The sequence below is a fragment of the Paenibacillus sp. OAS669 genome, from assembly GCF_014873645.1.
Classification (GTDB): Bacteria; Bacillota; Bacilli; order Paenibacillales; family NBRC-103111; genus Paenibacillus_S; species Paenibacillus_S vulneris.
The window spans coordinates 1-57,671 of sequence record NZ_JADBDR010000017.1 but is presented as its reverse complement, the minus strand read 5'-3'; the positions used below and the strand labels follow the sequence as shown (position 1 = coordinate 57,671).

54 protein-coding genes and 1 other annotated feature (1 of these 55 running past the window's edge) are annotated in these 57,671 nt (G+C 50.3%); of the genes, 7 read left to right on the top strand and 47 right to left on the bottom strand.

Annotated elements, in window-relative coordinates; genetic code table 11:
* The 4 genes from plsX to GGC63_RS28385 all read right to left on the bottom strand — a co-directional run.
* On the bottom strand, positions 1 to 829 hold the 5' portion of the coding sequence (gene plsX, locus GGC63_RS28400) for a phosphate acyltransferase PlsX (protein WP_192705172.1). The gene continues 170 nt to the left of window position 1, outside the view; 829 of the gene's 999 nt are visible here — the first part of the coding sequence; it begins with the start codon at positions 827 to 829; the stop codon falls past the left edge of the window.
* Positions 813 to 1,439, bottom strand: a complete 627-nt coding sequence (gene fapR / locus GGC63_RS28395) for a transcription factor FapR (RefSeq protein WP_079910304.1) — start codon at positions 1,437 to 1,439, stop codon at positions 813 to 815. Before fapR ends, plsX begins: the two co-directional genes overlap by 17 nt.
* A gap of 307 nt (positions 1,440 to 1,746) precedes the next feature.
* A complete protein-coding gene (gene rpmF / locus GGC63_RS28390; RefSeq protein WP_028550384.1) occupies positions 1,747 to 1,920 on the bottom strand; it encodes a 50S ribosomal protein L32 in 174 nt (57 codons plus the stop codon).
* Positions 1,921 to 1,951: 31 nt separating this feature from the next.
* On the bottom strand, positions 1,952 to 2,461 hold the full coding sequence (locus GGC63_RS28385) for a YceD family protein (RefSeq protein ID WP_079910305.1): 510 nt from the start codon (positions 2,459 to 2,461) through the stop codon (positions 1,952 to 1,954).
* A gap of 124 nt (positions 2,462 to 2,585) precedes the next feature.
* On the opposite strand from GGC63_RS28385, the gene GGC63_RS28380 reads away from it, so the two are divergent.
* Entirely contained in the window at positions 2,586 to 3,821 is a 1,236-nt protein-coding gene (locus GGC63_RS28380) for a nucleotidyltransferase (RefSeq protein ID WP_192705171.1), read from the top strand.
* Here GGC63_RS28380 and GGC63_RS28375 read toward each other — a convergent pair.
* Positions 3,818 to 4,918 carry a SepM family pheromone-processing serine protease gene (locus GGC63_RS28375; protein WP_192705170.1) on the bottom strand — a complete coding sequence of 367 codons (1,101 nt, stop codon included), beginning with the start codon at positions 4,916 to 4,918 and terminating at the stop codon, positions 3,818 to 3,820. The genes GGC63_RS28380 and GGC63_RS28375 overlap by 4 nt on opposite strands.
* A 132-nt stretch (positions 4,919 to 5,050) precedes the next feature.
* Here GGC63_RS28375 and GGC63_RS28370 point away from each other — a divergent pair, with 132 nt between their 5' ends.
* Positions 5,051 to 6,343 carry a nucleoside recognition domain-containing protein gene (locus GGC63_RS28370; protein ID WP_192705169.1) on the top strand — a complete coding sequence of 431 codons (1,293 nt, stop codon included), beginning with the start codon at positions 5,051 to 5,053 and terminating at the stop codon, positions 6,341 to 6,343.
* Here GGC63_RS28370 and coaD read toward each other — a convergent pair.
* Together coaD and rsmD are read right to left on the bottom strand one after the other, a co-directional pair.
* Positions 6,340 to 6,843, bottom strand: a complete 504-nt coding sequence (gene coaD, locus GGC63_RS28365) for a pantetheine-phosphate adenylyltransferase (RefSeq protein WP_225948561.1) — start codon at positions 6,841 to 6,843, stop codon at positions 6,340 to 6,342. The genes GGC63_RS28370 and coaD overlap by 4 nt on opposite strands.
* Before the next feature lie 37 nt (positions 6,844 to 6,880).
* Positions 6,881 to 7,447 carry a 16S rRNA (guanine(966)-N(2))-methyltransferase RsmD gene (gene rsmD / locus GGC63_RS28360; RefSeq protein WP_192705168.1) on the bottom strand — a complete coding sequence of 189 codons (567 nt, stop codon included), beginning with the start codon at positions 7,445 to 7,447 and terminating at the stop codon, positions 6,881 to 6,883.
* A gap of 481 nt (positions 7,448 to 7,928) precedes the next feature.
* Between rsmD and GGC63_RS28355 the strand changes: the two genes are divergently transcribed.
* Positions 7,929 to 8,591 carry an SOS response-associated peptidase family protein gene (locus tag GGC63_RS28355; RefSeq protein ID WP_192705167.1) on the top strand — a complete coding sequence of 221 codons (663 nt, stop codon included), beginning with the start codon at positions 7,929 to 7,931 and terminating at the stop codon, positions 8,589 to 8,591.
* Between the two features lie 27 nt (positions 8,592 to 8,618).
* Here the strand turns inward: GGC63_RS28355 and GGC63_RS28350 are convergent, their stop codons facing one another.
* From GGC63_RS28350 to GGC63_RS28330, 5 genes are all read right to left on the bottom strand, one after another.
* Entirely contained in the window at positions 8,619 to 9,497 is an 879-nt protein-coding gene (locus GGC63_RS28350) for an RNA polymerase sigma-70 factor (RefSeq protein WP_192705166.1), read from the bottom strand.
* A gap of 34 nt (positions 9,498 to 9,531) precedes the next feature.
* A complete protein-coding gene (locus tag GGC63_RS28345) occupies positions 9,532 to 9,966 on the bottom strand; it encodes a DUF350 domain-containing protein (protein WP_192705165.1) in 435 nt (144 codons plus the stop codon).
* Entirely contained in the window at positions 9,963 to 11,252 is a 1,290-nt protein-coding gene (locus GGC63_RS28340) for a glutathionylspermidine synthase family protein (RefSeq protein WP_192705164.1), read from the bottom strand. Before GGC63_RS28340 ends, GGC63_RS28345 begins: the two co-directional genes overlap by 4 nt.
* Before the next feature lie 16 nt (positions 11,253 to 11,268).
* On the bottom strand, positions 11,269 to 11,547 hold the full coding sequence (locus GGC63_RS28335; RefSeq protein ID WP_079910315.1) for a hypothetical protein: 279 nt from the start codon (positions 11,545 to 11,547) through the stop codon (positions 11,269 to 11,271).
* A gap of 140 nt (positions 11,548 to 11,687) precedes the next feature.
* Positions 11,688 to 12,143 (bottom strand): hypothetical protein, encoded by a 456-nt coding sequence (locus GGC63_RS28330; RefSeq protein WP_192705163.1) that lies wholly within the window; start codon positions 12,141 to 12,143, stop codon positions 11,688 to 11,690.
* Positions 12,144 to 12,426: 283 nt separating this feature from the next.
* Here GGC63_RS28330 and GGC63_RS28325 point away from each other — a divergent pair, with 283 nt between their 5' ends.
* On the top strand, positions 12,427 to 12,927 hold the full coding sequence (locus GGC63_RS28325; RefSeq protein WP_192705162.1) for a Crp/Fnr family transcriptional regulator: 501 nt from the start codon (positions 12,427 to 12,429) through the stop codon (positions 12,925 to 12,927).
* Between the two features lie 13 nt (positions 12,928 to 12,940).
* On the opposite strand, the gene hmpA is transcribed toward GGC63_RS28325, so the two are convergent.
* The 7 genes from hmpA to GGC63_RS28290 form a co-directional block, all read right to left on the bottom strand.
* On the bottom strand, positions 12,941 to 14,194 hold the full coding sequence (gene hmpA, locus GGC63_RS28320) for an NO-inducible flavohemoprotein (RefSeq protein ID WP_192705161.1): 1,254 nt from the start codon (positions 14,192 to 14,194) through the stop codon (positions 12,941 to 12,943).
* A 180-nt stretch (positions 14,195 to 14,374) separates the two neighbouring features.
* Positions 14,375 to 15,658, bottom strand: coding sequence for a nitrous oxide reductase family maturation protein NosD (locus GGC63_RS28315; RefSeq protein ID WP_192705160.1), 1,284 nt, complete (start codon positions 15,656 to 15,658; stop codon positions 14,375 to 14,377).
* A 186-nt stretch (positions 15,659 to 15,844) separates the two neighbouring features.
* Positions 15,845 to 16,132, bottom strand: a complete 288-nt coding sequence (locus tag GGC63_RS28310) for a stage VI sporulation protein F (RefSeq protein ID WP_192705159.1) — start codon at positions 16,130 to 16,132, stop codon at positions 15,845 to 15,847.
* Between the two features lie 119 nt (positions 16,133 to 16,251).
* Positions 16,252 to 18,306 carry an ATP-dependent DNA helicase RecG gene (recG, locus tag GGC63_RS28305; RefSeq protein WP_192705158.1) on the bottom strand — a complete coding sequence of 685 codons (2,055 nt, stop codon included), beginning with the start codon at positions 18,304 to 18,306 and terminating at the stop codon, positions 16,252 to 16,254.
* A 1-nt stretch (position 18,307) separates the two neighbouring features.
* Complete coding sequence (locus GGC63_RS28300; protein ID WP_192705157.1) at positions 18,308 to 19,159, bottom strand: DegV family protein; 852 nt, start codon at positions 19,157 to 19,159, stop codon at positions 18,308 to 18,310.
* Between the two features lie 35 nt (positions 19,160 to 19,194).
* A complete protein-coding gene (locus GGC63_RS28295) occupies positions 19,195 to 20,913 on the bottom strand; it encodes a DAK2 domain-containing protein (protein WP_192705254.1) in 1,719 nt (572 codons plus the stop codon).
* An 89-nt stretch (positions 20,914 to 21,002) separates the two neighbouring features.
* Positions 21,003 to 21,365 carry an Asp23/Gls24 family envelope stress response protein gene (locus GGC63_RS28290; RefSeq protein ID WP_079910324.1) on the bottom strand — a complete coding sequence of 121 codons (363 nt, stop codon included), beginning with the start codon at positions 21,363 to 21,365 and terminating at the stop codon, positions 21,003 to 21,005.
* Positions 21,366 to 21,597: 232 nt separating this feature from the next.
* Here GGC63_RS28290 and rpmB point away from each other — a divergent pair, with 232 nt between their 5' ends.
* Complete coding sequence (rpmB, locus tag GGC63_RS28285; RefSeq protein WP_028550362.1) at positions 21,598 to 21,786, top strand: 50S ribosomal protein L28; 189 nt, start codon at positions 21,598 to 21,600, stop codon at positions 21,784 to 21,786.
* Positions 21,787 to 21,905: 119 nt separating this feature from the next.
* On the opposite strand, the gene spoVM is transcribed toward rpmB, so the two are convergent.
* From spoVM to GGC63_RS28190, 19 genes are all read right to left on the bottom strand, one after another.
* On the bottom strand, positions 21,906 to 21,986 hold the full coding sequence (gene spoVM / locus GGC63_RS28280; RefSeq protein ID WP_079910325.1) for a stage V sporulation protein SpoVM: 81 nt from the start codon (positions 21,984 to 21,986) through the stop codon (positions 21,906 to 21,908).
* A 265-nt stretch (positions 21,987 to 22,251) separates the two neighbouring features.
* Positions 22,252 to 22,509 (bottom strand): hypothetical protein, encoded by a 258-nt coding sequence (locus GGC63_RS28275; RefSeq protein ID WP_079910326.1) that lies wholly within the window; start codon positions 22,507 to 22,509, stop codon positions 22,252 to 22,254.
* 6 nt (positions 22,510 to 22,515) lie between these two features.
* On the bottom strand, positions 22,516 to 23,172 hold the full coding sequence (rpe, locus tag GGC63_RS28270) for a ribulose-phosphate 3-epimerase (protein ID WP_192705156.1): 657 nt from the start codon (positions 23,170 to 23,172) through the stop codon (positions 22,516 to 22,518).
* A 5-nt stretch (positions 23,173 to 23,177) separates the two neighbouring features.
* Positions 23,178 to 24,113: a ribosome small subunit-dependent GTPase A gene (gene rsgA / locus GGC63_RS28265; protein WP_192705155.1), complete on the bottom strand. Its 936-nt coding sequence runs from the start codon at positions 24,111 to 24,113 to the stop codon at positions 23,178 to 23,180.
* The gene (pknB, locus tag GGC63_RS28260; RefSeq protein ID WP_192705154.1) at positions 24,113 to 26,347 is read right to left on the bottom strand and encodes a Stk1 family PASTA domain-containing Ser/Thr kinase; all 2,235 of its coding nucleotides are present in this window, start codon (positions 26,345 to 26,347) and stop codon (positions 24,113 to 24,115) included. The genes rsgA and pknB overlap by 1 nt, the downstream gene beginning before the upstream one ends.
* A 6-nt stretch (positions 26,348 to 26,353) precedes the next feature.
* The gene (locus GGC63_RS28255) at positions 26,354 to 27,139 is read right to left on the bottom strand and encodes a Stp1/IreP family PP2C-type Ser/Thr phosphatase (RefSeq protein ID WP_192705253.1); all 786 of its coding nucleotides are present in this window, start codon (positions 27,137 to 27,139) and stop codon (positions 26,354 to 26,356) included.
* 8 nt (positions 27,140 to 27,147) lie between these two features.
* Positions 27,148 to 28,233, bottom strand: a complete 1,086-nt coding sequence (gene rlmN / locus GGC63_RS28250; protein WP_079910331.1) for a 23S rRNA (adenine(2503)-C(2))-methyltransferase RlmN — start codon at positions 28,231 to 28,233, stop codon at positions 27,148 to 27,150.
* 65 nt (positions 28,234 to 28,298) lie between these two features.
* Complete coding sequence (rsmB, locus tag GGC63_RS28245; RefSeq protein ID WP_318781138.1) at positions 28,299 to 29,678, bottom strand: 16S rRNA (cytosine(967)-C(5))-methyltransferase RsmB; 1,380 nt, start codon at positions 29,676 to 29,678, stop codon at positions 28,299 to 28,301.
* A gap of 20 nt (positions 29,679 to 29,698) precedes the next feature.
* Positions 29,699 to 30,658 (bottom strand): methionyl-tRNA formyltransferase, encoded by a 960-nt coding sequence (gene fmt / locus GGC63_RS28240; protein ID WP_192705153.1) that lies wholly within the window; start codon positions 30,656 to 30,658, stop codon positions 29,699 to 29,701.
* Positions 30,655 to 31,131, bottom strand: a complete 477-nt coding sequence (def, locus tag GGC63_RS28235) for a peptide deformylase (RefSeq protein WP_079910333.1) — start codon at positions 31,129 to 31,131, stop codon at positions 30,655 to 30,657. The genes fmt and def overlap by 4 nt, the downstream gene beginning before the upstream one ends.
* A gap of 98 nt (positions 31,132 to 31,229) precedes the next feature.
* Complete coding sequence (gene priA / locus GGC63_RS28230; RefSeq protein ID WP_192705152.1) at positions 31,230 to 33,812, bottom strand: primosomal protein N'; 2,583 nt, start codon at positions 33,810 to 33,812, stop codon at positions 31,230 to 31,232.
* Positions 33,812 to 35,023 carry a bifunctional phosphopantothenoylcysteine decarboxylase/phosphopantothenate--cysteine ligase CoaBC gene (coaBC, locus tag GGC63_RS28225; protein WP_079910335.1) on the bottom strand — a complete coding sequence of 404 codons (1,212 nt, stop codon included), beginning with the start codon at positions 35,021 to 35,023 and terminating at the stop codon, positions 33,812 to 33,814. Before coaBC ends, priA begins: the two co-directional genes overlap by 1 nt.
* Before the next feature lie 59 nt (positions 35,024 to 35,082).
* Positions 35,083 to 35,298, bottom strand: a complete 216-nt coding sequence (rpoZ, locus tag GGC63_RS28220) for a DNA-directed RNA polymerase subunit omega (RefSeq protein WP_079910336.1) — start codon at positions 35,296 to 35,298, stop codon at positions 35,083 to 35,085.
* Positions 35,299 to 35,300: 2 nt separating this feature from the next.
* Positions 35,301 to 35,921, bottom strand: coding sequence for a guanylate kinase (gene gmk, locus GGC63_RS28215; protein WP_192705151.1), 621 nt, complete (start codon positions 35,919 to 35,921; stop codon positions 35,301 to 35,303).
* Positions 35,911 to 36,171, bottom strand: coding sequence for an extracellular matrix/biofilm regulator RemA (remA, locus tag GGC63_RS28210; RefSeq protein WP_009672664.1), 261 nt, complete (start codon positions 36,169 to 36,171; stop codon positions 35,911 to 35,913). Before remA ends, gmk begins: the two co-directional genes overlap by 11 nt.
* A gap of 162 nt (positions 36,172 to 36,333) precedes the next feature.
* Positions 36,334 to 37,215, bottom strand: a complete 882-nt coding sequence (locus tag GGC63_RS28205) for a YicC/YloC family endoribonuclease (RefSeq protein WP_192705150.1) — start codon at positions 37,213 to 37,215, stop codon at positions 36,334 to 36,336.
* 37 nt (positions 37,216 to 37,252) lie between these two features.
* Positions 37,253 to 39,160: a bifunctional homocysteine S-methyltransferase/methylenetetrahydrofolate reductase gene (locus tag GGC63_RS28200; RefSeq protein ID WP_192705149.1), complete on the bottom strand. Its 1,908-nt coding sequence runs from the start codon at positions 39,158 to 39,160 to the stop codon at positions 37,253 to 37,255.
* Positions 39,161 to 39,197: 37 nt separating this feature from the next.
* Entirely contained in the window at positions 39,198 to 40,040 is an 843-nt protein-coding gene (dapF, locus tag GGC63_RS28195; RefSeq protein WP_192705148.1) for a diaminopimelate epimerase, read from the bottom strand.
* Positions 40,041 to 40,212: 172 nt separating this feature from the next.
* Positions 40,213 to 42,999 (bottom strand): calcium-translocating P-type ATPase, SERCA-type, encoded by a 2,787-nt coding sequence (locus GGC63_RS28190; RefSeq protein WP_192705147.1) that lies wholly within the window; start codon positions 42,997 to 42,999, stop codon positions 40,213 to 40,215.
* Positions 43,000 to 43,223: 224 nt separating this feature from the next.
* Here GGC63_RS28190 and GGC63_RS28185 point away from each other — a divergent pair, with 224 nt between their 5' ends.
* Entirely contained in the window at positions 43,224 to 45,023 is a 1,800-nt protein-coding gene (locus tag GGC63_RS28185) for an NFACT family protein (protein ID WP_192705146.1), read from the top strand.
* Between the two features lie 119 nt (positions 45,024 to 45,142).
* On the opposite strand, the gene galU is transcribed toward GGC63_RS28185, so the two are convergent.
* From galU to GGC63_RS28145, 8 genes are all read right to left on the bottom strand, one after another.
* On the bottom strand, positions 45,143 to 46,018 hold the full coding sequence (gene galU / locus GGC63_RS28180; RefSeq protein ID WP_192705145.1) for a UTP--glucose-1-phosphate uridylyltransferase GalU: 876 nt from the start codon (positions 46,016 to 46,018) through the stop codon (positions 45,143 to 45,145).
* A complete protein-coding gene (locus tag GGC63_RS28175) occupies positions 46,005 to 46,862 on the bottom strand; it encodes a PHP domain-containing protein (protein ID WP_192705144.1) in 858 nt (285 codons plus the stop codon). Before GGC63_RS28175 ends, galU begins: the two co-directional genes overlap by 14 nt.
* 54 nt (positions 46,863 to 46,916) lie before the next feature.
* Positions 46,917 to 47,828 carry a selenium metabolism-associated LysR family transcriptional regulator gene (locus GGC63_RS28170; RefSeq protein ID WP_192705143.1) on the bottom strand — a complete coding sequence of 304 codons (912 nt, stop codon included), beginning with the start codon at positions 47,826 to 47,828 and terminating at the stop codon, positions 46,917 to 46,919.
* Between the two features lie 173 nt (positions 47,829 to 48,001).
* Entirely contained in the window at positions 48,002 to 48,439 is a 438-nt protein-coding gene (locus GGC63_RS28165; protein WP_192705142.1) for a hypothetical protein, read from the bottom strand.
* A 164-nt stretch (positions 48,440 to 48,603) separates the two neighbouring features.
* The gene (locus tag GGC63_RS28160; protein WP_079910347.1) at positions 48,604 to 48,870 is read right to left on the bottom strand and encodes a YlbG family protein; all 267 of its coding nucleotides are present in this window, start codon (positions 48,868 to 48,870) and stop codon (positions 48,604 to 48,606) included.
* Positions 48,871 to 49,065: 195 nt separating this feature from the next.
* Positions 49,066 to 49,527, bottom strand: coding sequence for a YlbF family regulator (locus GGC63_RS28155; RefSeq protein WP_192705141.1), 462 nt, complete (start codon positions 49,525 to 49,527; stop codon positions 49,066 to 49,068).
* 79 nt (positions 49,528 to 49,606) lie between these two features.
* Entirely contained in the window at positions 49,607 to 51,628 is a 2,022-nt protein-coding gene (locus GGC63_RS28150; protein ID WP_192705140.1) for a helicase-associated domain-containing protein, read from the bottom strand.
* A complete protein-coding gene (locus GGC63_RS28145; protein WP_192705139.1) occupies positions 51,625 to 53,364 on the bottom strand; it encodes a DNA repair helicase XPB in 1,740 nt (579 codons plus the stop codon). The genes GGC63_RS28150 and GGC63_RS28145 overlap by 4 nt, the downstream gene beginning before the upstream one ends.
* 156 nt (positions 53,365 to 53,520) lie before the next feature.
* Here GGC63_RS28145 and GGC63_RS28140 point away from each other — a divergent pair, with 156 nt between their 5' ends.
* Positions 53,521 to 54,042 carry a thermonuclease family protein gene (locus tag GGC63_RS28140; protein ID WP_192705138.1) on the top strand — a complete coding sequence of 174 codons (522 nt, stop codon included), beginning with the start codon at positions 53,521 to 53,523 and terminating at the stop codon, positions 54,040 to 54,042.
* Between the two features lie 52 nt (positions 54,043 to 54,094).
* Here GGC63_RS28140 and ileS read toward each other — a convergent pair whose 3' ends face one another.
* The gene (gene ileS, locus GGC63_RS28135) at positions 54,095 to 57,190 is read right to left on the bottom strand and encodes an isoleucine--tRNA ligase (RefSeq protein WP_192705137.1); all 3,096 of its coding nucleotides are present in this window, start codon (positions 57,188 to 57,190) and stop codon (positions 54,095 to 54,097) included.
* Positions 57,191 to 57,240: 50 nt separating this feature from the next.
* Positions 57,241 to 57,491, bottom strand: a binding site (T-box leader).
* Positions 57,492 to 57,671 lie beyond the last annotated feature (180 nt).

The window sequence follows — 57,671 nt, the reverse complement described above, 5'->3', positions numbered from 1 at the left end:
CATAGTCGAATGAGCTTCGGAATTTCATTAGCCCTGGCTTCAGAACAGCGGCGGCCAGCTTCGTCATAAAGTTTCTTCTCAACTCCGTTTTGAGCGCGGAGAAGATAGTCGAAGCCGCCCCTTCCAAAGACTTCAGCATAATATTGCCGGCGAAGCCGTCGCAAACCAATACGTCACACGGGCCGTTCAGGACATCCCTGGACTCTACATTGCCCAGGAAATGAATAGGAGCCTGCTCCAGCAGTCCATAGGCTGCCTTGGTCACTTCATTTCCTTTCATGGCTTCGGTGCCGACATTAAGCAGTCCGACCCGTGGCTTTGCGATCCCTTCAACCTTTTTCCGGTAAATGCTGCCCATGATGGCATACTGCGTTAATTCCTCGGCACTCGAGTCCATATTGGCGCCCAGGTCCAATGCCAGGATTCCTTTGCCGTCGAGCGTTGGAATCATCGGTGCCAATGCAGGTCTGCTTATCCCCTTCATACGGCCGACAACAAGAATCCCCATTGTCATCAATGCGCCGGTATTCCCCGCGGAGATCATGGCATCGGCTTCTCTTTCACGAACCATCCGGCCTGCTACGACCATGGAAGCATCCTTTTTACGCCTAACTGCTTTTACCGGTTCATCGTCCGCTTCAATCTTCTCACCTGCATGGCGAACCTCAAGATTGGCAGGCTTTGCGTCACCTAGTATGGCTTCAATCCTGTTTGTGTCTCCAACCAATGTGATGGTTGTGTCGCTCCATTCCCGTGCCGCTTCTATAGCTCCGGCTACTACAACATCGGGGGCATGGTCTCCACCCATTGCATCAATCGCAATCCGCATCAGGCTCTCCTCCCTCCGATCGATCTCTTGTTGAGTGGTATATGATGAAATTTCCTTGGAAAACAACTTCTTCCCCGATGTAAGTGAACACTTCCACTTTGGCTTTGCCTTTGGAGATAGAACGTACGTATGCTTTGGCGATGCACTTTTCCCCCAGCTTAACCGAGCGGACAAATCGAATATCCGCCGATGCGGTTAACGCAATCTGGTCGTTAATCAAGGCTACGGCGAGCGAATTCGCCTGTGAAAAAATATGATGCCCGCGCGCAATCTTAGTTCTGGAGAAAACATGCTCCTCCTTGATCTCAAAGATAGAAATCCCGCTCTTGTCCAATTGCAGATCAATAACATCCCCAATCACTTCATGAAGAGGCAATGAGCGTACCTGATCGTACGATTGCTCGGCCATCAGTTTGATCCGTTCACGAAGCTCGGGAATTCCGAGCTCCAGCCGGTCCAACCGAATGGTCTGAATACTGACCTGGAATAGCTTCATCAATTCTTCATCTGTAATAAAAGGGTTTTCCTCAATGGCTCCTGCCAGCTGCTGCTGTCGTTGTCGTTTAGGAAGGCGTTCGATGTCCGACACCACCTTTACCTTAGTATACATCCATGATCATTTATATATCTTGAACAGGAATGGTTAAATCATCCCTGCATATGTTCCTGGCTCTGGACTTCACGGCGATATGCCGAGCTAGTCTTATGTAGGTATTGAGCGACCCTGTTCCGAATAAAAGCATGCAAAGGAAACGCCATCTTCTCATGTCGGAATCCGGGTACCTCGAGCTGGATATCACTATATCTTATGACCAAGTAATAAGAGATAGTATAATGGATTGTAATCGAAAAGGGAAGCACAAAAATAGCACCTCACCCTAAAAGATGAAGTGCTACCGTTTTGCTGATATCATCCATTATTGCTTGATGATCTCTCTTTTTTTGTAAGATCCACACACCTTGCAAACGCGGTGAGCCAATTTCAATTCACCACAGTTGTCACACTTTACCATGCCTGGAACTACTAATTTAAAGTGAGTACGGCGCTTATCGCGACGTGTCTTGGATGTTCTCCTTTGAGGTACTGCCATATTCCCACCTCCTTCAACGAATTCAAGCCTGCTATTGCTTAAAGAAATCTGCCAGTCCGGCCAGCCTCGGATCCGTCGTGTCCTGCTTGCAGCCGCAAGCCCGCTCGTTTCGGTTCCCACCGCATACAGGGCATAATCCTTGGCACCCTTCCTCGCACAGCGGTACGTACGGCAAAGCTACCAGTACATTTTCAATCAAATAGGGCATCAACTCTATCTTCTCATCCGTAACGAAGATAATGTCTTCTTCCTCGTCGTCCGGTTCCGATACATCTGCAGCGAGAGCAAACGTTTCATGAAAAGGAATTTCCAGCCTTTGCTTTACCGGCTCCAGGCAGCGGGAGCAGGGCTGCTCCACATCTATTTCCAGAACACCGGTGACCTCAGCCGCCTCGCCGTTATGACGAGCCTGCAGATTTACCTGCAGCGGACCGAAGCTGAGCAAATCAGTGCGATTCTTCAAAACATCGGACAAATCGATGGTCTCATCAATAAGTACCGTTTCTGCTTTCTTCGCCAATTCTTTTAATCGAATGAACATGAGTATCACCCCAAACAAACAAAGATTATTATAGCTATAATCCTTCTATTTTGTCAACATTTTCAGATCATGCTATAGTGAAAACATATGAAAACATTACCAAAGTGTGTACAAGGAGTGTACGATGAAAACGGTCGGACTAGTTGTTGAATACAACCCCCTGCATAATGGTCATCATTATCATTTCCAACAATCCAAAATCGTATCTGGCGCCGATGCGGTGGTCGCCGTTATGAGCGGTCATTTCCTGCAGCGGGGTGAACCTGCCATGATTGACAAATGGTCGCGTACGGAAATGGCCCTTCGTATGGGCGTTGATCTGGTTCTGGAGCTCCCTGTCGCTTATTCTACACAGCCTGCGGAATGGTTCGCGTATGGCGCTGTCTCCGCGCTGGATGCTACGGGCGTCGTGGACAGTCTCTGCTTCGGGAGCGAGAGCGGCGACATTCAGTGGCTGTATGACGTCGCAGAAGCAGCGTATCATGAGTCGGAGGAGTTTCATGGGCTCCTGCAGCAGGAGCTCAAAGCCGGTATCCCGTATCCGGCCGCCTACGGCAAAGCCATCGCCCGTTATGTACCGGGAACGAACGAAGAAGAGCTGGCCAAGCCTAACAATACGTTAGGCCTGCACTACCTTATTGCCCTTAAAAGATTGGGCAGCCGGATTGAACCATTAACCATCAAGCGCCAAAAAGCAGGCTATCACCAGCTTGACATTACTGACCGTCAAATAGCCAGCGCTACGGCACTGAGACATCTGCTTTTCGAGAAGAAGATGCTTGAGGAGATCGCCCCTTATGTGCCTGTAAGCACTATGGAGGTGCTTCGCCGCGAATGGAACAAAGGACGTACGCCCATCGGGTGGGAACATTTTGCCAGGCCTTTGCTGCTGCAGCTCATGAACCACAGTGCCTTCGAGCTAGCCGGATATCATGAAGTGGCCGAGGGGCTGGAGCACCGCATCAAGCAGTCGCTTCCTTCCCTGTCCACGGATTCCAGCCAAATCGTTGAGGATTTGATCAACCTGCTCAAAACCAAGCGCTACACTCGAACCAAGCTGCAGCGCACCCTGCTGCGCATACTCCTTAATCATACAAAGCCTAAGCTGACAGCAGATCTATTAAGGCGCGGAGTCCCGTATCTTCGAGTTCTCGGCTTTAGCGCGCGGGGGCGGGAGCTGTTGAAGCGTATGAAAAAAACGGCGAAGGTTCCCGTTGTTACGAAAGTAACCTCACTGGCGGATCCTTCACCGCTGCTGGATTTAGATATTCAAGCTACGTCCGTCTATGCCCTTGCCTATCCTGCGGCTGCAGAGCGCGAGCTCTTCAGGGATTATTACGAGCCCCCGGTCCGTGTTTAGCTGGCTTTTGCGGCTTGCGGCGGAAGATTGTTCATATAATCCAATGCTTCCTGCAAAGTGCCTACAGGAACGACCTTCATGGAAGTATGAATTTCCTCCGCCCGTTTGGCCGCATCTGAATAATTGTTAATGCGCTGTTTACCATCCGGAGTTACATAATCTTTCGGTGCAAAGAAAATTTCCGCCCCGGCCTTATCGGCCGCGATAATCTTATGCTGAATCCCGCCGATTACCCCTACGGTTCCTTTCTCATCGATCGTTCCCGTTCCGGCAACCTTATAGCCTTTTGTGATATCCTCGGTGGTTAATTTGTTGATGATTTCCATGGTGAACATCAGCCCTGCCGACGGTCCGCCGATATCCCCCGCTTTAATGGTCACCTGCTTCGACTCATCGTTCGCCTTGACGCTCTGCACATTGGCAGGCACAACACCAAGCCCTACCCTGCGAACATCCGGGCTGGCCCCCTCATCAGGCGGCAGTAAAGCCAGCTGTATGGATTGCGTCTTTTGCACCTTTTTCCGCTTGTAGGTGATGGAGACGGAGTCTCCTTCTTTTTTGCTTTTCAAAATGGTCTGCAGCTCTTCTTTAGTCTGAATCGGCGTATCGTCGACTTTGACGATGTAATCCCCCGGCTGAAGCACCTCATGTGCCGGAAAATCCTTAAAGACCTGCACGATCACAACGCCATCCGTACTGATCCGGTAAGGGATGCCCAAATGGTGATAGGCAGCCTGTATAGCGCTTGACTGCGAGGAGAGCATATTGACCTCCTGCCTCTGTGAATATTCTTCCTCGGATTCGTTCTTTTGCAGCAGCTCTGTTTTCAAATGCAGCTCCTCGAACGGCCTGATGAAAGTCAGTAAATAGCTGAATACGGTAGCGTCGCTCACCCTGACGGTGGTCAGCATGAACGCGCCTTGCTCCTCGTCGTTATTTTGATTCACATGAACCATAGGGCGAATAACCTCTGCCGTACCAGCTGAAAAAATGAATAACGGAAGCGGCATAAAATATACGCCGTATACGAGTACAATGGCTATAAATACGGAAACGACGATTCTAGAAGCGCGTTTCAAATGTTTGGTGTCCTCCATCCTTCTCCCCCTAAAGCCCGTATGACTGGCGCCTTCTATCGCAGGCGTTCTTTGTAGGGTTGACCTGCTTGGTCTAAACCATACGGACAAAGCGTAAACATGTACCATCCTACAAATCCGGAGTTGGTACTTATGGCAAGTGAAAAAACTTTAACATCTCCGCGTCTGACCACCTTGATTCTGGGCTGTTTGGCGCTGCTCTTGGTTGTCAGCATTATTTTGTTTCCCGATCAAGCCTTCAAATCATCGCTTCAAGGGCTGAGGATCTGGTGGGAGCTTGTCTTCCCAGCTCTGCTGCCATTTTTCATCGTAATCGAGATTGCCAGAGGCATGGGGGTCTTGCACGCAATCGGAGCCTTGCTCGAGCCCCTTCTGCGTCTATTATTCCGGTTGCCGGGTATTGCAGGCTGGGCTATCGCCATCGGTATTACTGCCGGTACCCCCTCAGGCGCCGTAGCCGTAGGCAGCATGAGAAAAGATAAGCTGCTTAGCAGGGACGAAGCCGAGCGGCTGCTTACCTTAAGCCACGTAGCAAGCCCTGTGTTCCTTATATCGGTCGTTGGAGTCGGCTTTCTGCATAATGCTCAAAGCGGCCTGGCCCTCGCGATCCTTCATTACGGTTCAGCCCTGCTGCTTGCCTTATGGCAGCGAATTACACTAGCCAAGCAGCATACGAAGCTGGAAGCGGAAGACCAACGCTCTGCCTTGCCATCGGCAACGGGAGACAGCGGGCTGTTCCGTCGCAGCGCCTCCGCATGGCGAACCGCGCAAGCCAGTGATGGCAGAACCTTCGGCAAGCTGCTCGGTGATTCCGTGACCCATGCCGTACAGCAAACAATGGCCATAGGCGGACTCATGATGATGTTCTCGGTCATTGTACATGCCGTATCACTAAGCCAAGTCCTTACCATAGTCGGGCTCGCCATTTCCGCCACTGGGATCATGACACCCGAGCAAGCCGGTGCGATGCTGTCGTCTCTCCTGCCCGGATTGTTTGAAACGCATTTGGGCGCCTATTCCCTCGGGCAAAGCCAAGCAATCACCGATTCATGGCAGTACGCGCTGCTTAGCGCCTTGTTCGCCTGGGGCGGCTTATCGACCCACGCTCAAGTCAAAAGCTTTACGCTAGGAACCGATATTCGGTATTCCGCCTTTCTGAAATCCAGGCTTCTTCATGCCGCCATCTCGTTTATAGCCACCAGCGCCTTATGGAAACCATTGAATGCCTTGCTAGGTTCACCGGCACCCGCCTGGCTAACTTTCTCGGACCCAAGGATAGATACAATGAAATGGAATTATGTAACGATGTGGCCTCTATTTAGCAAATCGATGCTATGGTTCGGTATGATTCTGCTGCTTATGCTCGTGCTCTCCATAGTCACCGCCTTTGTATTCCATCACAGCCGCCGGGATTCCAAAGGCTAGCCTTTCGGATATTTGGAACGCAAAGCCTTTTCCACCACCTCGGGAACCAGATCGGTAACAGGTCCGTGGAAGCGCGCGATTTCTTTTACAATACTGGAGCTTAAATAAGAATATTGAGGCGTTGACGTCATGAAAAAGGTTTCGAAGCTCTCGTCAAGCTTTCGATTCGTTGAAGCCATTTGCAGCTCATATTCAAAATCCGACACCGCACGAAGACCGCGCACAATGAGATGCGCGTTTTTTTGTTTCATATAATTAATGAGCAAATCGCGAAAATTGTCGATTTCCACATTGGGCAAATCCTTCGTCACCTGTTTAAGCAACTCGGTGCGCTCTTCGATCGTAAACAGCGGATTTTTGCTTGAATTGTTCAGCACAGCTACAATCAGCTTGTCAAACACTTTAGCGGAGCGGTGTATAATATCCAAATGCCCGTTGGTCACCGGGTCAAAGCTGCCGGGATAGACAGCGATTTTCATTTCAAAACGATCCATACTCATCTTTACAGTCAACTCCTCCAACATGTGCACGCAACACTCATGACTCATCTTGCGATGTATTTTTATAAATCGTAACCGCTGTATCGCCGTATTCCGCTCTTCTTACCCACTGCAAACGGCCGATGGGATCCTGGTACACATCCTCGGCGTCATGTTCCACTACAATGGTAGCCAGCGGGTTGAGCATATGTCCCTGATCCAGCTGCTCGATCAATTCTTGTACTACCTTTAACCGATATGGGGGGTCCAGGAATACAAGATCAAACTTTGCTTCCCGCTTCATCAGTGCTTTCAATGCGCGAAGGGCATCATTGCGGTATACCTCCGCTTGATCGGCAAGTCCGGTGGCCTGCAGATTTTGCCGTATGGTGTCGATGCTTTTTTTGTCGATATCGGTCAAAACTGCCCGGTCCATCCCCCTGCTCAGCGCTTCGATGCTTAGCCCGCCTGTTCCTGCGAACAGATCCAGCACGTGCCCTCCGTCAAAATACGGGCCGATCATGCTGAAAATGGCCTCCTTCACCTTGTCGGTGGTAGGCCTTGTGCCCATGCCAGGTACAGCCTTAAGCGGCCTTCCCTTGGCATTCCCTGATATGACTCTCATTTGCTTCCACCTTCTACTGGATAGTAATGCTATCGTACCACAAACGTAAACTTTTGCACAAAATTTTCTGAATAACGTATAGATTTTTTGAAATCTGTCTATCCTTATATCATCGACATCCGAAAATGTCGTAGACAACCGCGGAGAAGACTTACGTTCCCCATAAGCTCTTCGTCCGGTTTCTCCTCTCCCATGAATGAGCCTCGTCGTGAGACGGGGCTCGATTTTTTTGTCTGTCGAACAAAAAAAATCCCTGTTTCGTCGATGGCAGCCGACAACAGGGATTAAACGTGATATATGTTGAATGTGGGATCAACACTATTGATTCTATAAGAATAAGGTTAATGAAAAATGAACCTAACCTTAAAAAAAGATGAAAATCCGCTGAAACTTTTTCCAATTCCGGTCTCTCGCTTTCTAATCCGCATGATTCCGGAGAATAATGCAGATACTGGAAAGAAAACGAGAAGGAGCTCCCACCATGTGCGACCGATTCAACCTGACTGCCGATTTGACCGAACTAAACGATCGCTACCGCTTATCCAAAACGATGTTTTACTATGCCAATGATCGCAGCTTGCGGCCTCAACAGCCGATTACCGCCATTACAGCCAAAGGAAACGAACGAATACTCGATGAATTTCGTTGGGGCTTGATGCCTTTCTGGGCACAAGACTCCGTGCTTGTCGACAGCGAAGCGATCTATGATAAAAGAGCCTTCGATCATTTGCTCAAGCGTCAGAGATGCATTATTCCGGCAAGCAGCTTCGACCGTGTGACTTCGTTAGGACGCAAAAAGGAACAGGTCCAACGTTATATGACCAATGATGGCCAAACATTCGCAATGGCCGGGGTGTACGACGTGTGGTCGGGCTCCTTCGGAGAAGAGCTTCGGACTTGCTCCATCCTGATTAAAAGAATACAGAATAACGAAACCGGAAGTATGGAGACGGTCCCCTTTATTATGAATGAGGAGCAAGCCGATACATGGCTGGACACGGAATTATTCGATAAACCCGCTTTATATCGATGGATGAGAACTGTTGAGCTTCCTCCGCTTCGCCTGCTGCCCGATTCATGGCAGGATATGGCTGACTCACAGGATCAAGAGGATGGAGCTGCAGCGGCTCATAGCATAGGATAATCAATAAAGACCCGCCAAAGCGGGTCTTTATTGATTACGGAATCGTCCTAATTTATCGGGGTTTAGTATAAAATAGATGTCTTGTAAACGGTGGGATTCGGTAGCCGCACCAAAGCATATAGCCATGCTCGGCTTCCCTTCCTTCACGATCAATACCCCGTAATCTCCATTGATTCGAACCTCGAGCAGTTCCCCTTCGAAGGAGCCTTTGCCTTGAATTCCTTCCAGAAATGCCTGGATACGATCCTTGCCCAAGATGGGATATAGGGCTGCCCGAACTTTTCCTCCGCCGTCGCTTATGAGTGCGGCCTGTTCTGTGAGCAGCTGGATTAAACCGGCGAAGTCTCCGGTTTTCACCCCGCTAAGGAATGCATGAACGAACGGCTCGCTGTTCTGCTCAGCGGTGGAGGCCGTGTTGAGCTGGTCCTGATTCACTTTATGCTTTGCGCGGCTTACAATTTTTCTGCAGTTCGACTCGGATTTGTCCATCATCTCGGCGATTTGCGCATAATCGTAATCCAGTACTTCCCTCAGCAGAAAAATCGCCCGTTCCACCGGCGAGAGCTGCTGGAGCATAACGAGAAGCGCGTAAGAGACCTTCTCTTTCCTTATGATCTGCTCCTCGGGATTATTCGCTTCTAGTTCGATATCCGGCTCCGGCAGCCAAGGTCCTGTGTAGACCTCGCGCTGCTTCCTGGATGACTTCAGGAGATTCAGACACCTATGGGTCACTGTCTTAATCAAATAAGCCTTAACGCTGAGAATGTCCTCCTCACGGACCCGCTGTAGAGCTACAAATGCATCCTGTACGATATCTTCCGCATCCGTGTAGGAACCCAGCATCCGGTAGGCAATCGACAGGAGCAGCTGCCGATGCTCAGTATAAGCATGTTCCCACTCAGTCAAACAGCCCCGCCTCCTATCGAATACATTCCATGAATTAATAACTTATCAAAGACGCCAGCAGCAAGCCTGTAGCCAGGCTGAGACAGAATGAAAAAAGCCCGACCGAAGCGTTGCCTTTAGGAATTTCTGCAACGACTTTAAACGGCGTCAGCAGCTCGAAGATATAAAACACTATCACTTGAAACGCGATTCCGATGAATCCCCATACGATCAAGTCAACCAAGCCAAGAGAATGATAGACGGCAGATGCCAGTACCAGAGTTTGGCCGATGATTTTGCCGCCAAGATCGTATGCGGCAGCCTTGGCCGCAGCCGCTTTGGAAGGGTCAGATAAATCTCCGCCTTCACGAATGAGCTTGAATTCGCTGTACGGCGTCGTAATTGTAAAAAGCAGAATGCCTATTCCCAATAAAGGCACCGTTACTCCCAAATAAATCAAAAAATTAAGTATGGAATCCCATTGTGTCATGCTTTAGCTCCCCCTTTATTCAACCCTGCCGGCAAATAATATGAAATATTGTTTGTAATATGCCCGCCTACTCTGGCGATGACCGCGGAAGGCTTGCCCGCAATAAGAAAGCAGCCCCATAACAAGCGGCCGTTCGTCGTCCCCTTCAACGTCTCCACCCGTACAGGCGGAAGTTCTATGTATTGCTGATACACCATCGGCTGATCCAAGTATTCGTCTTCCCCGTTTTCATCGAGCACGCTCCCTGCAGCATCTACAATCCTGACACCGCTTCCCTCTCTTCCGTAGATCGGCTTGATGACATGGGAAATGGAAGTGTCTGAGAACCGGTTTTCCAAATAGGTCGGCAGCATATGGGCGGCGATGATCTCATGCTCCTCGTCCGTATAAAATTGGCCGGACTCGTGCAAATTCCAAATAAGCGCTTGAAGCGCTTTGGTCTGAGCTGTAAAGCCTGACGGAGGATTGATGACGGCCAGCTTCTTCTCTGCTATCAGCCTAAGAACATGCTCACCGGTCGGGTACCCGTCTACATCTTTATCTTCCGCCAGCTTCTCCAGCGCATGGAGCCGATATAACACATCGACGGGTGTCATGTGATCGGAGTCATCGGATACCCACATGCGTTCGTCCATCACACGCAGCTGGGAGAGCGGGACAAAAGAAGCGGGGAGTCCCGACTGTGCCAGTAAATACTTGGTTGTGCCCGCATCCTCTTCATGCCAGTCGAGGGCACTGAAGAAGATGTGATCCAGCGGGTATTGCGCTGAGCCGTAGGCTTTTATTGCTGCTTGAAAAGCCTCGTACAGCATCCCTGAGCAGCCGGCATTCGGATCCTCAGCCCCGTATGCTTGGCAAACAGCTCCGTTGACATGGAAGGCTTCTACGATCCCGGTAGGAGTATCGCTATTGAATTCAAGCATTTTAATTTGTCCGTTGTTGACGGCAAAATCGAACCTGCCGATAACGGTTGGTGAAGGCATCGAATCAATGTGCTGCAATCGGATCGCATCGAAAGCCGCTGTCGGAATGCCGAGCCCGGACAGAAGCCCTTCATCCGCCTGACTCACTATGTTAACCGTTTTGGCAAAGACACGTCCCAAGGCTTCTGCCGCTATCCTCATCTCATGAAGGACATCGCGGTCCAACGTATAGAGCCCGGCTAGTGCGTATTCCTCCTCGTACATGCAGTCCCAAGTAAAAATGCCTTCCTTCCTTAACGGCTCATACAATGCTTCCCGCCGCTCAGGATAAGGCAGTCCGGTTATGTCTCTGTCTTTATTCATTACGTGTCCCCCTGCCTTAGCTAGAGCTGGAGCTGCTGCTGCTCCCAATGCCGCCATGTGAGGAGGAACCTTCCGATATGCCCGAGTTTCCCCCTGATGTACCTGACTTACTGGAACTCCCGCCGATGTACCCGCGTGAGCTTCCGCCGCTGCTGCCGCTTCCGTTATCACAATAACCATCACCATTTTGATCCACGCAGTTAGAATTCGCGGTTGTATTGGAACAACCGGATGCAGCTATGAGAGCAGCGGTAACGAATAATGCTACCAGCTTATTTGATTTTCTATGTTCCAATTGAACTCCTCCTAAAATGTTATTCCAGGCGCGATTCTATAGTCGACATGAAATAACAAGTTCGCAAGTCTGCCGAGAGCTCTACCCCAAGGGATCAGACCGGAGTTTTCCTAAGCACATAATGATATCTTATATGATGATTATGCTTCTTCGTCCGATTTGACTGCATAAAACACGAAGGTTGACCGGTCTTCATCAATCTCTGCAGACGTCCGGTACCACTCCTGCCCGTCGACATACAAATAATTAGCGGTCAGATACAGCATCACATCCAGACTATCCTCAAAATGATACGTATGCACCAGCCTGTAGTCAGTTGCCAATTCCTTAAATTCCCTAAGCTCCATGCTAAAGCCTGGCGCCGGGGATTGCGGCTTCGCCCAGGATTTTACCTGCTCATCCTCCGAAGGCTTGACATAAATAACATAGCATGAGTCCTCGATCGCGCATGACGTTTTTTCATACACGGTTCCCTCTTTTACCAAATAATCGCATGCAAACCTCAAGGCCGTCTCATCGCGCTCTATTTGATCGTAGTAATATAGCAGCGGAAAATCCCCGCCTTCTTCATATAACCGATATTCCAAACGTGCCACCGTTAATTGCCCCTTTCCAACTTTGGATCTTTATGTAGAAGAACATACATGTATTACGCAGCTGCTCAAAAAAAGGTTACAGAGCCTCATTCTATTTTGACCCTTTTAAAGAACGTGCGTTCTATTCATCATAGCACTGATTGTAACATTTTTACAAACCATTTTTCTTGGAAGCAAAAAAAGAGCGCTCTTTCTCCAGCAGAGTCAAAGCGCTCAAGGAATGGAGGCCGCAAAATGGACGACCACCCCTTCCCGTGATAAGATATTTTGGAGGTGAATTCGGATGCTATTACATAAAGGCGAAATCTTGTTCAGACAAGGAGAAAGCGGACCCTTATTTCATATACGCAGCGGTCTGTTTAAAATCATGCGCGTTCATGAGGACGGCAGTCCCTTCCTCGTCAATATCGTGACTCCCGGCGAGACGATTCCTCATCATTCCTTAATCAGCCCTAAAGAATACCATGGTACGGCCATCGCCCTGATTAGCAGTGAGGTAGAAGTCATATCTCCCGATGAATGGTACACGGAGCTGGATGCGCATCCTGCAAAGTGCCGTGAGATCGCCCTGCAATTACAAAGCAAGCTAAGAATGATGCAGCAGCGAATTGATCATCTTACGCTGGTTACTCCTGCGGAAAAGCTGGAGAAGCTGGAACAATGGTTTGCGGAGTATATCTCCCCTATGTCCATAAAGGATATATTAACGCAAGAAGAAATAGCGCAATTACTCGGACTTCGGCGGGAAACGGTCAATCGCTTATTTCGGGCTAAGCAAGGCTAACCCGATGGCTGTCCTATCCCCTTACGACGGCCTCTCCCGCTTCGTTTGCCTGTTCTGCCAAGCTGCCCGCCGGACCAAAAAACTCAAAGTGAATGTCCGCGTCATCAACGCCCCAATCCTTCAGTGCACGGTATACAGCTTTCATGAAGGGAATTGGCCCGCAAAAATAAAAGCTGGCGTTCGGACTGGATACCCGCTGCTGCAGCCACTCCAAATCAAGATACCCCGCTTTATCAAAGGCCCCTTCCTTCCGGTCCAAATCGGTAGGAGAAGAATAGCAGACATAGGAACGGATAGTCGGATGGCTCTTAGCTATATCGGCAACTTCCTCTTTCAAAGCGTGGTACCGGCCGCTGCGCGCGGCATGGATGAAAGTAACGGAACGCTCAGGCTCTTTGGCGGCCAGCGTTTTCAGCATGCTAACCAGTGGAGTCAGACCCACACCGCCGCTAATCAATACAGCCGGCTTTTCCTCTTTTCTCAAAATAAAGTCTCCGGCCGGTGCCGATACCTCCAGAACATCTCCGACAGTGACTCCCCGGTGTAAGTAATTCGATACAATGCCCTCCGGCTTTCCTTCCGAAGCCTCTTCCCTTTTAACGGAAATTCGATAATGCGGTTGTCCCGGCATATCCGACAAGCTGTATTGACGAATATGAGTATAGGATTGACCCGGAATCATAAGCTTCACGCTAATATATTGGCCCGGTTCGAAATCGGCAATACCTTGTTGATCTTCCGGTACCAGATACAACGAAGCAATCGTATCGCTCTCCTTCACCTTCCGTTCCACAATAAACCGCCTAAATCCCTTCCAGCCCCCAACACGCTCTTCGGCTTGAAGGTACATTTCGTTCTCGGTTTGGATAAACACATTAGCTATAACCCCGTAGGCATCGGCCCAAGCGGCGATGATCTCATCCGTTGCCGCATCTCCCAGGACCTCCTTGATTGCCCGAAGCAGCGTTTCCCCGACAATCGGATAATGCTCTGCCTTCACTCCAAGGCTTCGATGCTTGTGCGCTATTTGTTTGACTACCGGCAGGATCGTTTCCAGTTGATCAATATGGGCCGCAGCGGCATAAACTGCGTTGGCCAGAGCCGCCTGTTGACGGCCTTTCTTCTGATTGGCATGGTTAAACAGGTTCAACAGCTCGGGGTGGCCTGTGAACAACAGCTCGTAAAAACGCTTCGTTATGGCTGTTCCGTGTACTTCCAGAACGGGTACCGTGGATTTAATTGTTTGTATCGTTTGTTCACTCAGCATTAAGATCGCCCTCTCTTCATTTCGTTGTGTTCCTGTAATTAAGTATAGTAGAGAGCACAGGTTCGCCTTGTGATTGGAATCACATTGAAATGAACGGAATTGTGTCGATCTTGCTGGATGAGACATCCCTACAAAGTTCCATCACATTGAAAAAACGCCCTCCGTGGAGAGCGTCTAGTGTTAGAAGCCTGCGGTCATCGTATTCGTGCCGCTATCTTTGAATGCCTCGGCATTGTCATATCCCGCATTACCGAACACCGTGTTCGAGTCACAACGTGCAGAACCGACCAGTACAGCAGCAGTCGAGCTTTGCGAGATGGAGTTGTTCATAACGATATTCCGTTTAGCCGATAAGCTTGCGCTTTCTCCGACCACATCCACTACAATTCCGGTTTCCGTACGGCGAACCTCATTGTTTTTTACCGAGTTGCCATCACTATTCAGGATGGAGATACCTCTTACAGAGCCGTACACCGAGTTGCCCGTTATCGTGTTTCCAAATGGTTTATCGTCGCCTGCATTCTCAGGAGCATCCAGTTGAATGCCTGCGGAGGCCGCTTTAGAAATGACGTTATTCACGATGGTATTGTAGCTGCAGGCATCCTTTAGCCGAATTCCGTAGGTTGAGCTGTTTTTTTGGTCAATCAGCGCATAAGGAGCTACCATATTAGCCTCTATCAGATGATAGGAGCAAGCGCTGACCTTGGAGGATACCATAATGGCGGTATCTCCTGTAAATTCCATGATATTGCCTGTAACATGTGAATACGTGCTGCCTGCAGTCAGATGTATGCTGTATTTGTTAATGTTTTTGAAATGGTTGCCTTGAATGGTATGATTCGCACCGCCTTCGATGACGATACCGTATCCCTCATTCGATGCCTCTGTTCCAAATATTTTTATAAATGTGCAGTTCGTGATGCTGACATGCTGGGAACGAGCAGCCCGTATCCCGTTCGCTACGCCATTGAACACACAATTATCGATGCTAACATTAGCAGCCTCGACCATATAAATTCCGCGTTCAACAATTTCCCCTGTCGCGCCGCTTGGACCAATGCCCTCAAACGTGATCCCTTCGACGGAAAAATTGTTAATGGATGAGCCGCTGTAAAGCATGAACATATCGGCGTTCCCGGCCTTGATAGCCGTGGTCCCTGCTCCTGCCCCTATCAGGTTCACCTTGTTCCTGAGAAGCAGTCCGCGGCTGATGTAATACTTGCCTGCAGGCAGAAAGACCGCTTCCCCTTTGGCAGAGGCTGAGTCAATAGCGGATTGTATGTACGGTGCATCATCGTCATATCCGTTGCCCAGCGCCCCGAAATCCTTCACATTAAGCCATGATTTGTTTTCGGTCAGCGGTACGGTTGACGAGGCTGCACGGGCTTCAAAAGGCAATCCGGCGCCCGCGGCAAGCAGAGCTCCGGCAGCACCCATAGAAGCAAGCAACTTTCTGCGTGTCATCGGTTTCTCTTTCGGATCATTTGGTAGCAATGATAGCTCCTCCCCCTATTTGGTTCTCTATGAAAATTATAACTTTCATAGATTCAAATGGCAACCTTGCTCCTATTCTGGGAGCTTAAGTCATTCATAACAAAAAAACAGACCCAACGGTCTGTTCGTTGTGCTTTTATACTGCGGTTGAAAGGTTTATCGGAACATTCCCCACAGCTTGAGCAAATGAAATGTATTGTTTGGATCTATTTTCTGAGCAATGACAAAATTGACCATATGCTCCTTCTGCATATCTGTCAATCTCTCGTTTAACACTTTCCCCAGCATGTCGACAAACCTTCTTACCTTCGTCCTGTCCTGCAAGTCCGTCTTCGTCACACCCTGCAAAATCATTTTGATACGTTCTTTCGTATCGGGATTTTTCATTTTTAATTTAACACGTTCAACAAAAACGGGATCGAAGCCATATTTTTGATAGCTCATGTCACGAACTCCTCCCATCATAAGGATACGGTAGTCTTGTATGCCAACCTCTTTGTAAGTCTATGACGGAAGGCTCGGACATGTGTCTAATAATATGGTTATGTAAGCAAGATTAGGTGTTAATCCAATAAGTCGCTATCGAAGATATGCTCCCTGCGCAAAAATTCATGAAGCATAGAATAACCGGCTGCCGTCCAAAAGTCGGGCCTGCGCACGATCTCGGCGGCATCGTCCCGGGCTTGCTCCATCGTTTCGAAATCTGTGACCATATCGGCGATTCGAAAATCAGGCAGACCGCTCTGCTTCGTTCCGAAGAAGTCCCCGGGGCCTCTCAGCTCAAGATCCCTTCGTGCGATTTCGAATCCGTCGTTCGTATCGGTCATCGCTTTCATTCGCTGCTTCCCTACTTCATTTTTCGGGTCGGCTATAAGAACGCAATAGGACTGATGCTCGCCCCTTCCCACCCGTCCGCGTAGCTGGTGCAGCTGGGACAATCCGAAGCGATGGGCGTCATAGACCACCATCAGGGTCGAATTCGGGACGTCTACCCCAACCTCGATCACCGTCGTAGAAACCAGCACTTGAACCCGATTTGCGCTGAACTCGCGCATGACTTCGTCTTTTTCGGCGGGAGACATTCTTCCGTGCAGCAGCCCGACTCGTAAATCCGGGAAAGCAAACTGGATTTGCGCATGGACGTCAATCGCGTTCTGTACATCCAGCTTCTCCGATTCCTCGATTAACGGACAGATTACGTAAGCCTGCCGGCCCGCAGCGACCTCTCGCCGGATAAACCCAAGCACCCGATCCAGCATATCGTGAGTTACCGCATACGTCTTGATCGGCTTTCTGCCTTTGGGCAGCTCACGCAAAGTCGATACATCCATATCACCGAACGCCGTTATTGCCAGCGTCCTTGGAATAGGTGTCGCGGTCATCGTAAGCACATCCGGATTCATTCCTTTGCGCCGGAGCACGCTTCTCTGGTTAACACCGAACCGGTGCTGTTCATCGGTAACGACCAGACCAAGCTTGCGGAAAAAGACATCGTCCTGGATCAAAGCATGGGTACCGACAACAACATCGACCATACCGAGCTGAAGAGCTCCAAGAACTTCCCTGCGCTGCCGGGCCGTCAGGCTGCCTGTAAGCAAAGCGACCTGGATGCCGTAAGGCTCGAACAAGCGTTCCAGTGAACGCTTATGCTGTTCCGCTAATATTTCCGTCGGAACCATTAAAGCTCCCTGATATCCTGCTTTCACCACAGCAAATAAAGCGGCTGCGGCAACAACTGTTTTGCCGGCACCAACATCACCTTGAAGCAGGCGGTTCATACAGTAAGGCTGTTGAAGATCGTGCAAAATTTCTGCCAGCACGTTTTTTTGCGACTCGGTCAGGGTAAACGGCAAAGCCCGTACAAATGCGCGGACTGCGGGCAAATCTACAGGGTGGGCCACACCGTCTGCCCTGTCGTGATTGATCGCTCGGTATGCCTGCATTTTCAGCTGAAATAAAAACAGCTCCTCGTAAACCATCCGTTTGCGAGCCTTCTGCCCGTTCTCCATCGATTCGGGCAAATGAAGCAACGCCACCGCCTGCTTACGCGGCATTAAGCCATACTTATCCAGCAGCTCCTTAGGCAGCACCTCCGGGATTAACCCTCCGTACTGCGTCAAAGCCTGCTTCATCGTCTGCCTCATCCATTTTTGCGTTATGGAGCCGGTAACGGAATAAACAGGCTGCAGCGTACCGATCTTCGATGTCCCTTTTCCCGGAAATTCGGACTCCGATACGGTCAAATGCAGCCTTTTTGGATCCCATTTTCCGGTCAAAACAATGTCCGCTCCTGTTTGCAGCTGATCCTTCAAATAATGACGATTGAACCATACGGCAGTGACAAACAACTTGTCTACCATAAGCTTGCAGGTTAGACGAGATTTGATTCGTCCATACATCTGTACCTGCGGAACCCCGACTATGGTTCCTTGAACCGTGATTTTATCACCGTCCTTAGCCTCAGTCAGATCGCGCAGCGTATAGTCTTCGTATCGAAAAGGATAATAATCAAGCAGCTCGCCAACAGAAGAAATGCCAAGGACAAGCAGCTCCTCCGGCTTCTTGCCCTTGACTCCGTACACCTCTTTAACCGGAACTTTGTACAAATCTATTGACATGCTATGCCGGTCTGACGAACGCAGCTATGGCTCCGGGACCGGCATGCGTTCCGATGACTGGCCCGATAACCGTATAGTTCAGGCTTTCAATCCTAAATTGCTCTTTGATCAACGCGCTCATCTCCTCAGCATAAGGAATATTATTGGCGTGGGCGATCGTGACATGAAGAGGTTTATCGCCATAATCCGATTTGATCAGCTCCATAATCCGCGCCATCGCCTTTTTTTGTCCCCTCACTTTATCTACCGAGTAGACTTCACCTTCATCCGATATGGATAAGATCGGCTTAATATTCAAGAGGGACCCAAACAAGGCAGCGGCTCTTCCGATCCGCCCGCCTTTCTGCAAATACTCGAGCGTATCTACTAAAAAGTAAATGTTCTGCTCCTTGCGGATCCGAGCGATCATGCTCACGATTTCTTCCTTGCTCTTCCCGTCTCTAGCCGCCTCGGCCGCGATCACAGCCAGCATCCCGATTCCATAAGAAGCCGTCAGGGAATCGACAATGGTGACATCGATCTCATCCTCCAGCATGGATTTTGCCAGCAGCGCCGACTGATACGTACCGCTCATATGAGAGGAAAGATGAATAGAAATAATCGGGCCGCCCGATTCGGCCGCCACACGCTTGTAGGTCTCTACAAACTCCACTGGGGATGGCTGTGAGGTCGTAGGCAGCGATGAATAGGCAGCCAGCTTTTCGAAAAAAGCCTCGGAGCCTATATCCACTGAATCTCTGTAGGTTTCCGTACCAAAATGAACCTTTAACGGAACCATTTCTATGTTCAAAGCTTTGCGTAAATCCGCCGGAATATCGGCCGTGCTGTCCGTGACAACTCGAACCTGGCTCAATCAGTTCACCTCAAATACTCAATAATCGTAGTTGCTTACTCTGTGGAAATAATATAATAGTACAGCGGCTGACCGCCGTAATGAACTTCAACCTCCACATCGCTGTAATGCTCTTCCAAATATTTCACCAGATGCTCCGTCTGCTCTTCGTCGGCCTCTTCCCCGGTATAAACCGTTACAATTTCTGCTCCATTCTGCAGCAGACTATCCAGCAGCTTTTGGCAGGAGCTGAGCAAATCCGAATCAGACACGACAATATGGTTGTTCCGGATACCGATATAATCGCCTTGCTTAATATTCATTTCGTCTATCTGCGTATCCCGAACCGCATAAGTGACCAGCCCGGATTGAACCTGCTGGATCGCCTGCTGCATCAGATCCGTATTTTCCTCGGGAGCCATGCTGTCCTGATACGCAATAACAGCGGCAATCCCCTGAGGAATGGTCTTCGTCGGAATGACCACAGTCTGGATCCCTTCAACGAGCTCCACGGCTTGCTGTGCAGCCAAGATAATGTTGGAATTGTTCGGAAGAACGAAGACGGTCTGAGCGTTGACCTCTTGCACCGCTTTAACAATATCCTCGGTACTTGGATTCATGGTTTGCCCGCCCATAAGGACCCGATCCACGCCGAGGCTGGTAAAAATATCGGAAATCCCCTGTCCAGCGGATACAGCAACAAATCCATAGCGTTTAAGTTTCCTGCTGCTGTCGCTTTTCGGCCTGGGCGCCGCTTGAGCAACGTCGGAGTCCGCTTCTGTATGGATGATGTGGGAATGCTGATCACGCATATTTTCAATCTTGATTCGGCTCAAATCACCGTACTGCATAGCGTAATTCATCACATGGCCCGGATATTCGGCATGGATGTGTACCTTGACCAAGTTATCGTCCGCTACTACAAGCAGAGAATCGCCGAACGCGGAGAGCCGCTCCCGGAACCTTGCTTCGTTAAAAGCATTCTCTGCAAGCTTGCGGCTGTCCAATGTCACGATAAATTCCGTGCAATATCCGAACTCGATATCCTCGGTCGCCAGCTGAGCTTGGACCGGATGCATGGCTGAAGCTTCCGAAGAAGTCAAGCTTTTTGTAACCTCTGTTCTGGCCTGAGCGGGTTGAACCGGGATTTCTGGAATCGCCACTCCTCCAGCCAACTGCTCAAGCGCTTGTACAAAACCCTCGTATATAAACATCAGCCCTTGCCCGCCGGCATCCACGACGCCTACCTGTTTTAGTACAGGCAGCATGTCCGGTGTACGGGATAGCGCCTCGTTCCCTTTTTTCCAAACCTCTTTCATCAGAGCCGATAAGTCCGTGGTGCGCTTAGCGGAAGCTATACCTTGTCTGGCAGCTTCCTTCGAGACCGTGAGGATCGTTCCCTCTACAGGCTTCACTACGGCTTTATAAGCCATATCCACGCCGTTTTGCAATGCGGCCGCGAAGCGTTCGGCATCGATAGTCTCCATATCGGACACAGCCTTGGAGAAACCTCTGAACAATTGGGATAAAATGACGCCGGAATTTCCCCTGGCTCCCATCAAGAGGCCCTTAGCTAATGCGTCCGCCGCTTTGCCTACATGCTTCGAAGGACGTCTGCGAAGCTCCTCTACACCTGAGGTTAAAGTTAAGTTCATATTGGTTCCCGTGTCTCCATCCGGAACAGGAAAAACATTGAGTGCGTTGACGTTGCTCTCATTTTCTCTTAGCTGCCGGGCACCACTCTCGACCATACGGATAAAGTCGTTCCCGTCCATTACATTTAAGCGCTTACTCAAAAAAACATTCCCCTCCCTGCGAAGTCGAACGGCGGTCTGCTTCGTGCAGTACCGCAGCCCTCTTGGCATTACTGAGCCACGCGAACGCCCTGAACATAAATGTTCACCGACTCCACTTGAAGCCCCACAATTTCATTTAATACGTACTTTACCTTTGTCTGCACATTGTGGGCCACAACCGATATTTTAGTACCGTAGCTTACGACAATATATAGATCAATGGATAGCGCTCCCTCAGCGTCTTTGCGAACCTCGACACCTCTGCTTAAATTATCGCGGCGAAGCAGCTCCGCAATACCGTCTTTCAATTGATTGCGGGAAGCCATTCCTACAAGTCCATAACAATCCAGGGCAGCTGAACCCGCGAGTACAGCAATAACTTCTTCGGTAATATATACTTTGCCATATTCAGCAGCCAGTTCGATAGCCATTTTTACAGCTCCTTTGATATAGATTAGAATGGACTACAACTCATTTTACTATATCAAACGAAAGAAATAAATAAAATTTGGACAATCTCCCTTAAAAACATCGTCGCGGCGTTGACGGCTTTTATTCCATTGTGATATGATATTTGAGTGTGTTTTTTAACAGGTTTTTCTTACGGAGAATGCTTTTGAAGACAAGTAGTTCGTCATCAAGGCTGTTAAGGAGGTGTATTTCATGTCCCGCAAATGTTTCATTACTGGCAAAGGACCAGGTACTGGTAACCACGTGTCCCACGCTAATAACAAATCAAAGCGCACTTGGGGTGTTAACGTTCAGAAAGTTCGCATTCTGGTGGACGGTAAACCGAAGCGCGTTTATGTAAGCACGAAAGCTTTGAAATCCGGAAAAGTTACTCGTGTCTAGTTCTTACCATCAGATAGACAAAAAGCACCTGGCCGCAGGTGCTTTTTTTAGTTTGATTGCCGCTGGCGCAAGCACCATTCCATTCCTCTTGGCTGCTTTAGTAACGCTCATGCCGCGGTTTAATTTTTACTGAATGTATTTAGTACAGCTTTAACAAATCCGCCTATAAGTTTCGGTAGCTTGATTGTGTAAAACTTCATTTCTACCCCTCCTCCGGTTTTCACTAGCAAAGCTTCTGCTTGAAATCAAGCGGTGTTCACAACTGCTTCGGTACAAGTCAGTCAACGGAACAAAGCCAAGTCATTATACTTCATTCTATTCCGCAGCTTTGCAAAACGTGCCTATCCCATTCCGATCCGCAAGAACAAAAAAAGGCTACAAAAGCCTAAACTTTTGTAACCATGTTATGCGATGATTCTCCGGAATATGACTCTACCGGGACATCCGATTTATGTATTCTACCCATTAAGGCGCTGCGGGCACCTGGCCTGTCTTAACAGCTACATATAACGCATATATGACAGCAAAGAGAAAATAGAAAACGATCGTGGACACAACGAACGCGATTCTCATTCCGCGCTCCTCGTGCCTTTTAAAAAATTGCACACCGGTGATTAACGCTCCAAGCGAGAAAATATATTTTAACAAATCGTTGATCTGAGAAAATAAGCAAAGCAGCAGCGCGCAAAGAATGCTGTAACCCAATACCGTTAAAAATCTCACCCGCTTTTACACCCCGCTTCGAATCTGGCGAATCGCCTCCGCACGGTCGCTGCGGTTAAATACGGCACTGCCTGCTACCAGAACATTTGCTCCCGCGGCTACCACCTGACGTGCGGTTTCTGCATTAATGCCCCCGTCCACTTCAATGTCCACATGTCCTAACCCTCTTGCATTCAGCATTTCACGAAGCTTGGCGATTTTCGGGAGCATTGCGGGAATGAACTGCTGTCCTCCGAAGCCGGGATTGACCGTCATAATGAGTACCAAATCCAAATGTTCATCCATTACATGCTCGATGGAGGACAGCGGTGTGGCAGGGTTTAGAACAACTCCCGCTTTTACCTGCTGCTCCTTAATAAAATGCAAGGTGCGGTGCAGGTGGCGGCACGCTTCCACGTGTACGGAAATCAGATCTGCCCCCGCCTTGGCGAACGACGGAATATAGGCATCCGGATTTTCTATCATTAAATGTACGTCCAACGGAAGCTTCGTCCGTGGTCGAATCGACTCTACTACAAGAGGTCCGATCGTAATATTGGGCACGAAATGACCGTCCATTACATCTACATGAATCCAATCTGCCCCCCCTTTTTCCACATCGGCGATTTCTTCTCCCAATTTGGAAAAATCAGCAGATAAAATAGATGGCGCAATGTTCAGCATAGGAATCAGTACCTCCTTTTTCTCTCTTTGATATCCGTTAAAAATTGCAGGTAATGCTCGTAGCGGGACTCGGAAATGTCCCCATTCTCCTTTGCCTCCAACACTTTGCAGTCTGGCTCGTGAAGATGGAGACAGCCGCGGAATTTACACCCGGCCGCGTGATCCCTGAATTCTCTAAAGCAGGAGCTCAGCTGCTCCGCTTCTTCGATTTGCAAAAAATCAAGCTGGCTAAAGCCGGGGGTATCCGCAACTAAGCCGCCGTTCGTAAGACGGATGAGCTCCACATGCCGTGTCGTGTGCTTCCCCCTGCCCAGCTTCATGCTAATCTGGTTGGTCTCCAATTGAAGGCCGGGAACCATCGCATTGAGCAGCGACGATTTCCCTACACCTGATTGCCCGGCAAACACGCTGATCCGCCCTGCCAGCTGCTCCAAAACCGGCTCTATTCCGATACCACGCTTAGCACTGGTAACGACCGTCTGATAGCCGATCGATTCATATAACCTGACGATGTCCATAATGCCTTGAGCCCCTTCTCCAAGGGCTTGAGACGCTGCCTCCGGGTCTTTGTCGTCCGATACGAGGTCATGCTTCGTCAAGCATATGATCGTCTCCAATCCGGCGCTCTCCGTGTGTACGAGAAATTTGTCCAGCAGCTGTAAATTCAGTGCGGGCTCCGTTACAGCGAATACTAGTACAACGAGCTCTACATTGGCGACAGGAGGCCTTACCAGCTCCGAGGTACGCGGCAAAATTTCGGTAACCGTCCCTTCGCCGTTTTCCGTCAGCTCATAAAGCACTCTGTCTCCGACCAAAGGGGAGACCCCGCGTTTTTTAAATATGCCGCGGGCCCTGCATTGGATAGAGGTCATTAGCTCATCATCTTCCGATAGTACGTAATAGTATCCGCTGAGCGCTTTTACGATTAATCCGGCTGGCATTAATTTTTGCCTCCTGTGTTGTTTGGATTACTAGGCTGCGCACCAGCAGGGGTAGCTGTGCCTGCGCCGCCATTGCCGGTGGTGCTTGCTCCCTGTGCCGCGCCGGCGCCATTACCTGTACCGCCGGCTCCATTAGTCTTGGCAGGAGGCGTCGGCGTAGGTGTCGGGGTTGCCCCCGGACTTTGCGTAGGAGTCGGTGCAGGCGAATTGCTTGGCGGGGTGCTTCCTTGTCCCCCGGATGGAACCGGGCTAAACGGCATACCGCTCTTCCAAGCAAGATAATCTTTATAAGTCACCGTAATTATTTCAGATATTTCGTTATCCTGTTTGATCTTAATTGTTGCATCCTTGTCCGGAGCCAAGACGAGATTGACATCGGCTGTGGTTGCCTTCGTCACATTCGTCAACGTCTTATAGTCGAAGTTATCGTACGCTGCATCGCTCAACAATAATTTAATGGTCGATGCTTTGCCCTCCTTCGCAGGCTTGACCGGCACCGTTACCGTCATAGGCCCTGCTTCCTCCGGATAGCCCGAACTGATAATTAGCTTAATATCCGTGCCAGGCGGAACCTCATCTTTATACTTATAAGGGAACTGCGTAATGACTTTCCCCTTCGGCTGCTTATAGCTGGTTTCATAGGTAATCCCATCCGCCGCCAGCTTAAGATTGTTAACGGCAAGCTTCGATTTGGCTTCCGCTTCCGTCAAACCGACCAGATCAGGCATGGAGATGCTCTCTCGTCCTTTACTTATAACCAGGCTAACAGTCCCGGTAACCGGATCGATCTCTTCATCCTGGCCAGGGGTTTGCTTAATAACCGTGCCCGGTTCCCTATCGATAAACGCTTGCTCTGTCTTGATTCTGTCATCCGTAATGCCCAGTGCCATAATAGCCGTTTTGGCGTCCGACAGCTTGGCCCCAACGACATTCGGCATCTTCTGCTTCTCGATTCCCTTGCTCACCGTCAGCGTTACCTTGCTGTGCACCTTCAGCTTTTGGCTCGATGGATTTTGCCGTATCACGATATCCTTGGCAACTTCCTTCGAGTTTTCTTGCACTACCACAGCCTCCAATTGGGCGGCAGTTATTTTGGCCTGCGCTTCCGCTACCGGTAAATTCACAACGTAAGGCACGTCCACATCCTGTACGGTAAATTTGGTCTTAACTGCTCCAACCGCATACCACATAGCGCCTAGCACAAGCAAAAGAACAACGATCCAAATCAACGGTTTTACCCAGCTTTTTTTCTTCTTGACGCTGTTAGCTGCCGGTTCTGCCGGCTTAACTTGCTCTTCCTCGTCATCATCCGTTTCGGCCAAGTATTGACCTGGACGAATAGCGGGAATAATCCGGGTTTTTTCCTCATCCAGCTCGTCCTCATCCTGGAAATTAATCTTGGCTTCATTTCGCCGATGAGGCAAAAGGCAGCTATCCAAATCATCGAGCATTTGTTTGGCGGACCGATAACGCTCGGACGGATTTTTGCGCATCGCCTTTAATATGATGTTCTCCACACTTTGCGGAATGAGCGGATTGACCTTGCGGGGATCTTCTACTTCCTCCTGCAAATGCTTCAATGCTACGCTTATTGGGCTTTCTCCCAGAAAGGGGAGACGGCCGGTCAACATCTGATACATCACGATACCGAGCGAGTACAAATCGGATTGCTCCCCCGTAAAGGTGCCCTTGGCGTGCTCAGGCGAGAAATAATGGACAGAACCGACGACGGAACCGGTTTGAGTAATCGTGGAAGAGGTCACGGCGCGGGCAATGCCGAAATCAGTTACTTTGACCCTGCCGTTTTTGCCTAACAAAATATTATGAGGCTTAATATCGCGATGAATGATTTGATTGTGATGGGCATGATCGAGAGCGTCGCATATTTGGCTGGCGATATGGACCGCTTCTTCCACTTGCAGGGGCGCTTTTTCTTTGATCAGCTCATTCAATGTCGTGCCTTCGATGTATTCCATCACAATATAGTGAATGTCTTCCTCTTGACCTACATCGTAGATACTGACCACATTAGAGTGAGACAACGAAGCCGCCGCCTGTGCTTCCCTGCGGAAGCGCTGGATGAATTCCTCGTCGTGTACATACTGTTGGCGCAGTACTTTCACGGCGACGTGCCGATGTAATAAGATATCAAGTCCTTTATAAACTATAGCCATTCCGCCGCCGCCGACACGCTCGATAATTTCGTAACGGCCTCCCAGCTGCTTACCTATCATTCACCATCACCCCGTTTCACCGTCAAAATGTTCCGCTTCTCCCGATAACGAATCAGCGGCATTACTGACCAACACCACGGTAATGTTGTCGTCGCCACCTGCCTCCAACGCCTCATTGACAAGCTTTTGAGCTTTATCCTCCAGAATTTCTTCTTCCCCATTGACCAGTCTCAGGAGCTGTTCACTGCTAACCAGAGAACTTAATCCGTCGCTGCAGATCAGCAGTACATCTCCGGTTTGCCACTGGAAATCCTGGATATCCACTTCAATTGTTGCTTCTGTACCAAGAGCTCTAGTCAGAACATTCCGGCGGGGATGATGAGTAGCCTCTTCACGGGTAATTTGTCCGTTCTTAACCAGCTCGTTGACTAGAGAATGGTCTTCCGTCAATTGCTCTATCGCACCGCCGCTGATCCGGTAGGCTCTGCTGTCTCCGATATGTCCGATAACGACCGACTGCGTGTCAGCCAACACGGTAACTACAGTCGTTCCCATGCCATAGTAGTTTTCACGCTCAGAGGCAACATCAAAAATTTGCCGGTTCGCAAGCTCCACGGCTTGCTTTACCAGCTCCCGCCGCTGCTCGATAGTTGCATCACGGGCAATGCTTTGCAATTCACTCTGAATAATATCCACAGCCATTTGACTGGCGACATCCCCCGCTTGATGTCCGCCCATTCCGTCGGCCACGATAGCCAAAACGAAACCATTCAAATTTTCCTGAACAATCGCACGGTCTTCGTTGACCATACGGACGCGCCCTACATCCGTTTGATTGGCCGTTTTCACCATGGTTCTCCTCACCTCGCACCTGACTCCATATGCTTGGCACGCAGCTGTCCGCATGCCGCAGCGATATCGCTTCCTTGTTCCCGGCGTATGGTTGCGTTAATTTTGTTACGTTCTAGTATACGCTGGAACGTAAAGATATCGTCCCTAGGCGTCCGCACATAATCCCGCTCCGACACGAAATTGACAGGGATCAGATTGACATGGGCCATAGGAAACTGCTTAAGTACCTCAGCCAGTTCCTCCGCATGCTCCGGACGATCGTTAACTCCGCCCATAAGCGCGTACTCGAACGTAATGCGCCGGCCGGTTTTGGCAACGTAATATTTACAGGCTTCAATAAGGTCAGCGAAAGGAAATCTGCGGTTGACCGGCATCAGCTTGGAACGGAGCTTATCGTTCGGCGCATGAATCGATATCGCAAGATTGATTTGCGTCTGTTCGTCGGCAAAGCGGTAAATGTTCGGTACGATCCCGCTTGTGGATACAGTGATATGCCGTTGCCCGATATTCAGCCCTTTGGGATGAATCATCACCTGCAAAAACTTCATCATCGCATCATAGTTTTCAAACGGCTCGCCGATCCCCATGATAACGATGCTGCTTACCCGCTCCCCAGTGGCATCAAGCAGCTGCTGGGCTTTTACCACCTGGGCGATAATCTCCCCGGGTGCCAGATTGCGTTTGAGCCCCGTTAAGGTCGATGCACAGAAGGTACAGCCAACTCTGCAGCCGACCTGAGTGGTTACGCACACGCTGTTGCCATAGCTATGCTTCATAATAACGGTCTCGATGGCGTTTTTATCCGTCAGTTCGAACAAAAACTTGACCGTACCGTCCTTCGACTGGTATTTAGCCACTTCCGTCAGGGTAACGAAATCAAATTGTTGGGTAAGCTTATCTCGCAGCGTTTTGGACAAATTCGTCATTTCTTCGAAGCTTGATACTCTTTTCACATAGAGCCAATCGAAGATTTGCCCTGCGCGAAAAGCAGCCTCTCCATTAGCCTTCACCCACTCCTGCCATTCTTCCAATGACAAGTCGTAGACGTAAGGTTTGCTGTTCAACTGCTGCTCTTGTTTATTTGTCGATTCCAAAGTTTATCACAACCTGTTTGTCAATTAATCAATGCATACGTTTGATTTTACCATAGTTCTCGATGCTACGCTCGTTTTCGCATGGCGGCAATGAAGAAACCGTCCGATTGATGCTCATCGGGATAAATTTGCCGCATGCCGCCTTCCGTCAGTTCAAATTCAGGATGCTCCTGCAAAAACCGGCGCATCATGCCTTCATTTTCATTGTGCTCAATAGTGCAGGTACTGTAAACAAGCACTCCGCCGGGTTTCAAAAGCGAATGTACCTCCGATAACAGCTCATGCTGGATATTGCAGATGGGGCCGAGCTCTTGCTCCTGCTTCACCCACTTCATATCAGGCTTGCGGCGGATCACTCCGAGACCTGAGCAAGGCGCATCTAGCAGAATCCGGTCAAAGCTGCCAGGCGCAAATCGTTCCTTAAGCTTACGGGCATCGGAGGTAAGGGTTCGGACCGATTGAAGCCCCAGCCGCTCCGCTTGCTCGCGGATCAGTTTTTCCTTGTGCTCATGAATATCGCACGCCCATACTTCTCCCTGATCGTCCATTTTCTCTGCTATGTGCATCGTCTTTCCGCCTGGCGCGGCGCAGCAATCAAGCACCTTGTCCCCGGGTTTCGGATCGACGGCTTCCGCTACGAGCATCGAGCTTTCGTCCTGTATGGAGAAAAGCCCTTCCGCGAACCAAGGCGTTAGGGCCATATTCCCGCCGCCTTTTACCACAACTCCCGCAGGTGCTAATTCGGATGGCTCCGCCTCATAGCCCGCTTCACGCAGCCGCTCTACCAATTCGTCACGGCTCAGCTTGGCGGTATTGGCTCTAAGACTGACCCGGGGAGGGATATTGTTTGCCTCGCAAATTCGCTCCGTACGCTCCTCTCCCAGCTGACGAATCCACCGCATGACCATCCATTCAGGATGGGAATGCTTCAGCGAGATCCGTTCTACTGGCGGCAGCTTATCCGGGATCGTGAGCGTATCCTTCTGCCGGATCACGTTGCGCAGCACGCCGTTCACCATGCCGGAAATGCCCTGGTGCCCCTTCTTCTTCGCAAGATTGACTGCTTCATTAACTACGGCATGGTCAGGGATTCGATCCAGATACATCATTTGGTAAAAGCTCATTCTTAGCAAGCTTCTTACCCATGGCTGCAGCTTGGCCATGCCTTTGGCAACAAAACGCTCCAGAAAATAGTCGATCGTATTCAAGCGTTGAAGAGTCCCGTAGACAATCTCCGTTGCCAGGCCTGCATCGGCTCTGTCCAATCCGTATTTTTGCAGCGTCTGATGAAGCAGCAGGTTGCTGTACGAGCGGTCCTGCTCTGTACGCACGAGCACGTCTAACGCAGCTTCTCTTGCTGTACCAGTCTTTGCTGCCGATTTTCCTCCATGCTGCGGCCGACTGCCGTTGCCGGCTTTCTTGCTAGCCCCGTTGCTTTTATTCACTATGCGTTATCCTCCTGCTTTTATTGCGCTGCAATGCCTAATACGGTTCCCAAGGCCAGCTGTCCGCCGCGTATCCACTGGGCCGCATCCATTGCTTTTTTACCCGCAGGCTGCAGCTCGGTAATCGTGATGGTTCCGCTGCCGGTGACCACAACGATCCCTTCTTCGCCCATGCTTACTACTGTGCCGGGCTGGCTGTTGTCCGTACGGGGCGATGCTTGTCCTGCCTCCGGCTTGCGGCAGCTCCAGATCTTCAACACTTCCCCGTTCCACAACGTATAGGCGCCTGGGCGAGGATTCAGCCCTCTAACCTGATTCCAAATAGCCAAAGCAGGCTGATGCCAATCAATCAGCTCCTGCTCCCTTGTTATATTAGGTGAGTAGATCGCTTCTGAATCGTTCTGCGGCACCGCCTGGATTCGGCCCGCTATCAGATCAGGCAATGTCTCGGTCAGCAGCTTTGCCCCAGCAATGCTTAGCTTTTCAAACATCGAGCCTTGCGTATCCATATCCTCAATGCGGACCTCGACCTTGCTGATCATATCGCCGGTATCCAAGCCTTCAGCCATATACATGATGGTCACTCCTGTTACCTCATCCCCATTCATGATAGCGTGGTGAATAGGCGCACCTCCGCGGTATTTAGGCAGCAGGGAAGCATGGATATTAATGCAGCCGTGCTTTGGAAGCTCCAACACCGATTTAGGCAGGATTTGACCATAGGCCGCCGTTACGATAAGGTCGGGCTGCAGCTGCTTCAGCTCCTCGACGGATTCGGGCCGTCTTAATCTTTCGGGCTGCAGGACAGGGATGCCATGCTTCAGCGCTTCAACCTTGACGGGCGTAGGCGTCAAAATACGCTTGCGCCCAACCGGACGATCCGGTTGGGTCACAACGCCGACAACGTTAATTCCGTTATCTAACAGGGCTTGAAGAGACGGTACGGCAAATTCCGGCGTCCCCATAAAGACTACTCTCATGATTCACCACCATGCTCATTGCGGTACATTGCTTCCGCAAGGTCGGTATAAAGAACGCCGTTCAAATGGTCAACCTCATGAAGGATGCAGCGGGCCAATAAATCCGTCCCTTCAATAACAATCTCATTGCCGTCACGGTCTAGTCCTTTTACTTTCACTCGTTGAGCCCGGCGCACATCGCCGGTCTTCCCTGGAATACTCAAGCACCCCTCCGGACCGAATTGCTCCCCTTCCTTCTCGATCACTTCAGGGTTAATAAGCTCGATCAGCCCATGCTCATCGCCGACGTCCATTACGATTACACGTTTCAATATGCCGATTTGCGGTGCCGCCAGGCCAACGCCTTCCGCGTCGTACATCGTATCGGCCATATCGTTAAGCAGCTTATGAATGTTAGCGTTGATCTTGGTCACCGGCTTGCTGATCTCACGAAGCACCGGGTCAGGATCTTTTACAATAATACGAATTGCCATTATGAACACACCTTTCTTAAGTAAGGGTGATGATAAAGTACGTCATCACATGCACATGTTGAATCTGTTGAATCTATGGTATGGGATAAGAACGAATATCACATCAATACTTGCGGGTCCACATCCACGCTAATGGTAAGCTTGTGCTGCTTCTCCATATCCTCGAATGCGGATACCGCACGCCGTACAAGTCCGGATATGGTAGCTTCTCCACGATATTTTATCATGCATTGAAATCGATATCTATCTTTGATTCGGGCAATGGGCGATGCGACCGGGCCCAATATTTCAACCGGAAGCGGGTGCAGCTCCTTGGCAAGCTCCTTCAGCCGGCCAGCCAAAGCTTCCGCCGTCCTCATCAGTAACGGGATCTGTTCATGGCTCATCGTGATCAGTATCAGCCTGTGAAACGGAGGATACTCATGCAGCTTGCGAAGCGTCATTTCCCTCTCCATAAAGCTGGCATAATCATGCCTGCTGGCACTGATAATGCTGTAATGCTCAGGGGCATAGGTCTGAACGAACACCTCTCCGGGAAGCTCATGCCTGCCCGCTCTTCCCGCCACCTGCGTCAGCAGCTGGAACGTACGCTCCGCCGCCCGGAAATCCGGCAAATTCAATACCGTATCCGCAGCCAAAGCCCCAACCAGAGTGACATGAGGAAAATCGAGCCCCTTAGCTACCATCTGGGTTCCAAGCAGGACATCCGCCTGCCGGTTGCGGAACATGGTCAGCCACTTTTCATGGGAGCCCTTCTCCGTTGTCGTATCGACATCCATGCGAATGACCCGGATGCCCGGAAACAGTTTACTGAGTTCTTCCTCTACGCGTTGAGTTCCCGTACCGAAATGCCGGATATGCTCGCTGCTGCAGGACGGACAAACCGTCAACTCGCGCTCGGCATACCCGCAGTAATGACAGCGGATCGCACGCGAGCTCTGATGGTAAGTCAAAGAAATATCGCAATGCGGGCATTGAGCCACATATCCGCAGGTGCGGCACATCACGAATGTGGAGTAGCCCCGGCGGTTCAACAGCAAAACAATCTGTTCTTTCTTGTGTAACCGTTCTTCAATCGCTTTATACAAGCCGCGGCTAAACATGGAGCGATTGCCGTTTCGGAGCTCCTCCCTCATGTCAATAATCTGCACTTTGGGAAGAGGCCTTCCTTCAACCCGATTATGCATCGTCAGCAGTTCAAAACGAACGCGATCTTTTTTTACACGCTGTACGGCAGGCGTATCCGAAGCACTTTCCGCATCATCAAAAAGCGGCAGACTTTGAACCTCTACCGTTTCTGCTTGCTGACGGACCGCCGGTGCCGATACAGGCAGCGTTCCATACATGCTTTCAAGGGATGGAGTAGCCGAACCCAGGACAACTGCCGCATCGTGCTGTGAAGCTCGGGCGACAGCTACATCCCTGGCATGATATTTAGGGCTTTCCTCCTGCTTGTACGAAGATTCGTGCTCTTCATCAATAATAATCAGGCCGATTTGGGTAAAAGGAGCAAAGATCGCCGATCTCGCCCCGATGACGACGCGTACCTGTTTAAGCATGATTTTGCGCCACTCATCATAACGCTCTCCATGAGACAAACGGCTGTGCAGCACTGCTACAAGATCGCCGAAACGGCCTTTGAACCGTTCCACCATTTGGGGCGTCAGCGAGATTTCCGGAACGAGAACGATCGCTTCCCGCCCTTGATCGAGGCAGGTTTGAATCGATTGCAAATACACTTCCGTTTTTCCGCTGCCGGTAACCCCGTGAAGCAGAAACACTCTATGCTCACGGTTTGTGACCGCCTGAGCGATTTTGCCGAACACCTGCTGCTGTTCGGGCATTAAAGGCAGCGGCTCCGTTCTGTTGAATTTTCTCTGTGCATAGGGATCGCGGAATACTTCGACCTCTTTAATGGTAAGCCATCCCTTATCCGCCAGGCTCTTCACCGTACTTGCGCTGATTCCGAGCTCATTCAATAGCTCCGTTAGCTTGATCGGGTAAGGGTGCTCCGCCAAATACAGCAGCACTTCCTTTTGCTTGCCCGCTCTTGCCGGCAGCTCCCTTTCCCATTCCAGCAGCCGTTCGGGCTCATCCGGCGGAAACACTGTCAGCACTTTTTTGGCTGCCATCCGGTCTTTGATCATTTGCATTTCAATCAGAAGCCCTTCTTCGATCAATTGCTTGATCTCAGCCCCGGAGGAGCTGAATTTTTGAAAAAGAGCTCCCATTTCTACTGAACCTTTTTCGCGTACAAACCGGATAATCTCTTGCTGCACCGGAAGAAGCAGAACATGCTGACCGTTTGGCAGGATCACTGAAGTGTCTGCCGCAGCCACATGCCGTTCATATTTGGCCTTTAAAGCGCCGGGAATCATTGCTTGCAAGGCAGTGATTTCGTTGCACAGATAAGTCTGGCTAATCCAATGTGCCAGCGCAACCAAATCCGGAGTTAATGGGGGATACAGATCCATAACCTCTTCAATAGGCTTTACTTTACCGGGATCAATATCCGATCGTTGATGCAGCTCGACGACGAACCCTTGCAGCTTGCGCGGGCCAAACGGGACGCCGACCCGGCTTCCGACAGCCACCCACTCCCGCATGGCTTCGGGAACAAAATAATCGAAAGCGCGGTTAGTTTGCTTGGCCGGGACGTCCACTATGACTTTTGCGTACATCAGTTCGCCTTATCTCCCTTCTTGATCCGTTCCGCCACATGGACTAGCAGATTCCTGGCTACTTCAAGCTTGCTCATGACCGGAAGAGCCTCGACCAGTCCGTTATTATCGTAAATTCGAACCACATTCGTGTCCGTGCCGAATCCAGCCCCTTCTTGAGTCACGTCGTTAGCGACGAGCAAATCGCAGTTTTTGCGTTTCAGCTTATCGATAGCATGCTCGTCAATGCGTTCCGTTTCCGCGGCGAAGCCAACGATATACTGATGCGTCTTAAGACTGCCGATTGTCTGCAAAATATCCGGATTTTTCACGAGCTTCAGTGTCATTTCCTCGTCCTGTTTCTTGATCTTCTGCTTCGCCTGCTCCGCAGGACGATAATCGGCTACAGCCGCAGCCTTAATAAGAATATCCGTATCCGGCATTCTGGACACAACCGCTTCCAGCATGTCTTGGGCAGACTCTATGCGCACGGTGCGAATTCCTTCAGGAAGCGCAGCCGACGCCTTACCGACTACCAAAGTGACATCCGCTCCCATACTCCGGGCCGCTTCCGCAATGGCAAAGCCCATTTTCCCTGAGGAATCGTTGGTCAAGTAACGTACCGGGTCAATCCGTTCGACGGTTCCCCCTGCCGTAACAAGCAGCTTCTTTCCTTGCAGCAGCTTACGATCCGCAAAAAAACGCTCGATAGCCGCAACGATTTGTTCCGGCTCCTCCAGCCTGCCTTTGCCGACATAGCCGCAAGCCAGCTGTCCAGTTCCCGGCTCAATAAACCGTACCCCGCGATCGGCTAACGTTCGCATATTGGCCTGGACGGCCGGATGGCCATACATATGTACATTCATTGCCGGAGCAACAAAGATCGGAGCCGTCGTTGCAAGCAGTGTTGTACTGAGCATGTCATCTGCCAGACCTTGAGCCATCTTGGCGATGATATTCGCCGTTGCAGGCGCAACAACAACCAAATCGGCGCGATCGGCCAAATCGATATGCGAAACAACCGATGCATCCTTCTCGTCGAACGTATCCACAATCACATCATGCCGGGATAGCGTTTGAAAGGTCAGCGGCGCAATAAAGCGAGTCGCCGATTCCGTCATGATCACTCTGACATCCGCACCTGCCTGCTTCAGCTTGCTGCAGATAGCAGCCGCTTTATAAGCGGCGATGCCTCCGCTGACACCTAAAAGTATCGTCTTACCGTTCAGCATCCGGTCCACCTCCCGATATTCGAGAAAAAAATAACAACCACGAGGGTTGTTGGTAAAGGTTACTTCACTGATTCTTTATTTTGCAGCTTCTCGTAAGAAATGTGATCTTCATAAATTTCTTCCAGCGCCAGACCGACAAATTTATGCGATCTTTTGTTGCGAACCTCGGTTTTGGAACCGTCGCGAAGCATTCTGGCCCGCTTGGCTGCCGCTACTACTAACGAATATTTACTGTCTACTTTGTCCAGCAATTTATCGATTGAAGGATATAACATGCTTAGTTCACCTCTGCCATCCATTGTTTGATTTTATTAACGACTCTTTCTTTACGGCAATGCTCTGATACGATAATCGACTGAATCCTGGAACAGGCATTCTCCACACGATCGTTAACGATTGCGTAATCATAATGCTCCATTAGACGAATCTCATCCATGGCGACCGACATCCGGTTGCGGATGGATTCCTCAGACTCTGTCCCCCGGCCGACAATGCGGTTCTCAAGCTCATCCATGGAAGGAGGCAGCAGGAAGATAAATACGCCTTCCGGGAACTTTTGCTTCACCTTCAGCGCACCCTGCACTTCGATTTCGAGGATGATATCGTTACCGGCATTTAATGTGTCATCCACGAATTTTCTTGGGGTTCCATAATAATTTCCGACGTATTCCGCCCATTCCAGCATCTGGTCCTCTTCGATCAGCTTCTGGAACTGCTCTCTCGTCTTAAAGAAATAGTTTACTCCGTCCACTTCCCCTTGCCGTGGCTCACGGGTAGTGGCGGATACCGAATAGATCAGCTCGGGCGCGCATTGTCTTAAGGCCTTGCATACTGTTCCCTTGCCTACTCCGGATGGACCCGAAAGTACAATTAAGATTCCCTTTTCCTTACTCGTCATGATCATCGTCCTTATTAGAAAGTCGATGGGCCACCGTTTCTGGCTGCACAGCAGACAAGATGACATGATCGCTGTCCGTTATAATCACTGCACGCGTACGGCGGCCGTAGGTTGCATCAATCAGCATGTGACGGTCGCGCGCTTCTTGGATAATTCTTTTGATAGGCGCGGATTCCGGACTCACGATGGAAATGATTCGGTTAGCGGATACGATGTTACCGAATCCGATATTAATAAGTTTGATTGCCATCTTGTTTCCTCCTAAGAGCTTTCCCGAACGGGAAGTACATCGTAAGCTCAGCAGATGATATTGAAAAGGATGTCTGCACTCATGAACATCGTCTGAGCTTCTCCACAGGTAAAGCCTACATCGTAAAGCATAACCCAAGCCTGCTGTCGCAAAACGTGGTTGTTACTCAATATTTTGAATCTGCTCTCTCATTTTCTCCAGCTCCGCCTTCATTTCAACTACGATGGCGGTAAGACCGGCATGATTGGCTTTGGAGCCGATGGTGTTCACTTCTCTATTCATTTCCTGAACTAGAAAATCCAGCTTCCTACCTATCGGCTCTGGCGAGCTTAGCAGCTGCCTGCACTGCTGAAAATGACTAAGCAGTCTTGTTATTTCTTCATCCACATTGGCACGGTCCGCAAACACGGCTACCTCCGTTGCCAGCCGCACTTCATCAATCACAGGCTGCTGCATCAGCTCCTGAATTCGGGCACGCAGCTTGACAGCATAATCCTGCACAGCCTGAGGCGATAATCGGCGCGCCTGCTCAAGGTATAATTCCAGAGCCTGCACGCGCTGCAGCGTATCTTCCCCTAAATGGGCTCCCTCCAAGGTACGCATCTGGATGAGCTGCTGAACCGCTTCTTGAACACACAGTGTCCATTCGCGCTCCATATCCTCTTCGGCTGCTTCATCCGTCTCACGGAACGTTATCAGCTCAGGTATGCGCAGGTAGTCTTGAAGCGTCAATGAGCCTTCCAATCCGAACTTTGCCTTCAACTGATCGGCCGCTGAACGATATGCCTCAGCTGCTACCCAGTTGATCTCCATGGAACCGGCTGCATCCGTCTTCCGCTCCACCGACACAAATACGTCTACGCGGCCGCGCTTGATTTCCTGCTGAACGACGCGCTTTACGAGGTCTTCATATTTCATCCATTCTCGGGGCATCCGGACTTGCACTTCACAATAGCGGTGATTGACGGATTTCACGTCCATCTGAACATGGTAACCCGCAAAGGAACGATTTGCTTGTCCGAATCCGGTCATACTGCGAACCATGGCATTCACATCCATTATTCTATATTAATTCATTTTGTCAATGGGTACAAGTGGAAACTGCCAGGCCGGATTTCTCCCACACATAGTTCGTCAGCTGTACCGTCATTTCATAGGAAAGGAACGGCGTCATCAAATAAATACCGTTAAAATATTTCATCGCCGTATCCAGCAATTCTTTGGCGATTTGTACCCCCATAGCGCGGCCTTCTTCACCCTTCAGTTCTCCCATCCTCTGACGCACGTCGTCGGACAATTGAATTCCGGGCACCTCGTTATGGAGATAGGTTGCGTTGCCTCCGCTTGCCAGAGGCATGATACCGATAAAAATAGGAACGGATAAATGCTTCGTCGCTTCATATATTTTTTCTATTAATTCCGCATTATAAACAGGCTGCGTCATAATATAATCCGCGCCCGCTTCAATTTTGCGCTCCAGCCTTTGAACGGCTTTGTCCAAATATTTGACGTTAGGATTAAATGCGGCTCCGATAATAAAATTAGCCGTCTTCTTAAGCGCCTTACCCGAGAAGGCGACTCCTTCGTTCAACTGCTTGATCATACGGATGATTTCGAACGAAGTCAAGTCGTACACCGAGCTGGAGCCGGGCAAATCGCCGAATCGCGCAGGGTCGCCTGTTACGGCAAGCACATGGTCGATTCCAAGTGCGTGTAGACCCATCATGTGCGACTGGGTTCCGATCATATTCCGGTCGCGGCACGCGATATGAATCAGCGGTCGCAGGCCCGTCTGTTCTTTTACCAAATAACCGAGAGCCAAGTTGCTCATCCGCGTTACGGCAAGGGAATTGTCCGCCATCGTTAATGCATCGACGCGGGCTTCTTTCAGCGCTTGGGCGCCTTGCATAAATTTGGTGATATCCAAGTCCCTCGGAGGATCCAGCTCTACAATGACAGTATGGCGCTGTTTGACCAGCTCCACGATGTTGGGCTCCCGATTGGAAGCTCCTCCATCTGGAAACGGTGCGAACTGGAGCTCGGCCGCCTTCGATTTCTCTTGCTCTGCCGACGACACAGTCCCCGCGTTCTGTAAGCGGGTAACTTTTGTCGCATCCGGTGTGTACTCATGCAGCGATTGCGCCATGGCAGCAACATGCTCGGGAGTCGTACCGCAGCATCCTCCGATGATCCGGGCGCCCAGATCGGCAAACTTGAGCGCCGTCTCGGCAAAATATTGCGGTGTCGCCGCATACGTAAACCGCCCGTCCACATAATCCGGTATTCCCGCATTCGGGAAAACCGAAAACGGAAGCGGATCGCTCATTCCGGCCACTTTTTCAAGCGAACGGAGCAAGCCGTTAGGACCGCTTCGGCAGTTAAAGCCGACGACGTCCGCTCCATGCTGCTTCAGCTTGGCGAAGGCTTCCGGCAGCGTTACTCCGTCATGGGTCGTCCCGGTGCCTTCCGTGGCAAATTGACAGATGACAGGAATGTCGCTCAGCTTGCGAATGATTTTGAGCGCAATCAGCATTTCTTCCAGATCATAAAACGATTCCAGAAGCAGACCGTCGATCTGCGTATCAAGCAGTATTTCGATTTGCTGGCGCAAATCTTCCTTTACCTTTGTTGTCCGCACATTTTTTCTTTTGCCGGCTCGTATCGACCCGATCGCTCCGACGACGTAAGCATCTTCTCCGACCGCTTTACGGGCAAGCTCTACACCTGCGCGGTTAATAGCCTCTACGTCCTGCTCCAAACCGTATTTGGACAGCTTTTCGCGATTGGCAGAAAAGGTGTTCGTTTCAATAATCCGCGCGCCCGCCTCGTAATAACGGCGATGGACGTCCATAATAACATCCGGCTTTAACAGATTCAATTCCTCATAGGAAATTCCGACCGGAAACCCCAATTGGTACAAATAAGTCCCCATGGCTCCATCGCCGACCAATATGTGCTGACGGAGCGCTTCTCTCAACTCAAGCTTCATTATCTTCCGCCTCGCTTTTCCCCAATAAATGCGCTCATTACAATGTTACGGTGCCTTCGAACACTTGCTCCGCCGGACCGGTCATGAACACGTGATTGCTTGCCTCGTCCCATTCTATGAATAAATCCCCGCCTTTTAAGGAAACCGTGGCCGCACGCTCCGATTTACCGTTCAGAACGGAGGCAACCAGCGTCGCACAGGCGCCGGTTCCGCAAGCGAGCGTCGGTCCCGCTCCCCGCTCCCATACTCGCATATCCATAGCGACGGGGGATTTGACCGTTACAAATTCTACGTTGACGCGGCGAGGAAACATAGGATGTACTTCAAGCTTGGGTCCCCAAGCAGCCAAGTCAAAGCCTACGGCATCCTCCACATAGATTACGCAGTGAGGATTCCCCATCGAAACGGCTGTAAACGCAAACTGGCGTCCGTCTACTTCGATAGGGTGGTTCATTACGACATCGAGGTCGAGTGCCGTCGGCACTTCCGTTCCTTTTAATATCGGCGCACCCATATCTACACGGACTGCTGTCACCTTCCCATTATCAACCGTAAGCTGAACTTGTTGAGCTCCCGCTCCGATCGTTTCCACCGTGATCTCCCGTCTATCAGGGTCGACCAGACCATGCTCGTAAATATATTTGGCAACACAGCGAACTGCATTGCCGCATTGTTCGGATTCGGAGCCGTCCGAATTTATAATTCTCATCTTATAATCCGCTATTTCTGAAGGAAGTATATATACTAAACCGTCTGCCCCGATTCCGAAAAACCGGCTGCACAGCCGGACCGCAAGCTGGCTCGCGTCGGCAGGAAGTTCTTTTTCTCCTCCGACAACGATAAAATCATTCCCGAGTCCATGCATTTTTGTAAAGTTCATTGCTTCTCCCCTGCTTTCTATCCTACTCCCGTATTCTTTTGGTTTAGCCATTATCATAACGCAAAAACAAGGTAATGCATAGTTTTTCCGCAAAATTTTAACCGATTTCGGGCTAAAAAGCAAAAAACCGGCTCATGGGCATTTTTCCCATCGCCGGTCTTGCGGAATCTGTTTATCTTGCCGCCGGTTTGGCGCTGCCGTAACGGATCGGTTTGCGCTTGGACGGCTTGCTCATCAGGCTGCCGAAGCCCATGAAGAACGTCGGAATGCCTGCGAAAATCAATACGATAATCCAATCCTTCCACCCGAGCGGAACGGTTTTGAAAATCGGCTGAAGCTGCTCCACATACAATACGGCCAGCATAAGGATCAGCGATGAAACGACAGCGAGCACCAGGTAGCCGTTCTGAAGCGGATTACGGTGGAAGATCGAGCGGGAGCTGCGGCAGTCAAAGACATGAATCAGCTGAGCCATAACCAACGTAGCGAAGGCAACCGTCTGAGCTTTTACCAGTACGTCCGCCTCATTCTTGCCTCCTTGATGGAGCATGATCATGAACGCAGCCAGGGTACATACGCCGATCAGAATCCCGCGGCTAATAATTTTCCAGCCAAGACGCCGGGCAAATATATTTTCCCTTGCCGGGCGCGGCTTTTGCTGCATGAGATCCTTTTCCGCCTGGTCGACGCCGAGAGCCATTGCCGGAAGACCGTCTGTCACCAGATTGACCCACAAAATCTGAATCGGAATTAACGGCAGCGGAAGACCTGCCATCATAGCAAGAAACATGGTCATAATCTCGCCTACATTGGATGCGAGCAAATAACGGATAAACTTGCGGATGTTCTCATAAATTCCGCGCCCTTCCTCTATTGCCGCCACAATCGTTGCAAAGTTATCGTCACTAAGCACAAGCGCCGAAGCTTCCTTCGATACGTCCGTGCCGCTGATGCCCATTGCTATCCCGATATCCGCCGCTTTAATAGCAGGCGCGTCGTTAACGCCATCCCCCGTCATCGCTACGACATGACCTTTTCTTTGCAGCGACTTCACGATTCGCAGCTTGTGCTCAGGGGATACCCGCGCATACACGTAGGTATCGTCAACCCGAGCGTCCAGATCGTCGTCCGACATCTGACTCAGCTGATGCCCGTTGAGTGCCAGTCCACCGTTAGGCGGGAGAATGCCCAGCTGCTTGGCGATGGCTTCGGCTGTGGACTGATGATCCCCTGTAATCATGACTGTCTTGATGCCCGCCTTGCGGCATTTGGAGATGGCATCTCGTACTTCCTTGCGAGGCGGGTCGATCATTCCGGCCAAACCGATGAAGATGAGTCCGCTTTCGACCTCCTCCTCTGCATCGCAGCGCTCTGTAGGCTTAACATCACGGTAAGCCACACCGAGAACACGAAGCGCGTTGTTTGCCATGCCTTCGTTGGCCGCCAGCACCTTTTGCTTCAGCGTCGTTGTAAACGGAATCACTCTATCGTCCCACAGGACATAGGAGCATTGATTCAGAAGCACGTCGGGTGCCCCCTTCGTGCATACCATTCGGCCGCCTTGATGCTCCACAAGCACCGACATACGTTTGCGCTCCGAATCAAAAGGATATTCCCCTACACGCCTGTACAAGCCTTCGATAGACTGCTGCGTCATCCCGGCCTTCGCCCCGAGAACGACAAGCGCTCCCTCGGTCGGGTCCCCTTTGATATTCCATGAAGAAACCGGCGAATCTTCCTCCTGCTTCTTGCGTTTGGTCTCCTGCTTTTCTTCAACTAGTATCGCATTATTACACAGCACCGATACTTGAAGAAGTCTCCGCAGCATCTGGTTTTTCTTCAGATTGACTTGGGCTCCTTTTTGAAGAATGTCGCCATGCGGGGCGTATCCGTCCCCGGTTACCTCCAACAGGTTGCCCCCCAGCCACAGATGAGTGACCGTCATCTTATTTTGAGTCAGGGTGCCCGTCTTATCGGAACAAATGACCGATGCGCAGCCCAGCGTTTCGACGGAAGGCAGCTTCCTTACGATCGCCTTGCGCTGAATCATCCGCTGCACGCCCAATGCCAGCGCGATGGTAACGATAGCGGGAAGCCCTTCAGGAATGGCGGCCACCGCCAAGCTGACTCCAGCCAGGAACATGCCGTATGGCTCTTGTCCATGCACGATACCTGCTACGACAACAAGAACGGTCAGCGCCAAAGCGACGATGATTAGTATTTTTCCGAGCTGCTCCAAACGATGCTGAAGAGGCGTATCCATGGATTCCGTGCTTTGAATCAAATCGGCGATTTTCCCCATTTCCGTATTCATTCCGGTACGTACAACAATTCCTTTGGCCGTTCCGCGCGTAATCATCGTTCCCATAAAGCCGAGATTCCGCTGATCTCCAAGCGGCACTTCTTCAGTTTGAAGCGCAGCTGTGTGCTTGCCAACAGGCACCGATTCTCCGGTCAGCGCCGATTCCTCCACGTACAAGCCGTTGGCGTCGATAAACCTCAGATCGGCAGGGATCCGGTCCCCGCTTTCCATGACGACGACATCGCCGGGAACAAGGTGCTTGGCCGGAATATGCTCGATCAATCCGCCCCGTACGACCTTCGCGTTCGGGGCCGAAAGCTCCTTGAGAGCACGAAGCGACCGTTCGGCACGGAACTCCTGGATAAAGCCCAGAATACCGTTCATGATGATAATGGCGATAATGGTGATCGCATCCAAATATTCTCCCAGGAGCCCGGAAATTAACGTCGCCCCCATCAGCACCAGCACCATGAAATCTTTAAACTGGTTTAGGAAAAGGGAGAGCGGCGATATTTTCTTCCCCTCGGACAGTTCATTGTGACCATGCTCCTTTAATCGCCTCTCCGCCTCTTCTGAAGAGAGCCCCTGTGACGGTTCGATCTGCTGGATTTGCAGAATTTCCTCAGCCGTCATTTGATACCACTGCTTGTGACCCATCTGCTCATTCCCTCCCAAAAGGTTGTACCAAAAAGGTTGTTACGATGCCTCCCCTGTTCGGAACATCACCACAAGGACAGCTTCTTTTAGTAAATGTATTCAGACAAGCCGCAAAATAGCACAAAGGAAAACGGACTTAAGTTTTTAGCGAAAATATGGCATGATAGAGAATGGTACTTTACCATTATCTTATTCTTGAATCATCGATTGGAGTTGTCTCAAACATGTCGTTAGACGGACTGGTCGTCCACAGCCTTGTGCATGAGCTGCAGCGTTGTGTGGGCGGCAGAATCAATAAAGTTCACATGCCCTCCGAGCATGATATTGTCCTGCAGTTAAGAGCCCAGGGGAGCAACCTGAAGCTTCTTCTGTCGGCAAACCCTACCTATCCGAGGGTACATCTGACAGAGCAGAGCTTCCTGAACCCGATGGAAGCCCCCATGTTCTGCATGCTGCTCCGCAAGCATTGTGAGAGCGGAATTATCGAGAGCATCACACAGCCCGGACTCGAACGGGTCATCCATATGCAAATACGCCAGCGCGATGAGCTTGGCGATATGAGCAGCAAAACGCTGATAATCGAAATCATGGGCCGTCACAGCAACATTATATTAGTGGACCCTACAGCAGGGACTATCATCGACGGAATTCATCACGTTACCCCGGCCATCAGCAGCTATCGGATCGTCATGCCGGGAAGTCAATATGTAGCTCCTCCCGAGCAGCACAAGCAGCATCCTTTTGACGTGAATAAGGAAGGCTTTATTGCAAGCGTTACGAGCCCGCTGCCTGATCTAGAGCAGGATGAGCTGGATAAGCCCCGTTCGGCGCCTGGCGATGAAACCTGGGGGCAGCGGATCGTAAACCGGTTCAGCGGCTTCAGTCCGCTTGTAGCCAAGGAATTGACATCCCGCTGCCATCCTCCATTAACCGATGCGAATACTCCGGAGGAGAACGCCGTTCTGCTATGGGAGCAATTCCACGCTTTGATCGAGCAGCTTCGCCAGGACCAATCGCAGCCGAACATTTGTGAGCGAGAGGCTAACGGGAAAGCCTATTTTTCTATAACCGAGCTATCGCATATCCAGGGAAACGTAACGCACTACCCTTCCGTAAGCGAATGCCTTGAAGCTTTTTACGGAGATAAAGCCGAGCGGGACACAGTGAAGCAGCGCGTGTCGGATTTGCTCCGCTTTCTTCAAAATGAACGTAGCAAAAACATCAAAAAGCTCGACAAGCTGCAGGAAACGCTGGAGGAAGCACAGGATGCGGATAAATTCCGGATTCTTGGAGAGCTCCTGACGGCTTCGATGCATCAAATCCAAAAAGGCGATTCGGAGATCGAGGTCATCAACTATTATGACGAGGAGCAAAGACCGATCACCATTGCTTTGGACCCGCTGCTGACGGCTTCCGAGAATGCACAGCGCTATTTCAAGAAATATACGAAAAGCAAAAATAGCCTGATTGCCGTCAACGAGCAATTGGAGCAAACGCATGAGGAAATCCGGTATTTGGAAGGCTTACTGCAGCAGCTTGGCACCGCCTCGCTCAGCGATATTGAGGAAATCCGCGAGGAATTGGTGGAGCAGGGGTACATTCGCGACCGCGGCAAAAAATCGCGCAAGAAGAAGCCGAATCAGAAGCCTTCTCTTTCCTGCTTCACCTCAAAGGAAGGCATACCAATCTACGTAGGCAAGAACAATACGCAAAATGAATATTTGACCAACCGGCTCGCCCAATCCGGCGATACCTGGCTGCATACGAAGGACATTCCTGGCTCTCATGTCGTCATCCGCAGCAATCAATTTAATGAGCAGACGCTGCATGAAGCTGCGCAGCTGGCCGCCTATTTCAGTCAGGCCAAGGAATCGAGCCAGGTCCCCGTCGACTATACGTTCATCAAGCATGTGCGCAAGCCCAGCGGCGCCAAGCCCGGCTTCGTTATTTACGATCATCAGAAGACGCTGTTCGTCACTCCTGACGCTGACATGATCAAACGAATGCCTGTTAGTATAAAATAACCCCGTAATGTGGGCGAGTCTGTTTGGAAACAACCTGACCCCACAGAACGGGCATTGCTTTCGATACCTGATTCAGACAATGAAAAAGACAAGACCGGTTGTCCGGTCTTGTCTTTTTCTTAGCCGCGCCACGGCTCTGTTAACTGGGTCAGGTAAGCTTTTAACGCCCCTTGAAGCTCTTTTCTTTGCAGGGCGAATTCAATAGTCGCTTCGATATAGCCGAGCTTGTCCCCGACATCGTATCGTTTGCCCTGAATCGGATATACCACCATCTGCCGCTCCCGGTTCAAGATACGAAGCGCATCCGTCAGCTGAATCTCCCCGCCTCTTCCCGGCTCGCACTTCTCCAATATGCCGAATATTTCAGGAGTGATGATATATCTGCCGATAACGGCCATATTGGACGGCGCATGATCACGGTCGGGCTTCTCCACAAGATCGTCAATATAGGAGAATGTGCCGGACTTCTGCGACGGCGATACGATGCCGTACTTGTTCACATCATCCCAGGGAACTTGCTGTGTTGCTATGACCGCCGTTTCCGTCTGTTCGAACAGGTCGATCATTTGCTTTAGACACGGCGGCTCCGATTGGATAATATCGTCACCCAGAAGTACGGCAAACGGCTCATTGCCGATAAACTTGCGCGCGCACAAGACCGCATGTCCGAGCCCCAAGGGCTGCTTTTGACGAATGTAGTGAACATCCGCCAAATTGGATACCTTGCGTACGATATCCAGCAGCTCCTGATTATCCTTCTCCTCGAGCATCATTTCCAGCTCCACGGATTTGTCAAAATGATCCTCAATAGCCCGTTTATTGCGGCCCGTCACGATCATAATGTCCTCGATACCCGATTCGATCGCTTCTTCAACTATGTACTGAATAGCGGGTTTATCGACTATAGGCAGCATTTCTTTCGGCTGGGCTTTGGTTGCCGGCAAAAAACGGGTGCCGAGCCCTGCGGCAGGAATGATGGCTTTACGAACGTTCATTTGCGTTCCTCCTTGCTTGACGCAGCTGCTCAATGACTTCCACCGAGATTTGGCGCGAGCCGATCGGGGCATGGAATACAACCCCGTTCCGTTCGCCGTGAAAATCGGAGCCAGCTGTCATAATCAAATGATACTGCTCGGCCAGCTGCTTGTAATGGGCCTCCTGCTCCGGCGTATGGTCGGAATGGTACACCTCCAAGCCTGCCAACCCTTGTGCGGCAAGCTCGCCTATGAGTTCGTCCTGATCGTACAGCCCGGGATGAGCCAGAACAGGAACGCCGCCGGACTCCAATATCCATTGGATCGCGGCAGCCGGACCAGTACGCGGCGGATTGACATAAGCGGCGCCGTCCTTACCGAGATAGCGATCAAAGGCTTCGGTCATCGAAGCTGCGTACCCTTTTCTTACCAAAGCGTCGGCAATATGCGGTCTTCCGATCGTCTCGTCTTGTTTTTTAGACTGAATAAGCGATGCCTTCACATCATCCATCGTAATTTCCATTCCAAGCTCATTCAGGCGCGCTATCATCATCTCATTGCGCCGATCGCGAACCTGACGTATTTCACCCAGCCGCTCCAACAGCAGCGGATCGCGATGATCGATGAAATAGCCGAGCACATGAATATCCTGCCCTTTGGACATGGTGCTGATCTCAACCCCGGGGACTACAATAATCCCAAGCCGGCTGCCTGCTTCCAGCGCTTCCTCAATCCCCGCTACCGTATCGTGGTCCGTCACAGCTACGGCTCCCATGCCCGCTTCGCAAGCGAGCCTTACATTCTCCGAGGCAGACTGCGTCCCGTCCGAAGCCAGTGTATGTGTATGTAAATCTGCATAAAGCAAACGTTTCGTCCCCCTTTTTATGTACAAACAACAAAAGCTACATGCTCCAAAGCATCAAATCCACTGACTTAAATCGCGCTCCCGCAAAAACGATACGAAAGTAACCGCCGCGATCGGCAATATTGTCGAATTCAAATAGATGGCATAAAAGCTGCGCTTGAAGTGGATTCCCTCGATTTGCTTGACTTCAAGCACCTTGAGGGCAACCTCATGCTTCACGGAGGACTGGGAGAGAATGGATATCCCCAAACCGGCTTCAACCGCCGATTTGACTGCTCCTGTACTTCCAAGCTCCATCACGATTTTCATGTTTCCCGGGTCAATGCCCGCCCTTGCCAGCTCCTCCTCCATAACTCTTCTGGTTCCCGAGCCCTGTTCCCGAAGCACGAAAGGATACTGCAGAACCTCTTCCATCTTCACCGTGCTTTTGCTGGATAAAGGATGATCTTTAGGAACAATGAGCATGAGCTCATCGTTCATGACGGCTTCCGTATGGACATCGGGATGGTGAATTTCCGCCTCTACCAAGCCGAAGTTCAATTGATGGTTGAGTACTTCTTCCAATATTTGTCTCGTATTAATGACTTTCATGCTAACGGAGATGTTCGGATACTCTTTGCCGAAAGGACCCAGCAGCCTAGGCAAGATATATTCACCTACAGTCATGCTCGCACCCAAATAAAGCCTATCCTCGAGCATATGGGTAAACCTGGACATGCTGATATCCGTTTCCTTCATCAAGTCTATACTGCGCTTTGCAAAAGGCAGCAGCGTTCTTCCCGCCTCCGACAGTTCAATTTTTTTGGTGGAGCGATTGAACAGCTTGGTGCCAAAATAGTCTTCAAGCGATTGAACCTGCATCGTTACGGCAGGCTGTGTCATATGAAGGGCTTGAGCAGCATGAGAAAAGCTCCCTTTTTCCGCAACCGTATAAAAAATATGAAGCTGGTGAAAATTAAGTGCCATCTCTCCTACTACCTCCAACTTGCATTGTAGCCCTATTATAGCAAAGAAAAGTGCGACTCAAAAGGGAACGCCTCCAATCCTTGCCGCATCTGGTGGAACCATGCTCATAAACAGAAAAAAGCCTTCCGCCCGTTGAAGCGGAAAGCTTTGGCAACCCCTTTGTATGAAGGCGCTTACCTTCTTTTGCGGCTGTTTTTTATTAATGTCATTCTGCGCGAATGTCGAAGCCAGGAATAATAGGACTTCAGGTCTCTTAACTCAATCGTTTCGGACATACGGCCTAAAAATGTAACGATAACCATACGGTGCAGCCGATGCTGACCGTGCATTGTATCCGGATCAAAGGTTGTAAATTCTGCGACCATAACAAGATCCTCATCTACCAAAAAAACGTCCTCGCCGTTTTTGTAATAAGATTTAATCCTGCCTTCCTTAAGCTTGCTCCATAAAAAATCGCAGATGTCGTCGAATCCAGTTTTCCGGTTCTCCACCCTATCAGTCCAGCGGAGCCGAGCATGATTTGTGATTACGATATCCGTAATTTTTTTATCACCAAGGGCAACAAAGTACGGATCGCAGTTGTTGGAACGGTGTGCTGCTTTATCTCTCATAAATCACAACCCCTCGCCCATTAAATTGGTCCTTTTCGCCTATGTACAAAATCGATAGCACTTTCATTTTACTTGATTTAAAATATGAATCCAAATAAAAAAATCTTTAGAAAAGAAAATAAAAAAGCTTTCTCGTAAGAAAGCTTTTCCCGGTACATTTTGATTTACAGGCTGTAGAATCGGGTTTTATCCGGCATATTGCTTGTATATTCCGTCTTGATTTCGTTACGGTAGGAACGCTCCACCTTTTTTACAAACGGCAGCTTTTGCAGCTGCTTCATCGTCTCCTCCAGCTTGCTGCTGTGGACATACATGGCTGCATAATGCATTCTTTTGGAAATAAAATGGACGCTTCCATAGCGTTCAAGCTGCTTGGCTGCGGCTTTAATATCACTGAACCAAACGATAAGACCGCTTCGGTCGATAAACATAGCAACCCTTCTTTCTAACGGGAGGATAAATATAATGAATTCGGAACTAACGAAGAATCCGATCTTCTAAAATTGGAAGCGCTGGCATCTTTGCTTACTGCTTATGTAAATCGCAAATGGCACAAGGATGCCGCGGGGAAAAGCAAAGAAAGCGGAGGAGCCTTGGGAAGGCCCCCCGGCAAACCTTGTAAGGAGCTATCCGCAGTTGCCTGAGCAAGAGCCTCCGGAAGAGCAGCTTCCCGAGGAACAGCCGCCCCCGGAAGCAAGAGGATCGTTGCTCGGTACCTTGATCGTGTCCGATACGCTGCGGGCTATCGTCTCCGATACGGAGAAGAGCAATTCGTCAAGACGCTGCTCCGCCTCCTTGAACCTTCTGACGGCCTCCAAGCTGTCCAGCTGTTCCTGAATGGACCTGGCCTGCTCCAGCGCACTGTGGTAATCAGGATGAAAATGCCCGAAGCGCTGGCATTCTTCAAACAAATCCTTCTTCTTCTGGAACAGCTTCATCAGCTCCTGCACCTGCGGGTCTTCTTCTTTTCTCTTCTTCCAATATAAATAATCCGCCGTCTCCGCGGAGTCTTTAATCAAATCACCCAAGCTGTAAGCCTGCATCAAAATGGCAGACATGTCCAACGTTTGAGCTTCAATAGCTGCCATAATAGCACCTGCCTAATCTTCAAATATTTATTCGGGCCAGACAAGTCTATCATATCATACATTGGGCTCATTTGTTGCATCAATATTTATCATTTATCCCAGGCAAGATCATTTTCATTTCCTGCCAATCCTCAGCAAGCCAGCATACCTCCTGCATTTCCGACGGATCCAGCCCGATCATGCTCCAGGTGCCGCGGGTTTCCTGAAGCTTTCTAGGCGCTATCAGCCGGTCCCGCCCGTTATGGCGGACCTGGACTGCCGCCTTCCATTCCATCGCTTTCTCAACCATCTCCCTGCGGGTAGACGCGTGATAGGTACGGTAATCCTTCATCCAGCTTGACGGGATTCCGTTCAAATCAGGGTAAAGCTCGGCGATATGAGGAAGACGCTGCTCCATCTCGTAAAGCCCTATATTATGTCGGGAATACAGGAATCCCTTGACCGTTAAATCCAATCTCCATTCTGTTTGTGCAGACTCGCCGTTCCCGTTTGCGCCCGCCGCCGGCTTTTCGATGCTTCCTTTCGCATCAGAAACACCCTCAGCCGATCCGTCCAGCAAAACCAGCTTGCCGGGCATCCAGCCTGCTTTGTCGAGAATAGCTCTTAAAGAGCCCAGCTGATCCGCTTTTACGATCCATGCTTTGTCACCGACAGCTTCCAGGAAACAGTCCGTTGACGCCGTCAGCTTCCTCACAGTATCAACCGCCTCGACGGTTTCGCAGCGTAAAAGGATGACCTTGGCAAGCTGCAGCTGGCCAAACGGCTTGGCCCATTGCTCCAAAGTCAGCTTTACATTCTCAGGCACTTCGTACATGGAATGAAGCGTCAGAAAATCCAACATCTCTTCCAGAGTACGCCCGTTCTCGAGGGCTCTCTGTATGCTTTCTTTATTAACCTTATATATGGATAGTGCATCAAAGGTATGCTGATCCGAGAACTGGGCCAGCTCCCATCGCAAGGAATAAGAAACATCGGGTGGAACCAGGATTTCAAAATCAGGCTGCACATACAATTTGGCATCCTCTTCAACCGCTAAGGAGGTATTCAACGGATGTCGCCGCCAACGGTAATAAAGGGAGCCCATGCGGTCCATCCCTTTTTCCAGCCAGCCAAATGCAATAAGCGGAAGAAGCCACATGCGTTCGAATGCTTCCGGTCTGGTTTCAGCGCTTTCTCCATCCGGTTGGTTCGGAAGAAGCTGGTGAGTCTGAAGCCACAGTTCCAGCTGCTGCCAAGAGATCCATCGTTCCTCTGTCTTCCCATCCAGCCAAAGAACCGCATGCTGCATCCAAGCTTCGCCCGGAAAAACCGCTGACTTCCATGTTCGGTACAGGGCCGCTGTTTGAACAGTCTCATGCTGCTGCAGCCAGCTTCTTACATTTCCTCCATCCAGCTCGAGGATTTCTGCGTGGCTCCGTATCAATTGAAGCCGGGTCAGGCATTCCATCATCACCGCTATTTTGTAAGAGTAGAGGTCCGCATAAACATATTTTATGCCGGTTCCTTCTAACCATTCGTCGTTGAGAGAGATGAGCTCGCCCAATTTTTGCAGCTGCCGTTTCGGAATCGATCCGCCCTTGGTTAGCTTGATCGGCTGCTGCCCGAGATAGACTAGCGTTTGAAACAGATCCTCCGTGAGCCCTCTTCCTCCCGAATGCGTAATCTCAATATCATTAGGGGTGGGTTCATCAGAGCCCTCCCCGTCTTCAGACGGGAACAGAATTTGATGCCACAAGGCAAGGGTATCCATCGCCATCCGATATACATGCTCTCCCCACGATTTGCGGAAAGCAAAACAAATGCCTTTTTTCAGCAGCAGCAGCAGTCCGACCTTCGTATCCGCACCTGACATGGTCCGAGCGGCCAGCTTGTCCAGCCTCCCGTTATCAAAGGGCTCGCTGCCAATAGCCGATACAATGAGCTGCAGCACCCGTCGTTCCTGCTGTGTCATTTGGTTATAGACCGTTTCCATGATGACCTGGCTCTGGGTTATGTTCTCCAATGTATGTCCCTGTCTCAGCCAAGGGGCGTATACCTCCTCCGCTTCGATTTGTTTGCGCAGGGTTTGCGGTATCCTGGCCAAATAGTCAGCCTGATTCATGGAAATACAGCCTCCTGTCTCTCCGTTGGATGAGCCGTTTGCAAACGGTTTGCTCTCACCGTGTCCGCCCCTCTTTCCTCGATACGGTAGGTATAGCCTTGCTCAATTAGGAACAGCTGACGGTTCAATGCAAATTCCTGCTCCTTGGTATCGGCACTGACAATAGAATAAAAGCTGGCTTTATTGAGCTCTTCCTTCGGGCGCAATATGCGTCCGAGTCTTTGCGCTTCCTCTTGGCGCGAGCCGAAGCTGCCCGACAGCTGAATGGCAACCGAGGCATCGGGCAAATCAACCGCAAAATTGGCAACCTTCGAAACGATAATCGTTTGAAGCTCACCGGTTCGAAATTTGCCATACCACATTTCCCTCTCCTCATGAGGCATTTGACCGTAAATCAACGGCGCTCCGGTTACCTTGGAAATATGCTTCAGCTGATCGATATATTGACCTATAATAATCACTTGATCGCCGCGGTGACGCTCCAGAAGCTCATCAACAACGGCCAGCTTTGCCGGGTTTTCACTGGCAATTCTCATTTGTGCCCTGGCCCCTGCAGTAAGATATTGATCGCGTTCGGCTTCTGGCAGCGGGATGCGGATTTCGGTACAGGTAACGGAAGCTATCCACCCCTTTTCTTCCAATTCCTTCCATGGCATATCATATCGCTTGGGGCCGACGAGAGAGAATACGTCCTCTTCCCTGCCGTCTTCCCGGACAAGCGTGGCTGTCAGTCCCAATCGTCTGGTTGCCTGAATATCCGCTGTAACGCGAAATACCGGGGCGGGAAGCAAATGGACCTCATCGTACACAATCAAGCCCCAGTCCCTTTTATTGAATAAATCCATATGCTTAAACAGGTCGTTCTTGGACTTGCGGTAAGTTAATATTTGATAGGTAGCGATCGTTATAGGCCTGACGTCCTTCATATGACCAGTGTATTCACCCACCATGTCCTCTGTTGCATCCGTCTTATCCAGAATTTCGCGCTTCCATTGGCGGACGGAGGTGCTGTTGGTCGTCAAAATTAAGGTGGCACAGTTTAATTTGCCCATGGCCGCAATGCCAATGATGGTCTTGCCGGCTCCGCAGGGCAGTACAAGTACGCCGCTGCCGCCCTGGAGCGTACCGTCGCGGTAGAAGGATTCCACGGCGGAGCTCTGGTAATCTCTCAGTTGAAACGCTTTTCCTGCTTTTCCTTCGGACTTTAGTCGAATCGGAAGCTCTTCCCCGCGGCTGTAGCCGGCCAAATCCTCTACAGGATAGCCCAGCTTAATCAATTCCTGCTTCAATGCCCCGCGGTACGCCGCCGAGAAACGGAGAGTTCTCGAGTCTACCTGGCATAAGCCATAAGAACGGAGCGATCTGAATGAAACCATTTCTTTAATCGCTTCCACATCGTCGGAAATCAGCAGCAAATCCTCTCCCAAGCTCTCGATTCTTATCAAGCCGTAGCGCTCTACAAACCTCTTAATGTCTTGTTTGATCGTATGCGGAACGCCGAATTTAGCATTTTCCTCCAGAAATAATGTGATTTCCTCTGTCGTCATCCCTGCAGCCGCCGCGTTCCACAGCGACAAAGCCGACATACGGTAAGTATGAATATGTTCCGGTGTTTTGATTAAATCTGCAAACCGCGCTAATCCGGCGCGAATGGCATGAAATTGGGGATGGCGAACTTCCAGCAAAATCGTAAAATCACTTTGCACAATTAGCGGCCGTTTGGAATCGATTTGCATTCCTTCAATCCTCCCGAACTTTGTCGTATTTGCTCGATTGCCCTATTCATTATAGTATGAGGGGAAAAAGGAATATTTAAACATCCTCTCTTTACAAGCGGATTGGCCAGGCACTACAATAAAGCATTGGTATCGATTAACAAATGAGGTGGCGGAATGAAAAAATGCGGGGTCATAGCTGCGGTGCTGCTAATGTGCATGTCGGTCTTTCTGTCTGCATGCAACGAAAAGAAAGCCCTTTCCAAAGAGAGCCGCGAGCCGGTTAAGGTAGAACGGGTGATTGACGGTGATACGTTCGAAATCAATCAAGACGGCAAAAAAGAAAGAGTCCGTATGATTGGAGTAGACACGCCCGAGACTAAAAAAGCGGATACCCCCGTCATGTTCTATGGTAAAGAAGCATCGGACTATACGGCCAAGCGTTTGGAGAACAAGACTGTCGAGCTGGAATGGGACGTGGAGAAGCGCGACCAGTATGACCGTTATCTCGCTTATGTGTGGATCGGTGACGAGCTGTTTAACCGGACCTTGGTGCAAGAGGGATATGCAAGAATGGCAACCTTCCCTCCCAATGTCAAATACGTAGATCTGTTCAAAAAAGATCAGGAAGCTGCACGTAAAGCTCAAAAAGGGCTATGGAAAGACTACGATGCCGCTTTCGAGAAAAAAAGGAAATAGGATAACCAATACAAAAGAGCGGAAGTGTCAAATGCGCTTCCGCTCTTTTGTATTATTGAATAAACAAGCCTGCCTTGCGCCCTTCTCCCAAGCTTACATACTCCATTTTTTCACGCCGGTTGAAGCTATAATGATTCAGAAGTACATTTTCCTTCAAAACATGTTCGAATCGCTCCACGGCTTCCTGGGTTTCGGAGTCCACATCCAATTCCAGATGGATCCGCTGGTCAACGGCAAGATTGAGCTGCTTCCTGTAGTCCTGCACTGCCCGCACTAATTCGCGCACCAGCCCTTCCTGCTCAAGCTCGGGGTTCAGTTCTGTATTTAATGCTGCTGTCAAACCGTAACCGGAAGCAGAGGCAAATCCGGGTTTCGCGACCTTTTCAACCAGGAGCTCTTCCATAGGAATGTCGAACACTTCTCCGCTGCTTGTATGGTGCAGATAGTGTCCTGCCCGGACAATATCCGCAGCCTCCTTGGCAGATCGGGTACGCAAAGCCTGCTGCAGCTCGGCAACGTGTTTGCCGTACTTGGGCCCAGCCGTCTTTAAATTCAGCTTCAAAGAAACATCGACGAAGCCTTCTGCGCTGTTCTCTAATCGAATGGCTTTTACATTAATTTCCTCTTTAATGATGGACTCGTATCCGGACAAATCGACGGTTTGGTCAAGAGCGACGATGAGCTCGGACAACGGCTGCCGCGTTTTCACACCACTTTCGTTTCGGACGCTGCGCGCAAGCTCCACTATGTTCCGAACCGTCTCCATTTCCTGCTCCAGCCGCAAATCCATTAGTCTGGCTTCAGCTTGAGGGTAATCAGCGAGATGTACGCTATCCATTTCTCCACCCAGGTTCAAATACAATTCATCGGACAAGAAAGGAGTATACGGAGCCATGAGCCTCGCCAACGTCACCAGCACAGTTCGAAGCGTCTGGTAAGCGGCCAGCTTATCTTCCGTAAGACCGTTCCCCCAAAACCGGTCTCTGGATCGGCGGATGTACCAGTTGCTCATCTCATCGACGAAGCCTTCTATCGCCTTGGCGGGATTCAGGAAGTCGTTGGCTTCCAGTCCTTTGCCTACAGCCGCGGCCAATCGATTCAATCGGGATACGATCCAACGGTCCAAAATATGGCTGCTCTGGACACTGTCATGCTCTCCGGGCTTGTAACCGTCAATCGAAGCATAAAGGGTGTAGAAGGCGTGCGCATTCACGATGGTATCGATAACCTTGGATTTGGCTTCTGCCACGATCTGCTTCGAAAACCGTTTGCTGTTCCAAGGCGCACTATCCGACAGCAAGGCCCAACGGAACGCATCCGTCCCGAATTCATTGATGATCTCCCATGGATCGATGACGTTCCCTTTACTTTTGGACATTTTCTGGCCGTTCTCGTCCAGGATATGTCCTGTCGATAGAACCGCTTTATATGGTGCTTTTCCATTAAAGAGCGTAGAGACTGCCAATAGGCTGAAGAACCAGCCCCTTGTCTGATCAATCCCTTCACAGATCATATCCGCAGGATATTGCCGTTCAAACATTTCTTTATTTTCAAATGGAGTATGATACTGAGCAAAAGGCATAGAACCGCTGTCGAACCATACGTCGATGACCTCAGGCGTGCGATCCATTGACCCCTTGCCGCAATGAGGGCATTTCAGCTTGATTTCATCCACGAACGGCTTGTGCAGCTCCAAATCGGCAGCCACCTCCGTAACAGCCTTATCCTTTAAATCAGCTACGCTCGACGGCACGTATTCGCCTTGGCAATCCGGGCATACCCAGACGTTCAGCGGCGTCCCCCAATACCGGTTCCGGCTTATATTCCAGTCGACGAGCTCTTCAAGGAAGTTCCCGAATCGGCCATCCCGCAAATGCTCGGGGTACCACGCTACTTCCCGGTTGTTGACAAGTAGCTGCTCTTTGACAGCCGTCGTACGAATGAACCAGCTCTCCGTAGCATAATAGAGCAGCGGGGATTTGCAGCGCCAGCAGAACGGATAGCTGTGCTCGTATCTCTCCTTGGAGTACAAAAGCCCCCGCTCGGCCAGCAGCTTCACGATATCGACGTCGCAATCCTTGACGAAGCGGCCTGCCAGATCCGTGACTTCATCAATATAGCGCCCGGCCGTATTGACTACGCTTAGCATGCTGATTCCGTTCTTCATTGCAGCCCTGTAATCATCCTCACCATGCGCAGGAGCGATATGAACAATTCCTGTACCGCTTGCATCCGTTACAAAATCACCGTCAATGATTACATAGGCGTTCTGAGCTTTAACGTAAGGCAGAGGCGGAGAGTAATGCAGTCCCACCAGCTCCTCGCCCTTCATGGTGCCTGCGATTTCATAATCGCTTTTCATCACTTTCTCAACCAGATTTTCGGCAACGATGAAGCTTTCGCCGTTCTGAAGCACTTTGGCATAAGTAATTTGCTTGTTCACCGCTAAGGCTACGTTTGCAGGCAGCGTCCACGGCGTTGTCGTCCATGCCAGCACCGTTTCTTCCCGGCCTGTTAGTTTAAACTTCACCGTCGCTGACAAATCCTTGACATCCTCATAGCCTTGCGCCACTTCATGAGAGCTTAACGTCGTTTGACAGCACGGACAATATGGACTGACGCGATGGCCTTTGTACAGAAGCCCCTTCTTGTGGATTTCCGACAGCAAGTACCAGACGCTCTCGATATAGTTGTTATCCAGGGTAACATACGGATGCTCCATATCCGTCCAATATCCGATGGCCTCCGTCAGTTCCCGCCATTGCTTTTCGTATTCAAATACGCTTGCTTTACATTTAGCGACGAATTCGGCTACGCCGTATCGCTCGATTTCCTGCTTGCCCGAAATGCCCAGCTGCTTTTCTACACCGAGCTCAACTGGCAAACCGTGCGTATCCCAGCCTGCTTTGCGGATGACTTGGTGACCTGTCATCGTTTTGTACCGGCAAATAAAATCCTTGATGACCCGGCCCAAAACATGCCCGATATGAGGTGCACCATTTGCGGTCGGCGGCCCTTCATAGAACACGAAATTCGGCTTGCCTTCCCTGTTTTCGATTGATTTCCTGAACGTGCCTTGCCGCTGCCAATGCTCAAGAACGCGAAGCTCCCTGCTTCTCGCTTTTTCCTTAGGGTCTACATTCCTCATCACAGTCACCTTCCCAGTTTTGTCGTAAAAACAAAAAAGACCCGTCCCCCAGAAGGGACGAGTCATCGCTCGCGTTACCACCCTTGTTCCGCACCACAGCATAAAGCGGCGCAGCACTCATCAACGTACCATCATACGCGTTCCTTGTAACGGCGGACCCCCGGTTAAGCTTACTCGATTGACCTTTCAGCTTCACTTCTCCGAGATGATTTTCAACTAGGACATGAACACCGGCTTTCAGCAATCACCGGCTCTCTGGGGATCAACATCATAGTTTACTCTTTCTCGTCATCGAATTTATCATTTACTTACTTCCGTTTATATACCAATTTTTATAATCTGTCAAGTCATGTTGCTGTTGTAAAAGAAAAAGGCGCCCCATGGAGACAATGTCATTAAGTTAAGATGCAGGACCAAGAATTATGTAAAAGAGCAGGTTATCGAAAAGATGGCCTGCTCTTTTTTTGTCCAAAAGAGAAAA

Excerpts from the sequence above, each read along its gene's own strand:
- fapR (WP_079910304.1), bottom strand. The coding sequence starts at position 1,439 with ATGTATACTAAGGTAAAGGTGGTGTCGGACATCGAACGCCTTCCTAAA.
- rpmF (WP_028550384.1), bottom strand. The coding sequence starts at position 1,920 with ATGGCAGTACCTCAAAGGAGAACATCCAAGACACGTCGCGATAAGCGC.
- GGC63_RS28385 (WP_079910305.1), bottom strand. The coding sequence starts at position 2,461 with ATGTTCATTCGATTAAAAGAATTGGCGAAGAAAGCAGAAACGGTACTT.
- GGC63_RS28380 (WP_192705171.1), top strand. The coding sequence starts at position 2,586 with ATGAAAACGGTCGGACTAGTTGTTGAATACAACCCCCTGCATAATGGT.
- GGC63_RS28375 (WP_192705170.1), bottom strand. The coding sequence starts at position 4,918 with ATGGAGGACACCAAACATTTGAAACGCGCTTCTAGAATCGTCGTTTCC.
- GGC63_RS28370 (WP_192705169.1), top strand. The coding sequence starts at position 5,051 with ATGGCAAGTGAAAAAACTTTAACATCTCCGCGTCTGACCACCTTGATT.
- coaD (WP_225948561.1), bottom strand. The coding sequence starts at position 6,843 with ATGAGTATGGATCGTTTTGAAATGAAAATCGCTGTCTATCCCGGCAGC.
- rsmD (WP_192705168.1), bottom strand. The coding sequence starts at position 7,447 with ATGAGAGTCATATCAGGGAATGCCAAGGGAAGGCCGCTTAAGGCTGTA.
- GGC63_RS28355 (WP_192705167.1), top strand. The coding sequence starts at position 7,929 with ATGTGCGACCGATTCAACCTGACTGCCGATTTGACCGAACTAAACGAT.
- GGC63_RS28345 (WP_192705165.1), bottom strand. The coding sequence starts at position 9,966 with ATGACACAATGGGATTCCATACTTAATTTTTTGATTTATTTGGGAGTA.
- GGC63_RS28340 (WP_192705164.1), bottom strand. The coding sequence starts at position 11,252 with ATGAATAAAGACAGAGACATAACCGGACTGCCTTATCCTGAGCGGCGG.
- GGC63_RS28325 (WP_192705162.1), top strand. The coding sequence starts at position 12,427 with ATGCTATTACATAAAGGCGAAATCTTGTTCAGACAAGGAGAAAGCGGA.
- hmpA (WP_192705161.1), bottom strand. The coding sequence starts at position 14,194 with ATGCTGAGTGAACAAACGATACAAACAATTAAATCCACGGTACCCGTT.
- GGC63_RS28315 (WP_192705160.1), bottom strand. The coding sequence starts at position 15,658 with ATGACACGCAGAAAGTTGCTTGCTTCTATGGGTGCTGCCGGAGCTCTG.
- GGC63_RS28310 (WP_192705159.1), bottom strand. The coding sequence starts at position 16,132 with ATGAGCTATCAAAAATATGGCTTCGATCCCGTTTTTGTTGAACGTGTT.
- recG (WP_192705158.1), bottom strand. The coding sequence starts at position 18,306 with ATGTCAATAGATTTGTACAAAGTTCCGGTTAAAGAGGTGTACGGAGTC.
- GGC63_RS28295 (WP_192705254.1), bottom strand. The coding sequence starts at position 20,913 with ATGGACGGGAACGACTTTATCCGTATGGTCGAGAGTGGTGCCCGGCAG.
- GGC63_RS28290 (WP_079910324.1), bottom strand. The coding sequence starts at position 21,365 with ATGGCTATCGAACTGGCTGCTGAATATGGCAAAGTATATATTACCGAA.
- rpmB (WP_028550362.1), top strand. The coding sequence starts at position 21,598 with ATGTCCCGCAAATGTTTCATTACTGGCAAAGGACCAGGTACTGGTAAC.
- spoVM (WP_079910325.1), bottom strand. The coding sequence starts at position 21,986 with ATGAAGTTTTACACAATCAAGCTACCGAAACTTATAGGCGGATTTGTT.
- rpe (WP_192705156.1), bottom strand. The coding sequence starts at position 23,172 with ATGCTGAACATTGCGCCATCTATTTTATCTGCTGATTTTTCCAAATTG.
- rsgA (WP_192705155.1), bottom strand. The coding sequence starts at position 24,113 with ATGCCAGCCGGATTAATCGTAAAAGCGCTCAGCGGATACTATTACGTA.
- pknB (WP_192705154.1), bottom strand. The coding sequence starts at position 26,347 with ATGATAGGTAAGCAGCTGGGAGGCCGTTACGAAATTATCGAGCGTGTC.
- GGC63_RS28255 (WP_192705253.1), bottom strand. The coding sequence starts at position 27,139 with ATGGTGAAAACGGCCAATCAAACGGATGTAGGGCGCGTCCGTATGGTC.
- fmt (WP_192705153.1), bottom strand. The coding sequence starts at position 30,658 with ATGAGAGTAGTCTTTATGGGGACGCCGGAATTTGCCGTACCGTCTCTT.
- def (WP_079910333.1), bottom strand. The coding sequence starts at position 31,131 with ATGGCAATTCGTATTATTGTAAAAGATCCTGACCCGGTGCTTCGTGAG.
- priA (WP_192705152.1), bottom strand. The coding sequence starts at position 33,812 with ATGTACGCAAAAGTCATAGTGGACGTCCCGGCCAAGCAAACTAACCGC.
- coaBC (WP_079910335.1), bottom strand. The coding sequence starts at position 35,023 with ATGCTGAACGGTAAGACGATACTTTTAGGTGTCAGCGGAGGCATCGCC.
- rpoZ (WP_079910336.1), bottom strand. The coding sequence starts at position 35,298 with ATGTTATATCCTTCAATCGATAAATTGCTGGACAAAGTAGACAGTAAA.
- gmk (WP_192705151.1), bottom strand. The coding sequence starts at position 35,921 with ATGACGAGTAAGGAAAAGGGAATCTTAATTGTACTTTCGGGTCCATCC.
- remA (WP_009672664.1), bottom strand. The coding sequence starts at position 36,171 with ATGGCAATCAAACTTATTAATATCGGATTCGGTAACATCGTATCCGCT.
- GGC63_RS28205 (WP_192705150.1), bottom strand. The coding sequence starts at position 37,215 with ATGGTTCGCAGTATGACCGGATTCGGACAAGCAAATCGTTCCTTTGCG.
- GGC63_RS28200 (WP_192705149.1), bottom strand. The coding sequence starts at position 39,160 with ATGAAGCTTGAGTTGAGAGAAGCGCTCCGTCAGCACATATTGGTCGGC.
- dapF (WP_192705148.1), bottom strand. The coding sequence starts at position 40,040 with ATGAACTTTACAAAAATGCATGGACTCGGGAATGATTTTATCGTTGTC.
- GGC63_RS28190 (WP_192705147.1), bottom strand. The coding sequence starts at position 42,999 with ATGGGTCACAAGCAGTGGTATCAAATGACGGCTGAGGAAATTCTGCAA.
- GGC63_RS28185 (WP_192705146.1), top strand. The coding sequence starts at position 43,224 with ATGTCGTTAGACGGACTGGTCGTCCACAGCCTTGTGCATGAGCTGCAG.
- galU (WP_192705145.1), bottom strand. The coding sequence starts at position 46,018 with ATGAACGTTCGTAAAGCCATCATTCCTGCCGCAGGGCTCGGCACCCGT.
- GGC63_RS28170 (WP_192705143.1), bottom strand. The coding sequence starts at position 47,828 with ATGGCACTTAATTTTCACCAGCTTCATATTTTTTATACGGTTGCGGAA.
- GGC63_RS28165 (WP_192705142.1), bottom strand. The coding sequence starts at position 48,439 with ATGAGAGATAAAGCAGCACACCGTTCCAACAACTGCGATCCGTACTTT.
- GGC63_RS28160 (WP_079910347.1), bottom strand. The coding sequence starts at position 48,870 with ATGTTTATCGACCGAAGCGGTCTTATCGTTTGGTTCAGTGATATTAAA.
- GGC63_RS28155 (WP_192705141.1), bottom strand. The coding sequence starts at position 49,527 with ATGGCAGCTATTGAAGCTCAAACGTTGGACATGTCTGCCATTTTGATG.
- GGC63_RS28150 (WP_192705140.1), bottom strand. The coding sequence starts at position 51,628 with ATGAATCAGGCTGACTATTTGGCCAGGATACCGCAAACCCTGCGCAAA.
- GGC63_RS28145 (WP_192705139.1), bottom strand. The coding sequence starts at position 53,364 with ATGCAAATCGATTCCAAACGGCCGCTAATTGTGCAAAGTGATTTTACG.
- GGC63_RS28140 (WP_192705138.1), top strand. The coding sequence starts at position 53,521 with ATGAAAAAATGCGGGGTCATAGCTGCGGTGCTGCTAATGTGCATGTCG.
- ileS (WP_192705137.1), bottom strand. The coding sequence starts at position 57,190 with ATGAGGAATGTAGACCCTAAGGAAAAAGCGAGAAGCAGGGAGCTTCGC.